Annotated in this window: 65 protein-coding genes, 2 tRNA genes and 1 pseudogene; 27 read left to right on the top strand and 41 right to left on the bottom strand. The window is 65.5% G+C overall.

Annotation, left to right across the window (positions count from 1 at the left end; all coding sequences use genetic code 11):
- Positions 1–14: 14 nt before the first annotated feature.
- Positions 15–353: a hypothetical protein gene (locus N5E02_RS05110; RefSeq protein WP_065178166.1), complete on the top strand. Its 339-nt coding sequence runs from the start codon at positions 15–17 to the stop codon at positions 351–353.
- Between the two features lie 678 nt (positions 354–1,031).
- Here the strand turns inward: N5E02_RS05110 and N5E02_RS05105 are convergent.
- A complete protein-coding gene (locus N5E02_RS05105) occupies positions 1,032–1,277 on the bottom strand; it encodes a hypothetical protein (RefSeq protein WP_231114051.1) in 246 nt (81 codons plus the stop codon).
- A 72-nt stretch (positions 1,278–1,349) separates the two neighbouring features.
- Positions 1,350–1,550, bottom strand: coding sequence for a hypothetical protein (locus N5E02_RS05100; RefSeq protein WP_279945986.1), 201 nt, complete (start codon positions 1,548–1,550; stop codon positions 1,350–1,352).
- 112 nt (positions 1,551–1,662) lie between these two features.
- Between N5E02_RS05100 and N5E02_RS05095 the strand changes: the two genes are divergently transcribed.
- The 3 genes from N5E02_RS05095 (at position 1,663) to N5E02_RS05085 (ending at position 4,122) form a co-directional block, all read left to right on the top strand.
- Complete coding sequence (locus N5E02_RS05095; RefSeq protein ID WP_065178165.1) at positions 1,663–2,148, top strand: hypothetical protein; 486 nt, start codon at positions 1,663–1,665, stop codon at positions 2,146–2,148.
- Positions 2,145–2,741 carry a hypothetical protein gene (locus tag N5E02_RS05090; RefSeq protein ID WP_279945985.1) on the top strand — a complete coding sequence of 199 codons (597 nt, stop codon included), beginning with the start codon at positions 2,145–2,147 and terminating at the stop codon, positions 2,739–2,741. The genes N5E02_RS05095 and N5E02_RS05090 overlap by 4 nt, the downstream gene beginning before the upstream one ends.
- Before the next feature lie 163 nt (positions 2,742–2,904).
- On the top strand, positions 2,905–4,122 hold the full coding sequence (locus N5E02_RS05085) for a hypothetical protein (RefSeq protein ID WP_279945984.1): 1,218 nt from the start codon (positions 2,905–2,907) through the stop codon (positions 4,120–4,122).
- A gap of 372 nt (positions 4,123–4,494) precedes the next feature.
- Here N5E02_RS05085 and N5E02_RS05080 read toward each other — a convergent pair.
- From N5E02_RS05080 to N5E02_RS04950, 27 genes and pseudogenes are all read right to left on the bottom strand, one after another.
- Positions 4,495–5,596, bottom strand: a pseudogene (locus N5E02_RS05080) (IS3 family transposase).
- A gap of 386 nt (positions 5,597–5,982) precedes the next feature.
- Positions 5,983–6,486: a hypothetical protein gene (locus N5E02_RS05075; protein ID WP_100450365.1), complete on the bottom strand. Its 504-nt coding sequence runs from the start codon at positions 6,484–6,486 to the stop codon at positions 5,983–5,985.
- A gap of 104 nt (positions 6,487–6,590) precedes the next feature.
- Positions 6,591–7,166 carry a hypothetical protein gene (locus N5E02_RS05070; protein WP_279945983.1) on the bottom strand — a complete coding sequence of 192 codons (576 nt, stop codon included), beginning with the start codon at positions 7,164–7,166 and terminating at the stop codon, positions 6,591–6,593.
- On the bottom strand, positions 7,156–8,085 hold the full coding sequence (locus N5E02_RS05065; protein WP_279945982.1) for a hypothetical protein: 930 nt from the start codon (positions 8,083–8,085) through the stop codon (positions 7,156–7,158). Before N5E02_RS05065 ends, N5E02_RS05070 begins: the two co-directional genes overlap by 11 nt.
- Positions 8,082–9,275 carry a hypothetical protein gene (locus N5E02_RS05060; RefSeq protein ID WP_279945981.1) on the bottom strand — a complete coding sequence of 398 codons (1,194 nt, stop codon included), beginning with the start codon at positions 9,273–9,275 and terminating at the stop codon, positions 8,082–8,084. Before N5E02_RS05060 ends, N5E02_RS05065 begins: the two co-directional genes overlap by 4 nt.
- 1 nt (position 9,276) lies before the next feature.
- Entirely contained in the window at positions 9,277–10,803 is a 1,527-nt protein-coding gene (locus tag N5E02_RS05055; RefSeq protein WP_279945980.1) for a hypothetical protein, read from the bottom strand.
- Between the two features lie 57 nt (positions 10,804–10,860).
- Positions 10,861–17,448: a hypothetical protein gene (locus tag N5E02_RS05050; RefSeq protein ID WP_279945979.1), complete on the bottom strand. Its 6,588-nt coding sequence runs from the start codon at positions 17,446–17,448 to the stop codon at positions 10,861–10,863.
- Positions 17,445–19,682 carry a hypothetical protein gene (locus N5E02_RS05045; protein WP_279945978.1) on the bottom strand — a complete coding sequence of 746 codons (2,238 nt, stop codon included), beginning with the start codon at positions 19,680–19,682 and terminating at the stop codon, positions 17,445–17,447. Before N5E02_RS05045 ends, N5E02_RS05050 begins: the two co-directional genes overlap by 4 nt.
- Position 19,683: 1 nt before the next feature.
- Positions 19,684–20,253, bottom strand: coding sequence for a hypothetical protein (locus tag N5E02_RS05040; protein WP_279945977.1), 570 nt, complete (start codon positions 20,251–20,253; stop codon positions 19,684–19,686).
- Between the two features lies 1 nt (position 20,254).
- A complete protein-coding gene (locus N5E02_RS05035) occupies positions 20,255–20,728 on the bottom strand; it encodes a hypothetical protein (protein WP_279945976.1) in 474 nt (157 codons plus the stop codon).
- Positions 20,728–22,371 (bottom strand): hypothetical protein, encoded by a 1,644-nt coding sequence (locus tag N5E02_RS05030; RefSeq protein WP_279945975.1) that lies wholly within the window; start codon positions 22,369–22,371, stop codon positions 20,728–20,730. The genes N5E02_RS05035 and N5E02_RS05030 overlap by 1 nt, the downstream gene beginning before the upstream one ends.
- The gene (locus N5E02_RS05025) at positions 22,371–23,543 is read right to left on the bottom strand and encodes a hypothetical protein (protein WP_279945974.1); all 1,173 of its coding nucleotides are present in this window, start codon (positions 23,541–23,543) and stop codon (positions 22,371–22,373) included. Before N5E02_RS05025 ends, N5E02_RS05030 begins: the two co-directional genes overlap by 1 nt.
- Before the next feature lie 2 nt (positions 23,544–23,545).
- Positions 23,546–24,187: a hypothetical protein gene (locus tag N5E02_RS05020; protein ID WP_049438782.1), complete on the bottom strand. Its 642-nt coding sequence runs from the start codon at positions 24,185–24,187 to the stop codon at positions 23,546–23,548.
- A gap of 49 nt (positions 24,188–24,236) precedes the next feature.
- Entirely contained in the window at positions 24,237–24,557 is a 321-nt protein-coding gene (locus N5E02_RS05015) for a hypothetical protein (protein WP_279945973.1), read from the bottom strand.
- Positions 24,554–24,988 (bottom strand): Bbp16 family capsid cement protein, encoded by a 435-nt coding sequence (locus tag N5E02_RS05010; protein WP_279945971.1) that lies wholly within the window; start codon positions 24,986–24,988, stop codon positions 24,554–24,556. The genes N5E02_RS05015 and N5E02_RS05010 overlap by 4 nt, the downstream gene beginning before the upstream one ends.
- Positions 24,989–25,058: 70 nt before the next feature.
- Complete coding sequence (locus N5E02_RS05005; protein WP_054172936.1) at positions 25,059–26,060, bottom strand: major capsid protein; 1,002 nt, start codon at positions 26,058–26,060, stop codon at positions 25,059–25,061.
- Positions 26,061–26,129: 69 nt separating this feature from the next.
- Entirely contained in the window at positions 26,130–26,819 is a 690-nt protein-coding gene (locus N5E02_RS05000; RefSeq protein ID WP_279945970.1) for a hypothetical protein, read from the bottom strand.
- Positions 26,809–27,123 (bottom strand): hypothetical protein, encoded by a 315-nt coding sequence (locus N5E02_RS04995; RefSeq protein WP_279945969.1) that lies wholly within the window; start codon positions 27,121–27,123, stop codon positions 26,809–26,811. The genes N5E02_RS05000 and N5E02_RS04995 overlap by 11 nt, the downstream gene beginning before the upstream one ends.
- 41 nt (positions 27,124–27,164) lie before the next feature.
- Positions 27,165–28,877 carry a portal protein gene (locus tag N5E02_RS04990; RefSeq protein WP_279945968.1) on the bottom strand — a complete coding sequence of 571 codons (1,713 nt, stop codon included), beginning with the start codon at positions 28,875–28,877 and terminating at the stop codon, positions 27,165–27,167.
- Entirely contained in the window at positions 28,877–29,140 is a 264-nt protein-coding gene (locus N5E02_RS04985) for a hypothetical protein (protein ID WP_049438776.1), read from the bottom strand. The genes N5E02_RS04990 and N5E02_RS04985 overlap by 1 nt, the downstream gene beginning before the upstream one ends.
- 4 nt (positions 29,141–29,144) lie before the next feature.
- Complete coding sequence (locus tag N5E02_RS04980) at positions 29,145–29,348, bottom strand: hypothetical protein (RefSeq protein ID WP_049446572.1); 204 nt, start codon at positions 29,346–29,348, stop codon at positions 29,145–29,147.
- Positions 29,349–29,358: 10 nt separating this feature from the next.
- On the bottom strand, positions 29,359–30,858 hold the full coding sequence (locus N5E02_RS04975; protein WP_279945966.1) for a terminase: 1,500 nt from the start codon (positions 30,856–30,858) through the stop codon (positions 29,359–29,361).
- The gene (locus tag N5E02_RS04970) at positions 30,830–31,285 is read right to left on the bottom strand and encodes a terminase small subunit protein (protein WP_279945965.1); all 456 of its coding nucleotides are present in this window, start codon (positions 31,283–31,285) and stop codon (positions 30,830–30,832) included. The genes N5E02_RS04975 and N5E02_RS04970 overlap by 29 nt, the downstream gene beginning before the upstream one ends.
- The gene (locus tag N5E02_RS04965) at positions 31,285–31,752 is read right to left on the bottom strand and encodes a hypothetical protein (RefSeq protein WP_279945963.1); all 468 of its coding nucleotides are present in this window, start codon (positions 31,750–31,752) and stop codon (positions 31,285–31,287) included. Before N5E02_RS04965 ends, N5E02_RS04970 begins: the two co-directional genes overlap by 1 nt.
- Positions 31,749–32,069 (bottom strand): hypothetical protein, encoded by a 321-nt coding sequence (locus tag N5E02_RS04960; protein ID WP_279945961.1) that lies wholly within the window; start codon positions 32,067–32,069, stop codon positions 31,749–31,751. Before N5E02_RS04960 ends, N5E02_RS04965 begins: the two co-directional genes overlap by 4 nt.
- The gene (locus N5E02_RS04955) at positions 32,069–32,566 is read right to left on the bottom strand and encodes a hypothetical protein (RefSeq protein ID WP_279945959.1); all 498 of its coding nucleotides are present in this window, start codon (positions 32,564–32,566) and stop codon (positions 32,069–32,071) included. The genes N5E02_RS04960 and N5E02_RS04955 overlap by 1 nt, the downstream gene beginning before the upstream one ends.
- Positions 32,567–32,649: 83 nt before the next feature.
- Positions 32,650–32,728: transfer RNA gene (locus N5E02_RS04950), tRNA-Met, on the bottom strand.
- Positions 32,729–32,866: 138 nt separating this feature from the next.
- On the opposite strand from N5E02_RS04950, the gene N5E02_RS04945 reads away from it, so the two are divergent.
- On the top strand, positions 32,867–33,421 hold the full coding sequence (locus N5E02_RS04945; RefSeq protein ID WP_279945958.1) for a hypothetical protein: 555 nt from the start codon (positions 32,867–32,869) through the stop codon (positions 33,419–33,421).
- Positions 33,422–33,642: 221 nt separating this feature from the next.
- Here the strand turns inward: N5E02_RS04945 and N5E02_RS04940 are convergent, their stop codons facing one another.
- The 3 genes from N5E02_RS04940 to N5E02_RS04930 are packed head-to-tail and all read right to left on the bottom strand — an operon-like array spanning position 33,643 to position 34,534.
- Complete coding sequence (locus N5E02_RS04940; RefSeq protein WP_279945956.1) at positions 33,643–33,855, bottom strand: hypothetical protein; 213 nt, start codon at positions 33,853–33,855, stop codon at positions 33,643–33,645.
- Positions 33,852–34,301 carry a RusA family crossover junction endodeoxyribonuclease gene (locus N5E02_RS04935; protein WP_279945955.1) on the bottom strand — a complete coding sequence of 150 codons (450 nt, stop codon included), beginning with the start codon at positions 34,299–34,301 and terminating at the stop codon, positions 33,852–33,854. Before N5E02_RS04935 ends, N5E02_RS04940 begins: the two co-directional genes overlap by 4 nt.
- On the bottom strand, positions 34,298–34,534 hold the full coding sequence (locus tag N5E02_RS04930) for a hypothetical protein (RefSeq protein ID WP_279945953.1): 237 nt from the start codon (positions 34,532–34,534) through the stop codon (positions 34,298–34,300). Before N5E02_RS04930 ends, N5E02_RS04935 begins: the two co-directional genes overlap by 4 nt.
- A gap of 125 nt (positions 34,535–34,659) precedes the next feature.
- Between N5E02_RS04930 and N5E02_RS04925 the strand changes: the two genes are divergently transcribed.
- Positions 34,660–35,142, top strand: a complete 483-nt coding sequence (locus N5E02_RS04925; RefSeq protein WP_279945952.1) for a hypothetical protein — start codon at positions 34,660–34,662, stop codon at positions 35,140–35,142.
- Between the two features lie 11 nt (positions 35,143–35,153).
- Here the strand turns inward: N5E02_RS04925 and N5E02_RS04920 are convergent, their stop codons facing one another.
- From N5E02_RS04920 to N5E02_RS04905, 4 genes are all read right to left on the bottom strand, one after another.
- Positions 35,154–35,774 (bottom strand): hypothetical protein, encoded by a 621-nt coding sequence (locus N5E02_RS04920; RefSeq protein WP_279945951.1) that lies wholly within the window; start codon positions 35,772–35,774, stop codon positions 35,154–35,156.
- Positions 35,771–37,081: a DnaB-like helicase C-terminal domain-containing protein gene (locus N5E02_RS04915; RefSeq protein WP_279945949.1), complete on the bottom strand. Its 1,311-nt coding sequence runs from the start codon at positions 37,079–37,081 to the stop codon at positions 35,771–35,773. The genes N5E02_RS04920 and N5E02_RS04915 overlap by 4 nt, the downstream gene beginning before the upstream one ends.
- Positions 37,078–37,923: a hypothetical protein gene (locus N5E02_RS04910; protein WP_279945947.1), complete on the bottom strand. Its 846-nt coding sequence runs from the start codon at positions 37,921–37,923 to the stop codon at positions 37,078–37,080. Before N5E02_RS04910 ends, N5E02_RS04915 begins: the two co-directional genes overlap by 4 nt.
- A gap of 81 nt (positions 37,924–38,004) precedes the next feature.
- The gene (locus N5E02_RS04905) at positions 38,005–38,370 is read right to left on the bottom strand and encodes a hypothetical protein (RefSeq protein WP_054172918.1); all 366 of its coding nucleotides are present in this window, start codon (positions 38,368–38,370) and stop codon (positions 38,005–38,007) included.
- Between the two features lie 355 nt (positions 38,371–38,725).
- Between N5E02_RS04905 and N5E02_RS04900 the strand changes: the two genes are divergently transcribed.
- Positions 38,726–38,941 carry a hypothetical protein gene (locus N5E02_RS04900; protein ID WP_279945946.1) on the top strand — a complete coding sequence of 72 codons (216 nt, stop codon included), beginning with the start codon at positions 38,726–38,728 and terminating at the stop codon, positions 38,939–38,941.
- A gap of 17 nt (positions 38,942–38,958) precedes the next feature.
- On the opposite strand, the gene N5E02_RS04895 is transcribed toward N5E02_RS04900, so the two are convergent.
- Complete coding sequence (locus N5E02_RS04895) at positions 38,959–39,192, bottom strand: YdaS family helix-turn-helix protein (RefSeq protein ID WP_088611191.1); 234 nt, start codon at positions 39,190–39,192, stop codon at positions 38,959–38,961.
- Between the two features lie 85 nt (positions 39,193–39,277).
- Between N5E02_RS04895 and N5E02_RS04890 the strand changes: the two genes are divergently transcribed.
- From N5E02_RS04890 to N5E02_RS04800, 19 genes are all read left to right on the top strand, one after another.
- A complete protein-coding gene (locus N5E02_RS04890) occupies positions 39,278–40,003 on the top strand; it encodes an XRE family transcriptional regulator (RefSeq protein WP_279945944.1) in 726 nt (241 codons plus the stop codon).
- Positions 40,000–40,368: a hypothetical protein gene (locus tag N5E02_RS04885; protein ID WP_279945943.1), complete on the top strand. Its 369-nt coding sequence runs from the start codon at positions 40,000–40,002 to the stop codon at positions 40,366–40,368. The genes N5E02_RS04890 and N5E02_RS04885 overlap by 4 nt, the downstream gene beginning before the upstream one ends.
- A 106-nt stretch (positions 40,369–40,474) precedes the next feature.
- A complete protein-coding gene (locus tag N5E02_RS04880) occupies positions 40,475–40,798 on the top strand; it encodes a hypothetical protein (protein WP_279945941.1) in 324 nt (107 codons plus the stop codon).
- Between the two features lie 109 nt (positions 40,799–40,907).
- A complete protein-coding gene (locus N5E02_RS04875) occupies positions 40,908–41,204 on the top strand; it encodes a hypothetical protein (protein WP_279945939.1) in 297 nt (98 codons plus the stop codon).
- Complete coding sequence (locus N5E02_RS04870; protein ID WP_279945937.1) at positions 41,191–41,484, top strand: hypothetical protein; 294 nt, start codon at positions 41,191–41,193, stop codon at positions 41,482–41,484. The genes N5E02_RS04875 and N5E02_RS04870 overlap by 14 nt, the downstream gene beginning before the upstream one ends.
- A 41-nt stretch (positions 41,485–41,525) precedes the next feature.
- Positions 41,526–42,044, top strand: coding sequence for a hypothetical protein (locus N5E02_RS04865; RefSeq protein ID WP_049438753.1), 519 nt, complete (start codon positions 41,526–41,528; stop codon positions 42,042–42,044).
- Between the two features lie 93 nt (positions 42,045–42,137).
- Positions 42,138–43,076, top strand: a complete 939-nt coding sequence (locus tag N5E02_RS04860) for a hypothetical protein (RefSeq protein WP_279945935.1) — start codon at positions 42,138–42,140, stop codon at positions 43,074–43,076.
- An 8-nt stretch (positions 43,077–43,084) separates the two neighbouring features.
- Positions 43,085–44,047: a phage recombination protein Bet gene (gene bet / locus N5E02_RS04855; protein WP_279945934.1), complete on the top strand. Its 963-nt coding sequence runs from the start codon at positions 43,085–43,087 to the stop codon at positions 44,045–44,047.
- Positions 44,044–44,826 (top strand): lambda exonuclease family protein, encoded by a 783-nt coding sequence (locus N5E02_RS04850; protein ID WP_279945933.1) that lies wholly within the window; start codon positions 44,044–44,046, stop codon positions 44,824–44,826. Before bet ends, N5E02_RS04850 begins: the two co-directional genes overlap by 4 nt.
- Positions 44,823–45,038: a hypothetical protein gene (locus tag N5E02_RS04845; protein ID WP_197596396.1), complete on the top strand. Its 216-nt coding sequence runs from the start codon at positions 44,823–44,825 to the stop codon at positions 45,036–45,038. The genes N5E02_RS04850 and N5E02_RS04845 overlap by 4 nt, the downstream gene beginning before the upstream one ends.
- On the top strand, positions 45,035–45,256 hold the full coding sequence (locus N5E02_RS04840) for a hypothetical protein (protein ID WP_032962321.1): 222 nt from the start codon (positions 45,035–45,037) through the stop codon (positions 45,254–45,256). Before N5E02_RS04845 ends, N5E02_RS04840 begins: the two co-directional genes overlap by 4 nt.
- A complete protein-coding gene (locus N5E02_RS04835; RefSeq protein WP_279945932.1) occupies positions 45,253–46,113 on the top strand; it encodes a hypothetical protein in 861 nt (286 codons plus the stop codon). Before N5E02_RS04840 ends, N5E02_RS04835 begins: the two co-directional genes overlap by 4 nt.
- Positions 46,113–46,403 carry a hypothetical protein gene (locus tag N5E02_RS04830; protein ID WP_165710893.1) on the top strand — a complete coding sequence of 97 codons (291 nt, stop codon included), beginning with the start codon at positions 46,113–46,115 and terminating at the stop codon, positions 46,401–46,403. The genes N5E02_RS04835 and N5E02_RS04830 overlap by 1 nt, the downstream gene beginning before the upstream one ends.
- The gene (locus N5E02_RS04825; protein ID WP_279945931.1) at positions 46,400–47,185 is read left to right on the top strand and encodes a hypothetical protein; all 786 of its coding nucleotides are present in this window, start codon (positions 46,400–46,402) and stop codon (positions 47,183–47,185) included. The genes N5E02_RS04830 and N5E02_RS04825 overlap by 4 nt, the downstream gene beginning before the upstream one ends.
- Before the next feature lie 318 nt (positions 47,186–47,503).
- Entirely contained in the window at positions 47,504–47,656 is a 153-nt protein-coding gene (locus N5E02_RS04820) for a hypothetical protein (protein WP_167796789.1), read from the top strand.
- A complete protein-coding gene (locus N5E02_RS04815) occupies positions 47,649–47,945 on the top strand; it encodes a hypothetical protein (protein ID WP_279945930.1) in 297 nt (98 codons plus the stop codon). Before N5E02_RS04820 ends, N5E02_RS04815 begins: the two co-directional genes overlap by 8 nt.
- On the top strand, positions 47,938–48,120 hold the full coding sequence (locus N5E02_RS04810; RefSeq protein WP_279945928.1) for a hypothetical protein: 183 nt from the start codon (positions 47,938–47,940) through the stop codon (positions 48,118–48,120). The genes N5E02_RS04815 and N5E02_RS04810 overlap by 8 nt, the downstream gene beginning before the upstream one ends.
- A gap of 11 nt (positions 48,121–48,131) precedes the next feature.
- Positions 48,132–48,344, top strand: a complete 213-nt coding sequence (locus tag N5E02_RS04805; RefSeq protein WP_087786648.1) for a DUF4224 domain-containing protein — start codon at positions 48,132–48,134, stop codon at positions 48,342–48,344.
- Positions 48,344–49,372 carry a tyrosine-type recombinase/integrase gene (locus tag N5E02_RS04800; RefSeq protein ID WP_088497143.1) on the top strand — a complete coding sequence of 343 codons (1,029 nt, stop codon included), beginning with the start codon at positions 48,344–48,346 and terminating at the stop codon, positions 49,370–49,372. The genes N5E02_RS04805 and N5E02_RS04800 overlap by 1 nt, the downstream gene beginning before the upstream one ends.
- Positions 49,373–49,432: 60 nt before the next feature.
- Here N5E02_RS04800 and N5E02_RS04795 read toward each other — a convergent pair.
- Positions 49,433–49,508: transfer RNA gene (locus N5E02_RS04795), tRNA-Lys, on the bottom strand.
- Positions 49,509–49,686: 178 nt separating this feature from the next.
- Here N5E02_RS04795 and N5E02_RS04790 point away from each other — a divergent pair.
- Positions 49,687–50,643 (top strand): DUF2268 domain-containing putative Zn-dependent protease, encoded by a 957-nt coding sequence (locus N5E02_RS04790; protein WP_065185404.1) that lies wholly within the window; start codon positions 49,687–49,689, stop codon positions 50,641–50,643.
- Positions 50,644–50,734: 91 nt separating this feature from the next.
- Here N5E02_RS04790 and queC read toward each other — a convergent pair whose 3' ends face one another.
- The 3 genes from queC to ybgF all read right to left on the bottom strand — a co-directional run.
- Positions 50,735–51,400 (bottom strand): 7-cyano-7-deazaguanine synthase QueC, encoded by a 666-nt coding sequence (queC, locus tag N5E02_RS04785; protein ID WP_014038216.1) that lies wholly within the window; start codon positions 51,398–51,400, stop codon positions 50,735–50,737.
- Between the two features lie 77 nt (positions 51,401–51,477).
- A complete protein-coding gene (queE, locus tag N5E02_RS04780) occupies positions 51,478–52,179 on the bottom strand; it encodes a 7-carboxy-7-deazaguanine synthase QueE (protein WP_065178898.1) in 702 nt (233 codons plus the stop codon).
- A gap of 130 nt (positions 52,180–52,309) precedes the next feature.
- Positions 52,310–52,697: tol-pal system protein YbgF (gene ybgF, locus N5E02_RS04775; protein WP_279945927.1), on the bottom strand; the 388-nt coding region annotated here is incomplete at its 5' end.

Here is a 52,697-nt window from a genome sequence, read left to right as displayed (position 1 = left end):
ACAAGGAGGTTCCCATGTTGAGTGTATTGATCGCCACCGCCCTTGCCGCCACCTCACCTCAGGCCAGCAGCACTCCGCCAGCATCCGCAGCATATGCGGACTGCCTGCTCGCCCACCTCCAACCGGGATTGTCCGACCACGCGATCCCGCTGCTGCAGCAGGCCTGCGTCGCGAAGCATCCGGAGAGCTACGTCGCATATTCAGAACTGGAACGCCGGATCAGCGCGCAGCGCCGGGCTGACTTTGACGCGGCTCAAGCGGAAGCCGTGCGTTCCGCGAATGCGGCAGCGACGGCTGCACAAGAAGCTGCCGACGCGGCGGCCGCGAAAGCCAAGGGAATGCGGACGAAGTAGAGGCCCTGGACCAGGCAACAAAGAAGGCACCGCATTGCGATGCCTTTCTGAATGACCTGGGTCATGGGATGCAATGGTGGGCCGCGAAGGATTCGAACCTTCGACCAAAAGATTAAGAGTAACTGGGTAATTTCATTACTTTCAATGGGTTACGCCGCCACTCGTTCCACTTCAATCTTTAAGGCGGGCGCTTGTAAGCCTTGAGCCACAACGGGCGCAGGAATTTTGCGGAACGGATTTCCTCCCCCTCCAGTTGCCTCAACAAGGCCTACCCCATCCCCCCGAATGACGGATCCTGGTCGGCCTTGGCCAGCCGGTTGCCCCGGACCCTCTCCTGCCATTCCAGAATCTTGGCGACGTCCCGACGCCCCCCTGCCGTGACCGATGACCCAATGCCGGAAGTGGCTGAGGTGGGCCACGATCGCACCGTCATCAACCTCAAGAGCGAATGGTTGGACACCTGGCTCAACTCCCGACCCTAAACATATGGATGAACTGCAAATGGCGATGGACGATCCGCAGCGCCCCTACTACGAACACGCGTTTGAACAGGCCGCGTAAGAAAGCAAAAAGCCCTGCAATGCAGGGCCTGTTGCAACCCAAAATCGGTGTTGACTGGCGCGGCTACTGCCCGCTGCATGGAAGTGCCCTTTCAAGGCGATGCGGAAGCAAATCCTCTCACTGGGGCAACCGTGCCTTATAGGGGACGAGCTTGACGAAACCGTCCCGATCCAAGCCGACAATTTTTGATGTGAGCGCGTACTGATTGAGATAGATCTTCACCGGACGATCCTCGATCGTTGCCCAAGGGCGAGCAACGCCGTAGGCAACCGTGTCCTTTTCGCCATCGGTGCAAAACTCAAGCCGCTCGTGCCGATAGTGCAAACCCATGACCTCGGCGTCGTCACCGCCACCACAAGCCATGATCAACTCGCGCTCGGAACCGGCGCTGAGGGCTTTGAAGTCATCCAGGACGAATGGCGGCAGTTCATCAAACTACTTCACCCGTCGCTGCTCTCGGCTCAATAGCACGCGATCCGCAACCGCGTCCATCACCTGACGCAGCGCTGCAATGTCCCTGCCCTGCTGGGCCGACTGCTCACCCAGCTCACGGATCACTTTCTCTCTGGATGACGCAATGCTGAACAAAACTGCGAGCACAAGCAGCAGAACGAGCACCCCCACGATACCAGCCATAGAACCCCCTTTCGTTAGTAGCCCAGTCTAGCGGGTCAATGGGTGGAAGCCACGCTCAGGCGGATATGATGACAATCCCAACAGGGCGGGCGTGGTGGACACGGAGTGCGCGATGGATACGGATGAATTTACGGATAGGCAGCTGCTGGACCTCCACTGTCTGGTCATGGAAGCGCTTCGACAAAGAGGCGTCGTGCGCTCATCAAACAATCCCGTGGCGGACTACACGGAAACATTGGTGGCGCGTGCCCTCAACGCAAAATTGGCCGTGGGCTCCCAGGCCGGTTTTGATGCAGTTGGCCAGGACGGGACGCGGTATCAGATCAAAGGCAGGCGACTAACCGCAACCAACCGCAGCACACAGTTGAGCGCGTTGCGGAACTTGGCGTCTGATCCATTCGACCACCTCGCAGCCGTGGTCTACAACAGCTCTTTGAAAGTTGAATACGCCGCCCTTATTCCATTGGACGTAGTGAAAAGGGTTAGCCGCTACAACTCGCACACAAACGCTCACACGCTTCACGTTCGCCGCTCGCTATTGAACGAACCGGGAGTGGTCGATATCACCATGCAAATCGTCAAGGCTATGGGCGCATGAAGGCTCAATTGGATTTCAACGACTATCCGGACATTACTGAGGGCGACATATTTTGGCGACCACCGCCAAGCGCACCGCAACAAGTGCCTCAGCTCTACGAGAGGGCGACATCCGCCCTTTATATGCTCTTTCTTTCGGGCGGCTCAGATATCCCAATTCGCGACGGGGTGCCAGCCGCCCTCCACGTAGCAATGCATGTGCGGGCCGCGCTGACCGAATTCGTGGGCATAGAAGAAGCAATGAAGAACGCAGGACACGCCTATAGGATTACGAGCAGCGCAAGTCCACTTCTTCATTTCATGCGGATGCTTCGCAACTATCAAATCCACATTGGTAGCCAGCCAATGGCAAGAAAGACCGTGGATAGAATCTTCGGCGGCAAGGATGCCGTCATCGAAGTCGCCACTATCGACAACCTGCACGCCGACGACTTCATGCAGCTGGACACTATGAGGAAGTACAACTCATACAGCCGGAATGAAGTAGAGCGAATGATTGACTTGTTTCGCGAGCAGCAGGAGCGGCTGGGTGTGTACGAAATTCTTAGGCAAGGGACCAATCGCCTAATCTATGAAGTGCTTCAGCACATCTAAAGACGCGTATACGAACACCCCCACAGTACAGACATCAGGGTGCACAATCACTCCAATGAAGCTTGTGAGTTACGTCTCAGTGCCCGAGGGGAGACAGTGCTAGGCTCGCGCATCGAGGCATGTCAACGCCTCGATGATTTGTTGCAGACTCTGGAGATGTCGCATGAAACGGAAGGTTCTAGGATGCTCCGCAGCACTTCTTGTATCCACCTGTGCTTTGGCGCAGGTGCCTGACGCTGACACGCAGGAAGGCAAGGAGATGCAGATTCAAATTCACAGCTACATGAGTGAACACCCTACGGTCTCGATAGACGAAGCAATCACGCGCCTAGCGGTTCAAGGTGAGGTGATGTCGGATATTGAAGCGTTGCGTATCGAGTTCGCAGATCGTCTAACGGAACTGTCGATCAAAGACGCGCCAGATCAACACATCCTGGTGCAGCTCAAGGGGCCAGATCCAGTCGCGGATCGAACGATCAACACCGAGAGCGGGACGACCCGCGTGGTGTTCGAGGTTGGTCACAAGTACACCCAGGACGAGTTTTACGCGCTCCTTGCTAAGCACAGACCTCTTCTTCACAGCGCCATACCAGGCATCACGGGGACGACTGGGTTCCCAGGCGAAGAACGGGTGCTGATTGACATAAACGGCGACAGCCGCCAAGCAGAAGAGTTGAAGGATACAATCAAGAAGCTTGAAAGAGTCACCGGTCTCAAGATTGAAGTCCGCCCCAACATGCCGAAGTCAGTCAACGCGGAGTATGTTGTTGGCGGCGCCCCCCTCCAATCCAACAATAGCTACTGCACCTCAGGATTTCCGGTTATTCATAAGGCCACTGGACGAAGGGGTATCACCACTGCGGCGCATTGCCCCGACAATCTGATCTATGGAAACTACGCAACCGGCGCAGGGAAGTACACCGTGCCGCTGACGTTCGTGGACCAGATCAATGATGCGAGCCACGACGTTCAGTGGCATACGGTGGGGTCACACACACCGCTCCGGGAGGTGTATTCCACCTCAACTTCGGATTACAGTAGGCGCCGCATCATGTACATGTGGACCAACGCTACTCAAGGCCAGAGCATGTGCTTCAGAGGCGTCACCAGCCAATACACCTGCGGAACTGTCGTGAGCATCAAGCACAGGCCCGAGCTCGCATGCGGTCCAACCGGAAACCTTCCATGCGCGGACGCTTGGATACGCATCGAAGGATCGTCACTGGCGTGCGGATTTGGAGATAGCGGTGCCGCTATCTTCTTCGGAGACAATGGATACGTCATTGTCGCTAAGGCAAGCCTGAAAGACGGAAGCTGCAAGGGAGTCTCCGCGATGCCCTGGGGCGCAGTCAGCGCATTAGGGCTGGAGGCAGGCGGTTAGTCGCTCCAACGAAACGTCCGGCTGAGGATGCAAAGCCAGCATGCTCAGCCGGAAATCTGAGATCGATTTTTAATTGCTCGAGTGAACGCGCCCGGTCCACCAGCCCTTCTTCCGACTCAGCAATACCAGTGGCAGTGATCAATACAGGCGTCTGGTGCCGCCCAGTATGCGAATGGTAAAGCGTTCCAGTCATACTGACGCGCTTACCTTTAAGAAGTTGGTACTCGCGCATCAGATCGCCGCTCAAGTTCAGTTGGATGAGTAAGACGCCTCCGGCGTAAGGCGGGTATTCGTCCTGGGCCTGTACCGAAATTGGCGTGAATAATTTGATCGCCGGGCGACGCCCCCCCCCGCCGTGAGTAGTGGTCGGGTTTAGAGTCCGGGGTTGATGATATCGATGTTGGCCAGATGTTTGGCGTAGGCGGCCGGTATCATGCCGCCGATGGCGTCCTTGGGGCGTTCCTCGTTGTATTCTCGACGCCATCGCTCGATCTCGGTGCGGGCGTGTAGCAGCGTTGGGAACCAGTGCTCGTTGAGGCATTCGTCGTGCAGGCGACCGTTGAACGATTTCACATAGGCGTTCTGGTTCGGCTTGCAGGGCTGGATCAGGCGAAGCTTCACGCCACGTGCGTGGGCCCAGCTCACTATCACCTGCCGCAGAATTCCTTGCCGTTGTCGGTACCGATCACCTGCGGCAAGCCGCGCAGCGAGGCCAGCTGGTCCAGCACACGCGAGACGCCGTGCCCGGAAATCGCACGTTCCACCTCGATTGCCACGACTTGGTATGTGGCGTCATCGACGATCACCAAGCACTTGATGACCCGGCCTTCGGCCGTACGGTCGAACACGAAGTTCATCGACCACACATGGTTGGGCCGGGCCGGGCGCAGCAGTGGCTGCCGCTCGCCGACCGCCACCTTTTTGCGCTTGCGCCGCCTGACCTGCAGCTGCTGCGCCTGATACAGCCATTCCATGCGCTTGTAGTTCACGATGCGTCCTTCCTGCGGCAGCTTCAGGTAGATCATTCCGACGCCGTAGCGCTTGTGCCGATACGCCAAGGCCAGGATGCGCTCGCTCAATTCAACGTTGCGATCCTCGCGCCGGACATAGCGCAGCGCGCTGGCACTCATCCCGATGATCGCCAGGGCACGGCGCTCGCTTGCCCCGCGCTGCACCCACTGCCGCACCAGCGCACGCCGCACCGGCGGGTCCGCTACTTTTTTCGCAGCGCGTCCTTGATCAGATCGTTCTCGAACAGCTGCTCGGCCAGCAACTTCTTCAGCCGGACGTTCTCGGCTTCCAGGTCCTTCAACCGCTTGGCGTCGGGCACGCTCATGCCACCGAACTTGCTGCGCCACAGTTGGTACGAGGCCTCGCTGAAGCCATGTCGACGGCACAGGTCCTTCACCGCCATGCCGGCCTCTGCCTCGCGTGGGAAGCCGATGATCTGTTCTTCGGAAAAGCGCTTCTTCATGTCCAATCTCCGGCTTGTCGGGGATTGAACTCCAAATCGCCGTGCTACTCAAAACCTGAGGGACGTCGGGGGCACAAGAGCGCCGCCATGCGCGATAGATACGATCATCGCTTGCCTGTCGTGAAACCTGCATCTCTCCCGAAGTGTTCGGTAGGGTTTTCAGGAGCAAAAGAAAAAGGCGCCCAAAAGGGCGCCTAAGTCGTTGATGCAATTGGTGGGCCGTGAAGGATTCGAACCTTCGACCAAAAGATTAAAAGTCTGACGAAGAACCATTGCGGCACAAGGCTTTGGTCGCAAAATCCGCTCCGCAACACTATCTGCAACGGCGCCCTGAAACCCTTGTGTGGCTTGGCGCCTCCCCTCGTTGCGGAGCGCCATCGGGCAGGTCAGACTCCCCGCCGCATCTGCTGCAGCCCCGCCCTTACCCACGCCTTGGTGCGGACGTCCCTCGCGCGGGGTTTCGTCTCTGCCGGCGGCTTGCGCGGTTCGAGCGCCGCCTTGATCCGCTCGACCTCCTTCGCCCCAGCCTCGGCCAAGCGCCGGGCCTGTTGCTGCTGCTCACGGGTCGGCGGCAGGCCGGGCAGTGGCGGCTCGGGCTGGATCGGGGTGCTGTCGGTCAGCCGGGCCACCGCTTGGCGCAGGGGCAGATCGGGATAGAGCCTGGCCGCACACCAGCGCTCGGCGTACCGCTTCGCCTGCCGGACGTTGGCCGCGCGCACTTCCTTCACCTGCCACATCTTCTGGCCTTCCATCCATAGCCGGACCCCAGGACCACCGTCGGGCGTGACGCTGGCCGTCTCGCGGCCGTTGTACCAAAGCGCCCAGCGCTCACCGGTCTGGACCCAGCCAGAGGGGATCGGGGCGGTGCGGAAGCCATGGGAAGAGCGCATGGCCGGAAGGATACGGCCGGCCGTCGCAGATCCTGCGAACGGTCCGGCCACCTCCCTGAATCGTTCGGGCAGAGCCGAGCCTGACTCGACCCTACCAGCCCCGGTCAGGCGATCGGGAAGCACTCCCACTGCAGCCGGTTGCCGGTGTTCCTGGCCACCGACACCAGCTGCAGTCCGGGCGCCGCGGTCAGGACATGCTCGACCGCGAACCGCTCCCGCTGGATCCGGCAGCACAGATTGCCGGCGCTCATGTAGGACAGGACCACGTCGGACACCGCCAGCTCGGCGTCCCGCTTCTCGTCGGTGGCCAGCCTGGGGTTGCTCATGCCTGGGAAGCTGGTGAACGCCATCTGGTTCACCTGGCTGTCGTACCACCACAGCCAAGCCAGGCCGGACTGCACGAAGGCGACATGCGCCCGCATGTTCTGATCGAAGGCCAGGGCGATCTCGGTCATGCCGGGCCGGCTGAACAGGACAACCGGAGCAACCCCGTCAGCGCTCAGGACCGCATCGTCGCCCTTGATTTCGATGGTCCATAGGCGAACCAGCAGGCCTGCACTCGCGTCGCCTGGCGCGGTGCCCCCCATCTCGTAGTCGATCAGGGGGGCGCGGCGCGCATTGACCTTCTCCACGAAGTCGCCCTGCAGAGGGACGCTAGACAACGCCAGATCAGGGAACATGGCGACTCCATGCGCTGCGCACGTTGAGGGTCAGGACCTTCGTCGCATCTTTGGGGATCTTCGGGGTGAAATTTATCTGCCAATCGCAGAACGAGTTGTCTACTCGAATCGAGCCGAGGCCGGTCGAGAAGTTTCCCGAATTGAGCCCAGCAGTGACTACCGTCTCTTTGTAGCGGGTGCCATTTACATAGGTGCTGTTTGAAAAGGCCAGCGGGGAAGCATCTGGCCCCGCCGGCTGGCCAGTAACGGCGCCCAGCACCTGCGTTTCAAAGGCTCGAACACCGTTTGCCCGGTCTTGAGTGTTAACACAGATTTCGATGGTTCCGATCTGCGTACTGATGTCTTCTCCAAGGTTTGCCGGGCGTGCAACGCAAGCGTATGTCGTCCCACTGATATCGACATTGAAATTCACGTCAGCCTCGGAAATGTAGAACCGAAGTTCATACGTCACATCCAAGACCTCGTCGCTCAGGACGGTAATGGTCGTAGGGTTTCCGCTGCCATCGAGGATCAGAGCGCGACTGAAGACCGCGGTACTTGTCCAACCTACGCCTACCTCCGACAGGTTGCCTGCTGCAGCACCTGCGGCGAATCGAAACGTGCGGCGCCTCCAGCCATAGCGAGGGCTCACATTCGAGTTATTGCTTTGAACGTTGATGTTGCTGGTAGAAGCAACTCTTGCCTGCAGCGCAGTGTCGGTTTCAGCAGGCGCCGCGTTGCCGGAACCCACCATGCAGCTGCTCATGTAGTCGCCCACGCTCCCCATTCGATCAAGGCCGGCGTTCGTAATGAGGTTGGGGAACCATTCGGCTGCTATCCGCCGCGAGCCGGGGATCTCCACACCCTCCGAGTCGACACGGAAAGCCTCGATCTGAAAGCGTCCGGCTGCGGTGGTGTTGATGCTGAGTTCTGCGTTCATGCGAGGGTTCCTCCGGAGATAGTGGTAGATGCATCGACACCTTCGGGTGTCATTTCGGTTGAAATCAAGACGCGCTTCATGGAGCCGCTGCTCAGGGTCACCGTCGAGGCGTCGATACCCTCCACCGGGATGGCATAGGAGCGTTGTATCTGCCTCAGCGTTCCTGCGGAAATTGAGACCCCTCCGGCATCAACCGATTCGACAGGCGCCAAAAGCAGGGCCAGGGGCGTTCGCAACTGACCTGACGCGATGGAAATCGCGCCGTCCGCCCCTTCGAGGACGAATGCTTGGGGGGGAATCCGAATCGCCCCTCCAGAAACCCCGATTCCGCCGTCTGCCCCTTCCACGGCATAGACTGCGTAGGGCTTGCTGGTGAAGAACACCGAGTGGTCACCGATGAATCCGCGCCAGATGGCAGTGCGGCCGGCGGAGTCGCTGACCTGCAGGGTCAGGCGGTACTCGGCCTCATGGTCCAGGCCGACGGCCGCGACGGTGTGATCCCATTCGAAGTCGTCGACGAACAGGATCTTGTTTTCGCGGTACCGGATTCCGTTGCCGGCAATGTTGATCGTGGCGGCGCCGGCGGGCGCGATACCGACCACGTTGGAGTCGTACACCCGGTTCTTGCTGGCCGACATGACCCGGTTGCCTTCCACCCGGCCGACAACCTGGCCGTCCTGGTCCCGGTACTCGAGCAGGACCGAGGCGCCGGCGTTGCCCTCGGCCGACGCACCCTGGCGCACCTTGCACTTCGCCGCCGTGCGCTGCCCCGGATAGACCTCATACCGCGAGGTGCTGGAAATGATCGACTCGCCCCGGTTGTTGTTGTAGCCGGCGGCCCACTGCCCGGTGGGCGGGTTCTCGGTTGCGATCACCCAGCCCGCGCCGGTGTCCCAGCCTGTCGGGCCGCTTTCGAATCCGGGGTTGGCGATCGGCGCGGCGCCTGCTTGGTAGGCCGGCCAGGTCAGCACCACCTGCTTTGTGGCCTGGTCAACGTACAGCTGATGACCCGGCGGCAGCCGGTCGCCGTCGATCTGGCGCACCGTGCAGCCGCCCACGGCGTTGTAGATCTGCAGGCGCCCCTCGTAGGCCACTAACGGCAGCGCCTTCGGCAGGTCACCGACCACCAGCAGCGGCAGCAGCCGACTGCGTTGATCGAGGTCCGGCCGGTCGTAGATGCGCGCCGACATGTCAGCTGGACCTCTGGCCGACCAGGTACACCTGCAGGCCCTTGGCGCCGGCCGTGCCTACCTGCTGGACATCGATCGTGATTTCGTCGCCGGCAGCCAGCAGGTCGCCGCCAGGGACAAACGTCGGCGGCAACGCGGCGGTCAGCGTAGAACGCTCGCCGTTGTCGAACGTGAGCTTCACGTTGAGGATGCTGGTGCCGTTTCGCTTCACGTCGACCGTCAGCGGCACACCGGTGGCCTGCGCTTCTGACAAGCTGGCGTAGATGCCGCGCTGCGCCACCGGCGACAGCGCCACACCATAGGGCAGGACCAGCGAGCCCTTCCCCGTTCCGGCTGTAATGTTCGTCCCGATGAGGGCAGATCGATCGGGTAGGACAAACGACTGCAGGTCGGGGTTTGCGGCGCTTCGCAGCAGATCACCGGCAGTTGACCACGCGTCGGCATCGGGCGCTGTGCAGGTTGCACTGAAGATGCATCCCCTCGCACGCGACTTCGGCTGGAAGAGATCCGGCACTGACAGCTGCCCTCCGCCCTCGATCGCCAGCGTGACCTGACCGACGCCCACCTGCTGGACCGAGAAGAACTGCCCCTCCTTCCAGTCGATCGCGCTGCCCGTGTTGGCGCGGATCGTGATCGTAATCGGATTGGGCGAGTTGGCGAGGATCAGCGTGTTGTGCATGTCGCCGGCCAAGGTCGTGTTGCCGGTGACGCTCACGATGCGCGGCGCGACTGTGTAGATCGGGGTTTCACCGATCCAAGGCCGGGCATAACCGCGCAGGGTGGTAAAGCCTCGCTGCCCATCGGCTGGCGCCGTCGTGAATCGAATTGCCGGAGCCACACCCTCGCCGCCAGGCAGAATCTGGAAGTCGCCGGGCTTCGATACCAGGTAGTCCCCAGCCCCGGCCGTCTTCTCCAGCGCCGTGTCATAGAACAGGGGATCCAGCACGTCGGCACCTGCCAGCGGGAAGTCGGTCACCTCGCCATCGCCCTCAAACGCCCAGAACTTCGGCGCTATACCTACCGACCCGCCGCCGTTCTGGATCTGTTCGATCAGCACCAGCACGGTGCGGAAGTTCACCGCATCGGCATCGCCCTTCGCATCGCCCACCCTGATGATGCGGCTGCCCTTGGCGTCCCATACGAACTCACCGCTCTCCGGGTCCTGTATCAGCTGCATGCCGCTATCGAGCAGCTGCTGCAGCTGCATCACACGGTAGTCGAAGGCGTCTTCGTGGATCTCCGGCAGAAACGCACCCTGGTTGGTGATGTCGGCCGGCTGGTCCATCGGCACCGTGCGCAGGACCAGGATGTCCAGGTTCAGCGCAGGGGCGGCATTGAAGGTGATCGTGCTGGTGTTCGCCCGCAGTCCGGTCACCGTGTACTGCGATGGCGGCACCAGGCTGTATACCGGATGCGTGCCGGTGAACACCTGGATATGCGAGGCCAGGAATGCGCGCGGCCCGGGGAACGCGGTAGCGACGCCGTTCCCCACGTAGGTCTTACGGCGGTCGTTGGCGGAAATGGTCATGGGTGCATCGGCTCCAGAAAGAAGAAGCCCCGCTTCTGCGGGGCTGGGTGTGGTCGATTACTGCTCGTCCTTGGGTCGGCGATACATGAGGTATGCGGCCGCCTCTGCTGGGTTGTCCGGGGTGTACTGGCCAGTGCCCACGTCGTAGAGGTATTCACCGGTGGTCAGCATCTGGTTGCTGGGGATGCCAGTCAGCGGGCCAGCTGCGCGCACGCCGGTCTTGATCAGCTTCTCGGCGTCGGGCTCGTCATCGTCGGCAACCCAGTCCCTGCCCTCCTTCCACGCGGCCTGGCCGAACTTTGCCAGCGCGACACCGGCGTCCACGATCGGGTTGGGTCGGCCCATGCTCGGCTTGCCCTCGATCGCCGCATCGATGCCGCCGGCAACGTCACGCAGCAGCGGGATGGTCTGGAACGGGAACAGCAGCGTCTTCCGCGCAAGCCAGCTGCCCCAGTCGTCCCAGCCCTTCTCGTCGTCGTCCCCACCGTCAGGGCCACGCATCATCAGCAGTTCGAACACGGCGTTGGACAGGACACCGGCCGACAACCACGTGCCGAGCGCGCGCGCCGGCGACTGCACGCGCCCCAGGTACAAGCCGCGCAAACCCGACTCCTGCAAACGGTTGTTCATGATGATCATCGGGCCGATGAACATGCGAACCCACTTGTAGCGCGGGTCGCGCTCGGCGGCGCTCAGGTCCTTCGGTGCGCCGGCCTGCTGGGTGGTGCGGATCGACTTGTCGGCCAGGCGCACAGCCTCGTCGACGCTGGCGCCCTGCGCCTGTGCCTGCTGGTAGCGCCCCAGCCAGATCGCGCGCTCGGCCAGCGGCACCGTCCAGCGATGCACCTCCATGGCCATCTTCATAGCCGCCGCGCGAATGCCACGCTTCCCCGACAGCTTGCCCAGCACCACCTGATACGACGAATCCAGCGAGTTGGCGCGTTCCTCCATGAAGGGCGACAGCGAGTGAATCATCTCGGTCATCTTGCCGGGGTTGCGGTAGTACGCCGCGTAACCGGTGGCCAGGTACTTCGGATCAACGCGCGCCGCCGCCTGGATCGGCGCCACCACGGTGTTGGCGAACACCAGCGGCAGGCGGAAGCCCAGTGCGGCCACTGCAGTGTTCGTCAGGACGGCGTCGCCGATCTTCTCGGCCATGCTGGAGCCGGGTTCCGACACCGATGCGCCGCGCACCGCGTTCTTCACGCTCCCGTAGAGCGCGTGATAGGCGCCCTCCGACAGCCGCTGCTGGATCAGGTTCTTCAGCTCCTGGTCTTCCAGCACCCGCAGCGCCTGCTTCACGTAGCCGCGGTGGGAGACGTCGGTGATCACGTCATTGAGGTGGCGCGACAGCACACGGTGGTAGTCCAACAGCATCGGCGCTGCATACCCGGTGCGCTCCTTCGTGTGCCCCTTACTCGTCATGGCGCGGCTGAAGGTGCCGCCCATGATCTGTTCCTCGGCCGCGCGCGCCTGCTTGACGCCGCCGGCGCCTGCCCGCGGGTCGTACACCGCCGGGTAGTACGCGCCGCGCAGGCTGACTGTCGAGCCATCGGCCGCGGTGAAGATCAGCGGCATCGGCTCGACCTGCTCAGGCGCGACACCCGACAGTCGGCGCTGCTGCTCCACGATGTCCGGCCACAGGCTGTTCACCGCATCCCAGATGCCCTGCACCATCTGTGCGTCCGCCGGCGTGAGGTGACTCAGCATTTCCGCGATGTTCTGCGGGGTGAACTGAACCACTTCGGCGTTCTTGCCGATGAATCCGCCGCGCATCAGCTTGTCGCGATTGCCAGCGTTGCCCATGTTCAGGGCCACGGCCACGATCGTGTTTTTCGACAGCGAGCGCCCCAGGCTCGGCACGTACACCAGTCGGTTCAGGTCCGCCCGCTGCGCCGGGGTCAGGGCCTTCATGGTCTGCTCCAGCATGCCGCCGACGCGGTTGCGCAACTCAATCCGCTGCTGCTGCGCTGCCTCGGCTTGGTTCCAGAGGAAGTCGTGCCACGGCCCGGTCTCGCCGCCGTCCAACCACTCGACCACCGTCTCCGGCCGCAGCACCCAGTCCATCAGGCCGGTGTAGGTCGCGCCCACCTTCTGCATCGCCGTCAGGTCCGCATCCGAGAGCGGCAGCGGCCTACCTTCGGCGATCGCACCGCGGATGGCGCCGGCCAGCTCCGCCTGCGCGCTCTCCCAGTCGCGCTGGTCCTTGTTGCTCAGCAGCTTGTTCTTCAGCTTGGCCAGCCGCGCGATGTTGGTCACCGCGTCGTGCAGCTCGCGGAACTCGGTAATCGGCAAATCGGCATAGTTCGTCACGCTTTCCGCTTCGACCCGGGCCAGCAGCGCATCGCTTACGGCGGTCAGGTCGTCCTCGGCCTGGCGGGCTTCCACCCACTGCCGCAGGCTCTGGCGGCGCGCAACGGCCCGGCCGGACACGTCGCGGAACTCGTAGGTGTCGGCGATGGTGTCCATCGCTTCCAGGTAGTCGGCGCCCGCCTTGCCCAGCCGCTCGCGGGCCTGCGGGGTCATCTGCCGGCGGATGTAGCCAACCTTCGACTCGACCTCCTGCTGCACAGCGCGGGCTTCGGCGAACAGAACGGCGTTCAGGGCCTGCTGCCGCTTCGCCTGCAGGGCATCGGCAAACTTCCCCTTGGCCGCCGCCTGCGCCGCCGCGCGGGCAGCCTTTCGCTCGGCTACCAGGTATTCGTTCGGTCGGATCTGGCGCGCGGTCTTCTCAGCCAGGAGCGCCTGCGCAACGGCCTTCAGCTCGCGCCGGTTCGGCCGGGGCTCCTTGGCCAGGTCTGCCAGCATACCCAGCTCCCGCTCCAGCAGCTGGATCTTGCGGCTGCCGTGAACCGCATCCAGGGCCCGCTGCGGCAGCGTTCCGTCGGTCATCGGGTCGCCGTGGCGCGCCTGCATCCGCGCATCGGCCTCCGCGTTCACGCCGGCCAGGGTCTGCCGTACCGTCCACAGGCCCTGCACCAGCTCGTCGGCGGATGTGAAGCCCAGCATGGCTGCCACCTCTTCGGGATGGGTTCCGCCCTTGCGCGCGTAGACCCGGCCCATCTTGCCCAGCAGGCCATCGCCGTAGGTCGCCGCCAGCACCGCGCGGTCCAGCTTCAGGCCCTGCAGCTGCTCCGGCACGGGCTCGCCGGCGGCTTCCTTGCGCCCGGTCAGCACGCGGTAGGCGCGCACGATCGGCGTGGCCTCGACCTCCGCCTCTACCTCGCTGCGGATGTTGGCCAGCTCGTCCTTCCACCAGCGCTCCCGGGCGCGTGCATCGGCTTCCTGCAGCTGCGCCATCAGGTCAGCCTCAGCCTGCTCGCGCGCGGCGGCCACCTGCGCCTGATAGTCCGCGAACTGCCGCTCGGTCATGCCCAGCGCCTGCGCTTCGGCCAGGTCGCGCGCGATGGGCTCGAAGCCGACCCGGGCCTGCGCCGCATCGATCTCTTCCTGGCTGGCCAGCATGCGGTCGAACACGCCGCGCACTTCGTCGGTCAGCTCCACGTCCAGATTCCGCAGGCTGCGGTAGACGCCGAGGATCCACTGCTTGAACTGGCTGAAAACGGACTGCAGCTCAGGCGTCGGCGCCCTGCCCTCGCCAAGGTAGGCCTCGAAGCCCCGGGCGAACTGTTCGTGCTGATCGACGCCGATCTGGTCCGCCGACTCGACACCGAACCATTTCAGCAATGCGTCCAGGTCGGAGCGCAGCTGGGGGGCAGCGTCCTCTGCCGTGGCCAAGTCGCGGTAGACCTCCAAGAAGAAGTGCCCCGATTCGTGCAGGAAGGTGGACAGGTCCGCCCCCCTGAACAGGCTGATCTGCATCGACCGGCCCTGGCCAATCTGAATCTGCCCCCGGGGGGCCGCCTCAGACGACTGGAAGAACGGCCGGGCGTTGAAAGCCGGCAGGACCTCTGATAGCGTCAGCCCCGACGTCGGCAGACCGCGGGTACGCAACTCGGACTCGGCCGTGCCGGCCCGCTCCATGGCACCGACGTCAGACCCCGATTGGCGCAGCGCTTCGCTGCCGAGGCCGTCGGGGTTTCCTATTTCAAAGCCCTCGAAATCGTAGGCGCGGCGGACACCGTCGTTACCCACCCTGTAGACCAAGCGAACCGGGTAGACCTGGCCGTCGTATTGGACCGCCGATGCCGCGTAGGCGTAGGAAACCGTCTTGTCGTCCGTGTCGACCGAGGTGGCGTGGATTGGGGCCGACTCCACCAGCGCCGGCAGCTCCCGTGCGACCGCCTGGCGCAGCGGGTCACGGCGGCCCTTGGACATGACCTTCTTCCGGCCGCGGGATGCGAAGCGCACGGGCTGCCCATCCGGTGCGGTGACCTCGGTGCCGTCCTGCTGCGTGCGCATCAGCTCGTTCGACTCGGTGAACCACTCGGCCGGGTTGCCGGTGGTGGGCTCCAGTTCGATCACCGGCACCGGCGTATCGGGGGCAAGGCCGGTGGGCACTTCGTCAGTGCGGGTCGGCTGGAACAGGATGTCTCCGGCCAGCACCTCGCGCGCAGCGGTATCCGGCAGCGCCACGCTCCAGGTCTGCCGCTGACCGTCAATCGGGTCGTCTTGCACGATCTCGCCGCCGGTGCGTTCGGCCTCGGTGCGGGCCTGGCCCAGCGTCAGGAAATCGCGCGCCTGCCCCCGTTCGTCCGCCAGCAGCCACTGGCCGGCGCGCTGCACATAGGCGCTGCCATAACGCTCGATGGTCTGCTGGCCGCGGCCGTCGGTGGCCACCTGCGGCCGGCCGAACAGGCTGCGCAGCGCATCCATGCCCCGCTGCATCAGCGTGCGCGGCTGGTTCTCGCCGCCCTCTGCCGGCGCCTCGGCTGCCTCGATGCCGGCGGCATAGCGTTCGTACAGCGCCACCGGATCCTGCCCCGTGACCTCGCCCAGGCGGCCGAACATCGCGCCCCACAACTGTGCCTGGCTCTCGGCTTGGGCCGGGGTGTAGCGCTCGGTTCCAACCAGCTGCGCCATGACCGACTGCTGCACCTGCGCGCGGGCATTCGCTGCGGCCTGGTCCGGTGCCGGCGCGTCTAGCGGCACGCCAAGCTCGCGGGCCATCGCATCGATGTCGAGCGATTCCAGCTCCGCGGGCGACAACCCGTCTGCGGTCGTGCGAGCGTTGCGCAGGATCTCGTCGCGGTTCGGCAGCCGCGGGACAGCAGCCATCCACTCGGCCATTGGGATCACGACCTGACCGGTCGCCAGCTGCTCGGCCAGCGCCGACTCGCCGCCAACCATGTCCTGCAGTACCTGCGGTGCGGACTGGAACAGCGTCTGCGCCTGGTCAGCGTCCAGATACACGCGCGCGTCTTCGCCGGCCACCTGCGCCGTCAGCGCCTTCATGTCCTCCGGCGAGCGTTCCCCCAGTTTCAGCTCGCCGGCAAGCTCGGTGGCAGCGCGCAGCCGGTCGTTGCTCTGGCCCGACTGCATCACCTGGTCCAGGCGCTCGTTGATCCACCGCACCTGCCCGGACGCGCGCGCAGCACGGTAGTTGGCGTGCACCTCGACCGCACCGGTGGGGACCTCGGCCAGGCCCTCCATGATGATGTCGCCCCACTTCAGGCGTTCCTCGGTCAGCAGCTGCGCCGTGGCCTCGCCGGCCGCTCCGCCACCCAGCTGGACGCCGGCCTCGGCGCCGGTGCGCAGGATCGCCGAGGACGCGCTGCGTCGGGCGTTGTTGATGAAGTGGCCCGCCACGCCGGCAGTCAGCGCGTCGAACACGCCGATCGCCACGCCGCGCTTGGCCGCCTTGTCGCGCGCGGCGGCCATCTTCTGCGGGTCGCGCAGGAACTGGCCAACGGCGTAGGCGTCGGTCGGGTCGACCTTCGCGTCCTGCATGGCGTCGGCGATGCTGGCGCCGAACTCGGTCAGGCCCGAACCGGTACCGGCAGAGGCAGCCGTCACCACGCGGCTACCGCCGCCAGTGGCTGCGGTCAGTGCCAGACCCGGGGCGCCCATACCGATGGACTGCCCCAGCGTGACCGCAATGGCGCCCAGTGTGTCGCTGCCGCCGCCGGCCAGCTCCCGCACAGCACCGCTGAAGCTGCCCGCCTTGTTCGCCCGGTCGAAGGCCTCGAAACCACGGGTGGTGCTGGCGCTGGTCACCTCCGCAGCCTGCGCCTTGCGTTCCAGGTCTGCGCGCAGTGCCGCTTCCTCGGCCGAGCGATCCGTGGTCATGCGGCCGGTCGCCGGATCCATCACAGCCGGGCCATCAGGCAGCAGGGACAGTGCATTGGCCTTGCCGCGCTGCCAGCCGCTGACGATGCCGCCGATGACCTGCTCCAGGATGTTCGGCTCTGCAGTCGCGCGGGCCTCGCCGGTCACCAGCGAGTTGGCATAGGTGGCCAGCTTCGGGGCCTCATCGCTGGCCAGCGCCATGCGGCGCGGATCGCTGAGGAAATCGCCTACGTGGGGCGACGCGCGGCCGGCGTCGTCGATCTCCTGCCGGCGCGCGTCCTGCTCGTAGTCGGCGAGGTTCGCCGCCACGACGCCGAAGGGATGGCCAAGCTGGTCCGACAGCTGGTTCGCGCGCGCGGCTTCTTCTGGCTTCTGGCGGGTGCCGGTGTAGGCGGCCCGTAGGGCAATCTTGCGCTCGACCTCCACCTCGTCCCAAACGGTGTCCCAGTCCTTCATTTGTTGCTGCCCCTCTGCTTGATGATGCCGCGGGTAATGTCGGCGTCGGTCGGGTTCCGCCCATACTTCGCGATGTAGGTCTGTCGCGCTTCGTCTCGTTCTTCCTGCGTAACGCTCAGGTCGAACTGCGCTGCGCTGTTGTAGAGACCCACCTTCACCTTCGGGTTGTTCTTGAACTTCCCGTCCTTCTCCTGGATCGCGCCGAGTCGGCCAGCCTGCAGGTTCTGGGCAAATTGCCTGGCAGTGGCCGACAGCAGCACGTCCGCCTGCTCAGGGGTCGGCTTCTTGCCAGTGGACTGCACAAACTCGGTCTGTGCGTTCTGGTAGGCGATGCGGAACTCGCCCCGCAGTGCGTCGCGTGGTGCGTTCTTGGCCTGAGAACCGCTGCCCGACACATCCGTGTCCTTCCCGAAACCAAGCATCTGGAAACCACGCTCCAGGCGCTGGTTGTCGGTCATCCAGTCAGCACGTTTGGCTGGGTCGTTGGCCTTCGTCTGGTCCTCCGCCAGCGACTTCAGCGTCTTGCCACTGAGCTTGTCGGCGTACTGGCCGAGCGGCAGCTTGGCGAACTCATTAGGCTGCAGCGCCTGCATGCGCTGGATGCTCTCCAAGGTCGCGGGATCGTCCTGCACGGTGGCACCTTCAGAGACGATCTTGCGATAGCGATTCACCGACTCATACAGAGCGGGGTCCTGTCCCACCAGCGCCAGCTCGGCCGGCGCCAGTACCTGTGACAGCGGGACACTCGCGCCGGCGGCAGCCACCTTGTCGTAGATCGACATGGCCGCAGCCTTCTTCGCCTGCTCCAGCCTGTCCTTGCGCTGCGCGTAGATGTCGCGCAGGTAGCCTTCAGTGGCAGCACGCTGGTCCGGCGGCATGGTGCGCGGGATCGCAGCAATGGCATCGGCCAGCGTCGACGGTGCTGGTGCTGCCGCACCTGGCGACGATGCTGCAGCGCCAGCCACCTGCGTGCCCTCGGTCGCCCACCGCGCGGAGCGGCCCATCACCTGCCGCACGTACAGCGCCGTCTTGGGGTTCTGCGCTGAGCGGCCACGGTTCACCACCGCATCGGCCCCACCCTCCCCAGCGAAATGAGCGGCAATGGCGAACGCCCGGCCGCCCTTGGCCAGCCGTTCCTTGTACTCACGCGCTGCGCGACGAGCAGACGCCGCAGCGTCCTTGCGGTCGATGCCGCCGGCGCTGGTTGCGCGGTACTGGAACAAACCGGTGGCCTGGTCGCCGTCGTCCAGCACTTCAGGGTTGACGGCGTCGGCGCGGAATCCCGATTCCTGTTCGGCCAGCGCATACAGATCCGCGCGACCTGCTGCGTCCAGCCCCTCGGCCTTCGCGGCATCATCGATCGCCTTGGCGATTGCTGCAGAGGGTGTGCCCCTTGCCGCTGGCGCCGGCAACGGTTCGACCGCACCGCGGCCATCGGCCAGCGACTGGGCCAGTTCATAGGCCGCGCGGTCCTTCACCACCGGGTACAGCGTGCGCTCGACCTGCGCGCGGTCCTCCGGCGTCATCTGGTCCGCGTAGCGGTGATAGTAGTCCTCTGCCGCAAACGGGTCGCGGGTGGCCATCGCCGCAGCCGTCTGCTTGCGCACGGACGATACGATGCCGCGCTCGCTGGCCTTGATCGCTTCCGCGCCCATGCCCTGCGTCTGATAGGCGGCGCTGGCGATGCCCACGGCTTCCTGCAGCCGCACGTCGGCCAGCCCAAAGTCGCCGGACATGCCGGCGCTGACGGCGTCCTGGCCGATGTTGTCCAGGCTGGCCTTCAGGCGGGTGCGCTCGTAAGCGCTGTATTCGCGGTCGGCGTAGTTGTTGAGCCGGCTCTGCACCGAGTCCCGAAAGCTGAAGGCAACCTGGTCGAATTTCTGCTGCTGGTCGCGGGACAGGGTCGCCCGGAGGCTGGACACGCGCTGATCCAGATCGCCCAGCAGTGCCTCATTCGCCTGCAGCGCGTTCTTGCCCTGGTACTTCGCGATGCCATCCGGATTGCCCGGGTTGAACGCATTGCCCTCCCAGTTTGAAAGCTCCAGACGGGCGTCCATGACGGCGGTCAGGTCTGCGCTGTCCTTCTGCCGCTGGAACAGGTCGGCCGCCGCTTGGTCAACGGCACCTGCGGTACGGCTGAGCGGCGACAGGTCGACCTGTGCGGTGTTGCGGACCTGCGGACCCAGCTGGGCCTCGACCTGCGGCCCGCTGGTGCGGGGGATCAGGGTCGCCATGTCACAGCCCCCAGCCGCGCGAGATGCGCGCGTTGTTGCGCATGGTGATAGCGTTGGCCTGCCCGGACAGGTTTCCACCGGCGCCACCAGCACCGGCGCCACCCATGCCTCCGAAACCCATGCTGGCCGCACTGGCGAGCGAACCCAGGATCGTGCCGGTCGCCTGCGCGTTGCCGCTCCAGCGTGCCAGCTCTCCCTGCGTGCGCTGGTTCTGCGCCTGTGCGTTGAAGCCCCATGCCTGGCGCGCAGCGTTCATACGGATGGTCTGCTGGTCGACCTCACCGAACAGTGCGGTTTCGCCCAGGATCTCCGCCGGCGTCCCGAGCGTCGGGTCGATGTTGTTGGCGGCGATCGCGGCGCGCTGCTGCCCCAGCGCAATCCGCGTGCGCCATGCCTGCTGCTCCATCTCGCGAGTGGCTAGCGCGTTGCTCGCGTCGGCCTCTTGCTGGGCCAGCAATGCGTTGTTCTCGGCCACCTGCGCGTTGGCCTGGCCCTGCTTGCGCTGGACATCGGCCTGATACGCGCCGGTGACCAGGGTTGTCGCCAAAAGGGCGATGGCGGGATTGCACACGTTATGCGCTCCAGTAGAACGGGAGGAAAGGGGCGCTGTCCGGTCCGACCGGCACCGGCGCGAGGAAGTGGAAGCCCAGCCAATGCAGCCAGCGCTGGGCGGCCTGGTTGCGCTGGTCGACCACGTTGAACAGCATTGAGGGGAACGCCTGCTGCATCCTGGCCAGGGCCGGTCGCGACAAGCGCAGCAGTTCCTTCTGGACCGCAAGCGGGTTCAGGCCAGTCGAGCCCACCATCCAGGGCGTGCCGATGCCGCCGAGAATCGAGTATGGAGTGGCGCCGAACATGCACACGGGCACACCGCGCACCACCGCGGTCCACGCTTCGGCGCTCCCGGCCAGGCCGCGCTGCAGGGCCTCGGCGGGCGTGGTGCGAGCGCATGCCCACAGTTCCGCTACGTCTGCCGGCCGTGCCGCCGATGCGATCGCCTCGATGTGGCCGGCCTCTGCCGGCACCAGCTCTGCGGTGATCTTCATCAGGACGCCACTACCTGTGGCATCAGGGACAGGATCTCCATCGGCAGCGGGTCGTCGCTGATGATGTGGAAGTGACCACTGTCCACGCCCCACCGGCAGGACATGTTCTTCGTCAGGACGCCGGTGTACGCGCCCGTGGGCTCGTCGTAGTTCTCGAACTCCCGCTGTGCGATGGGATCCAGCGTGTCCAGCGTGGTGCCGACGTAGACGCCGCGGGTATTGCGCACCAACAGCGCTACCTCGAAGGCGAGTTTCTTCATCGGCCGCAGCGGGTCGCCACCGTTGGCATTCACCTCCAGCGTCTCGATGTGGGCGGTGTATGGCAGGCCGATGTGCACCACGCCGCCCGGGCGCTGCAGCTGCACCTTGCCGTCGACCACCTGCAGATCCTTCTGCACGTTGCCGTCGACCAGGGCCACCACGGCTTTGCCCTCCAGATGGCCCATGCCGGCGATCGCCGAGCGCTGGTAGGTCCAGTCCTGCACAGCGACGCCGCGCAGCGCCAGCGGCACTGAGCCGATCGATTCCACCGTCGCGACCGTGGGCGACACCACCGTCATCACCCGTACACGCACGTGTTCATCGCCAGCTGCCAGCCGCAGGATGTTGCCCACATCCCCTGCCCCGCTGAAGATTGCCGCGCCGGTCGTGGCCGTTATCACCGCGCCCTCGCTCCACCCATCGGTGCTGGTCAGGGTCATCGACGAGCCGTTCGGACGCCGGCCGTCGTACGTCAGCATGCTGTCCGCATACTTCCAATCGAGTGGATCGTCGTACCGGGTCGGTGCCATCTGCTCCACGTACTGGACCCATTCGCCGTTGATGAGGCGGCGCACCAGCAGGTAGACCTCGGTTTCGATCTCGCCAGGTAGGCAACAGACGTCCAGCACCTGACCGTCGGTTTCGTGCGGATGCCAGCCAGTGACCTCCTGCTCGGGCATATACGTGCAGCCGATCAGCACACCGTCCGTGCGTGGCATCCACAGAATCGGCCAGGGCGCCGTGCTGTATTCGATGCCGCGGAACGTGTAGCCCTGCACCAGGTGATCGGCCCAGATGCTGATCTCGTTGCCGCGGAAGCCGTCCTTCTCGAACTGGTAAGCCAGATCGCGCACACGCTGGCCCTGCGCCTGCAGGAACACCGCCGACTCGCCCAGCACCCGCGCCTGCAGGTCGCCGGTGCCATACGCGGACTGCGGCTTGATGCCGATAGTGCTGGGCGTCACAACTGAATCCTGCCCGCCGGTGACCTTCCACTCGCCGCCAGTCGTCAGCACCAGCAGGCTGTCCAGCGGAACCAGGTCGCGAATCGCATTCACCTGGCGCGCGTTGATCGTGAACGACACCGCGTCGCTGTCGACGATCGGCGAGCTGCGGCCGAAGTTGGGGTAATCGCCGATGTTCGACGCCCACACGGTCTGCGGATCGCCAGGGCTGCCGGCGAACCACAGTCGGTCGCCAAAGAACTCGACCTCGCCGGGGTAGCCGTAGCGATACGACCATGCGCCGACAGCCCATACGTCGGTGCCACCGACAGCGCCGGCCGCGTACTGCGTCACCACGATGTTGTTGGTGCCGGTCGGCGGTGCCTCGTAGAAGTTGATCAGGTCCGCGCCGGGATCGATCGTCCAGCCCTGTGCCATTACTGCGCCTCCTGCGCGACGTTGCCGCCGCGACCGATACCGCCACCACTGGTTCCGCCAGTGCCGCTGCCACCCGGGTAGTACGGATTGGATTGAACCGGCACGCCGTCGATCTTGACCTGGTAGTCCAGGTAGCTGCTGCTGGTCGCGCCAGGGATGGAGAACTGTTTCGTGGTGCCGTCGCCGTTGAACGTCCAAGGACCGGCCACCGGCGGTGGAACGTTGCCCACGATGCTGTCGGGGATCCGCTCGATCACCGTGGCGGTGACCTCGAACGGGCTGGTGAACGCGCTGATCTTCATGATCCCGAACCCGCCGTGCACGTATTCCCATTCGACCCCGACGGCGTAGTCGTTGACGTTGTCGAACTTCACGTCCTGCGGCCCATCGAACGCACGGCCGCTGTCGTGTACGGGGCGCACGCTACCGCAGACGTAGTACGGCGTCCCAGCCAGGCCGGTCAACACGGGGATGCTCACGCAGCGGTAAACCTTCTGGTCACTCCGGCGAAGTGCGCCCAGCGGCACCTTCTTCTCCGCCGCTACCCACGGCTTCACCGAGCGCAGTTCCTTTTCCTCGGCGTACAGCAGCGATCCGACCATCTCCGCGGTGAAGGTCGGGACGTTGGTGGTCACGGTCACCACGCCCTGGGTACCGGACACCGCCAGCAGCGCGGCCTCGTCGTTGTTGAACGGGCGGAATGGGCCACGCCGGTACTCGAAGTCGCGCAGTTCGAACTGGTCGACCGCAACGCGGCGCAGCTCCTTCGGCGGGATCCACGGGTGCACCAGGAACAGCACGTCAGCCGACTGCGTGTGTCGCACCTTGTAGATGTCCTCGCCGGTGTATGGCGTGGCCACCTCGACGATCTCCCCTGCCCCGTTGCGCAGCAGCGCGCCGCCTACCCAGAACCGCATGTAGCCGTCGCCCATCTCGATCGCGTACTTGACCGTGGTCGAGTAGATGAACGGGATGAAGCGCGTGGCGCGTTCGTTGTGCTTGGCGCCGCCGCGGAATAGATAGCCCGGACGCTTCTCAGCGCCACCGGTGGGCTTGGTGATGACGTTGCGGCAGGTCTTCAGGCTGATGGCATAGCGCACCATGTCGACGCGACCCTGGAGCCCGGGCGACAGCTCGCCGCCGGACATGCTCGGTTGCAGCAGACGTGCCATGGTCAGGCCCTCGCCATCTGGGCCATGGACGGCTGGCGCTCGTCCTCGTCGGCCTCGTTGAAGTCGTGCGCCGCGGCCTGGCTGAGCGCGAGCTGGTACAGCTGCTTCAGGCCGGATTTGTTGGAGAACCCATTGGCCCCGATGATCGCAGGCGCGCCTTCCTCGGCCAGCTTGCAGGCCAGCGCATCCACGAAGTGCGCCGGGTAGCGCTCCGGGTCTTCCACGCGGGCAACGTAGATCAGATAGGCCTCGGCCCGGTCGCACAGCAGCGACGTGCCATCCGTGCCCATCGCCTGCTCGAACTGGATGCCGTGGCACTGGCGAAACTGTGGCTCACACCAGCGCGACAGCCGGCGGCCAGCACGCATGCCTTGGTCGTCGGTGATGGCCAGCACTGTGATGCAATCCGACGGGCGCGCGTAGCGAATCTCCCAGCCCGGCATCGGCGCCTCTGCGGCAACCGCCAGGCGCTGGGCCTTCATCGCCCACGGCCACAGCCGGTCGGCCAGCACCAGGTCGCGCATAGGCTCCCACAGGCGCGAGAACACGCGCGCTTCTTTGGAGCGCTCCGTCAGTGAGGTGATCGTGATGTCCTGGGCCAGCTTGCCCAGGGCCAGGTTGCAGATTTGGACCTGGGAGGTCATATGCCGCTCCGATAGCGGGGGCGCCCGAAGGCGCCCCCTATGGTTGCCGTCAAGCGTTCGCCGACTTCTCGGCCACGGCCGCGTCGATCGCCTCGATCACGCCCTTGCGGTCTTTGCCCGCAGCTTCCTGCTCGCGGTACGCGGCCAACTGCTCGACGGCCAGGCCGGCCAGGTCCTCCTTGATCTGATCAACGGTGCGTTCGAGGAACGGGTCAACCGTCGGTGCCGACTTCTCGGCCACGGCCTTGCCGCCGATCTGCTCCATCCAGGAGCCCAGCTGTTCCTTGCTCGCGATCTCGAACTCGTCGCCCGCCTCGCGGGTCTGCCCGAAGAAGCCGCGCCGGGTCGCGCGCACGCGTAGGCCGGTCACAGGTTGTTCTCCTGGTGGCCAGCGACGATGCCCGCGGTGACCTTGCCCGTGGTCGGCGCAGTGCCCACCAGGGTGTAGTTCAGCCGGACGTAGCGCAGGTTAGTGCCGCGCGGCACGTAGTACAGGCCGCCGAACACCGAGCCAGCGGCCAGGTCAGCCAGCAGCTTGGTCTGCGAACCGACGGTCACCGGGGCGGCGAAATTCTCGGTGGCCGAGACCTGCAGCTCAACCTGCAGGCTGGTGGCGTTGTTGAAAGCCTCGACTACCTGCACACGCAGCGGGATCGGGGTGCCCGGGCCGATGTCGCGCTTGATCGGGGCGCCCTCGCCCTGCACGGTGCCGGTGGGGCCAAGGTCGATGACGTTGGTGGACACTGCGCTCGCCAGCACCGACTGTGCGTTCGAGAACAGGTTCTGCTGATCGAAGATCATGGTGGTTTGCTCCTTGGATTGCGGTAGGGAGCGGGGCCGGAGCCCGCGCGCCCGATTCAGTGGCGGCGGATCAGACGACCCGGGCTTCGGTGTTCAGCAGCGCATCCGACTCGCGCAGCGGGATGCCGCGATAGGTCAGCACTTCCTCGCCCTCGATCTCCTTGCGGGTGAGGCGCACGAAGTTGTCGGTGGTGCCGCCATTGGTGGCCAGCGCGTCCAGCGCTTCCAGCATGTCGGTGTTGAGGTAGATGGCCGCACGGCCACCCATCACGCGGCGCTGCTTCAGCTTGTAATAGGCCTTGCGCATGAAGTCGTACAGCTTCACGTTGCCGGCCTTTACGTCGGACACATCGATGTTGGCGATGCGGGAAACGTAGCGGTAGTCGCGAACCGACAGGCCAATGTCCCACTGGAACTTTTCGCGGACCACGTCGAGGATCGACCCATCCGCGTTGGTCTTGGTCTGCTTGCCCTTGTCTTCACGATCGATGCCGGCCTTGCTGCCCTTCGGGTACAGGCCATGGACGGTGTTCTCACCCCAGACGATGAACCAGATCGAGGTGTTGTCGGAGCCGGTACCGCCTGCATCGACGATCTGGGCGCCCGAACCGCTGGTGGCGATCTTGTTGAAGCGGGGAGCAAAGCCAGTGAACTTCGCCGGCGAGGTAGCCTGGTCACCGTAGAACATCGAGGTGGCCACGCCCTGGTTCAGGCCTTCGAGGAATGCCTGGGCTTCGGACAGGCGCAGGCCGGCCGAGTCGCCGGTCATGCGCACCAGCTTCTCGTCGATCTCGCTCCAGGCTTCGATCATGCCGGTGGCATCGCGCACCTGAGCGGTGGTCGACTTGGTGGGCTGAACGCCCTGGTACAGCATGCGCCAAGTGCCTTCGGGGATGCCGGTGCGCACGGTGGTCAGGTGCGTGGTGCCGTCATTGCACTCCTTGACGATCATGTCCTGCAGGATCGGGTTGTCCTGCGCCAGCAGCTCGATCACCGCAGCGATCTGCTTGTCGGCGTCGGTGCGCTTGAACACGTCCGCCAGGGTCAGGTAGGTGTTGCCGATGGTCGACATTGTTGGTCTCTCCAGATACGAAAAAACCGCCTTGCGGCGGCTGGTTGATGGGGTATTGCTTGGCGGCTATCAGCCGCCGTAGAGGATCGATTTCGCGTCGCTGGCCGCGCCTGGACCAGACGTCGTGGTCCCGCCCAGGCCATCCACCCTGCTGTCGCGAAGGAACCCACCAAAGAAGGCGAAGGCCTTGATCATGGTCGGGTGGTTGCCCCAGCCCAAGTCGTTGAACGCCTTGGTCAGCTCGGGGTCGTTGATGGCCTTCACCGCAGTAGTGGCCAGGCCGACCGTTTCGTCGTACTTGGCGCCCAACAGCTGCTTGGCATCCACGCCCCACTGCTCGACCTGCTGCAAGCGCTGGGCTTCCATCGCCTGCTGCATCGCCGCCGCATCCTGCCCAGCCATCTGGGTATACAGGTCGACGGCCTCCTGGGCCTGCTCCTGCGTCCAGCCTTTGGCCTTGAAGAACTGCGTGGCCGCGCCCAGTCGATCGCCTTCCAGGGTGAACCCCTCCGGCAGGTTGAACTGGCCGTACTGCTCCGGTGCCGCGCTGGTCTTACCGTCCTCGGGCTTGCCGGCTTCGCCGCCGCCTTCACCCTCGTTCGGCTTTCCATCGTTGCCCGCAGCGTTGCCACCGCTGCCGCCACCATCGGTCCCCGCCGGCGCACTGCTGCCGGGAACCTGCGGAGTTTCGGTCGTGGTGGTGGTATCGCCGGCGCCAGGATTGGGGTTGCTGGCAGTGTTGGCGTTGTCAGTCGACATCGTTGATTTCCTCGGGTTGCTGCAGCTGCGATTGCAGCCGCTTCATTGCACTGTTGGCCTCGGCGCGCATCTGTGCTTCGCGCTCCGGGCAGCTGTCACGGACGACGCGCAGCCACCACTGGCCGGCCTCCTGACGTCCGATTTTTCGGGACTGCGCCATCGCGTTGGTGTTGAACGCGCTGTCATCCACATCCATGGCCTGAATGAACAGCCACACCACCCGGCGCCCGGCTGGATCGGCCAGCACTGCACGCGCGTCCTCGCGGAGCTGGCTGTCCTGCAGGTCCGCGATGCGCTCGGCCACGCGGCGCTGCTCTTCCTCCCGTGGGTCCATACCGGGGCGCTTCATGCGGCACCCTGCATGGCATCGATCAGGGCCTGGGCCGCGGATCCTTCCTCGGGCACGGTGTCGCTGGCCGTCTTCAGCGCCTGCGCGGCGTCCTTCATCGGCTGGGCCGACGCTGCCAGCTGCTGCTGGCGCTGCTGCTGCGCGCGGTCTGCGCGAATCCTGGCCACTGCGTCGTCGCTGCGGATGATCGAAGCAGGGCCGCCCACGGCTGCGGTGTACTCGTCGACCACCTGGTCGCTGTCCAGCTTGTCCATCACGGACGGGTCACCGGTGGCCTGCGCCACGTTGGCCACGAAGGTCATGGTGCGCTCGATCGACCCGACCGCTGCTGCCTTGGCCGCCTGCGCCAGGATGCTGGTGTACTCGATCTTCAGCGGCACATTGGCCAGCACCTGCGGCGGATCCGGGATGCGGCCCGCACGTTCCAGCAGACGGAACACCCGGACCACCACCGGGTCAAGCACCTCGTCGGTGATCGACTCCAGCGTCGGCGCCAGCACTGCCGCCTTCTCTTCCTTGCGTGTGACGATCTCAGTGGCGGTGCGGTCGGTCTTGTCGCCGAGCGCCTCCAGCATCAGGAACAGCTGGTAGAAGAACGCCCGCTGGATCCGCTGCTCGACGACCGAGATTTCCTCGCGGATCTGCGCCAGGCCCCGCGAGTCGGGCATGTAGACCGGCGCTACCGTGGCGTTCGCCGCATCCTGCGGCAGGTATACCTGGCCACCTTTACGCAGCCGAGCCCCGCCAGTACGGCGCAGGCTCTCCGGCATAGCGAGCGTCGGATCGGACATCTGCTCCATAAGGCGCAGCTTCTCGCCTTCCAGATACTGCAGCTGCTTGATGTCGCCCAGGCAGTTGATCGCCGGGCAGGACGAGTAGATGTCCTCCGCGACGGGGTTCCAGCGGGCCACGACGAACGGCGCCTCATAGTGGCCGCCGATGTCGATCACGCCGTTCTGGCCGTTGGCTGCACCGTCGATCCACACCACCTCGCGGTAGGGCCGGAAGCGCGGGGCCTGCAGCCCGAGCGGGCCGATGCCGGGCCGCTGCTCCGGGTTCGGTTCGATCAGCGACTCCACCCAGAACTTCTGGTCCCCGTTCTTGCCCAGTGCATCGCGCACCACGGCCGGTAGCGCGTCTGCACCGTAGCGTTCCTCCAGCTGCCGCGCGGTCTTCGGGTAGCGGCGCCACAGCGAGTCGACCCGCCCCTGGTCGTCCAGCCCCACGGCGTAGTTTCCTGCGGTCAGCGCGTAGAAGCGGACCACCTCGCGCGAGTCTTCCAGCACCAGCAGCGGGGCAACGCCGAAAATGCCGTCCTCGGCATAGACCACCGGCATGGCCTTGTAGAAGTTGCTGCTGGCCAAGGTGTCGCGGATGCGCTGGGCAACGTCGTCCAGCCACACGCGGACGCCGAACAGCTCGGCAGTCGCCGGGTCAGGCGTCGTCACCTTGAACCACGGCTGCGCCTTCGGCGTCATGTGCGACATCATGCCGGCGGCCATCACGCCCAGCGCATCGGTTGCCGTGCTGTTGATCACCTTGGACCAGTTGCGCTTACGCGGCTTGTCGTCCTGGTCGCCATAGAAGCGGCCGCGGGTCGGGTCGATGTATTCCGACGTTTGGCGCCACAGCGGGGTCCAGTCGTTCTGCGCCTCCTTCAAGGCGGTCTTGCGCCGCCCGCAGTGCGCGTACAGCTCCTTGATGTCCATCAGCCTCCCCCCAGCACGGTGTTGCGCGGAGCCGTTCCACCCAGCGCGGTTGTGGTCGGTGCCGCGGATCGATATGCAACCGAGCGCACGCCGCTGCTGGCGTAGGTGCGGCGCTCGTCCTCGGCTTCCTTGCGAGCGCGGCGCACGCGGCCGGTCGGATCACCCACGGCGGTCTTGGTGATGCCGAGCGGGTCGGCGTACTTGCCGGTCTTGTCGCCGAACAGGAGGCCACCCGGATCGATCACCTGGCGCGAGGTGCACATGGCGTCAGGCACCCAGCGCCGTCTTGACCGACGCGGTGGGCATCGCCGAGCTGGTGTCACCGGCCAGGATGGTCGACCGGCTGCCGAAGCGCAGGCGCTGCCGCTGGCGCTCGCGGTCGCGCTCGTTCACGGCGGCATCGTCGATCGACTCGGGCGCCACTTCGGGCGCTGCGGCCACCGGCTTCACCTTGGGGGCGGAGTTGCACATGGACATTCCTTCAGGACAACGGGTTGTAGGGCTCGCCGGCCTGCCGGTCGGCGTGGTCGCGGTGCTCCATCGGCGACCCATCGGGGAAGCGCGGCCGGGGCATCACGGGGTATGCGAACGACAGCACCAGGGCGTCGGCCCGGTTGGGGCTCGGCAGGCCGCGGCGCTTCATGTCCTTCTTCGATTCCATCTGCAGCTTGCCGTCGAGGCGCGGCACAGTTTCCGGTGCCTGCAGCTCGTCGCGCAGCTGCGGGTCTTCAGGGATGGCGCCGCCTTCCTTCAGCCAGTCGCGGCAGGCTTTCCACATCTCGGCGCGCTTGTTGAGGCAGCCTTGGTCGCCGGACTCGCCCGAGAACCACACCAGGCGCCAATCGCGGCCCATGGTTCGGCCTGCGGACACGATGCCGGTGCCGAACCCGCCATCGACGAACACAGCGTCGGCCTGATGCTCGTCCTCCAGCTGGGCGAGGATCGCCGCCACCGCCATGTCGTTGTCGTTCTTGGCCAGCGTGCGCAGCTGCCGATAGGCCAGGCCCTGACGCAGGCCGATCACCAGCTCGTCGTCGCCTTCCCACGCCGGGTCCAGCGTGAGAATCTTCGGCGCCCAGCTGTACTGCTCCGGCCGCAGGTGTCGCCCGTAGGCTGCAGCCACATCCGCCTCGGCGATGAACTGGCGGGCTGACATCGAGGGGAACAGGCCGCGGATACGGACCTTCACCACGTCGCTGTCCTCGCCGTAGTCGCGCACCATGCGCTCGGCCTCGACCAGGTTCACTCCCTCAACGGTGCGGCTGTCGATCTGCTCGGTGTCCCAACTGGCCTTGAACCGGCGGAAGCACTCGCGGAACCGGCCGGTGTTGCGGGTGGTGTTGCCGAACGCGGCCCAGATGATCTCGGTGCCCTGGTCGGTCAGCGCACCCTCGGCCACTTCCCACACCTTGTCGGCGATGGCCGAAGCCTCGTCGAACACCAGCAGGATGCGCCGCCCCTCGTTGTGCAGGCCTGCGAACGCCTCGGTGTTGTTCTGCGACCACGGCACCGCGTCGATGCGCCAGGTCTTGTCGTGGCCCGGGGCGTTGCTGATCAGCGCCGTGGCGGTCAGCGTGGCCCAGTCCTTGGTGAGGCTGATCTCATGCCACTTCGACAGTTCCGCCCAGGTCTTCGTGCGCAGCTGGATGTCGGTGTTGGCTGTGACGACGCCGCGCGTGTCTTCGAACGTGTCGAAGGCCCACTTGATCAGCATCGCCACCAGCGCGGATTTGCCGATGCCGTGGCCCGAGCCGACGGCCTGGCGAATCACCTCGCCAGCATCAGCGGCCCCGGCCTGCAGCCTGTTGCCGATCTTCTCCAGCCGCCGGCGCTGCCAGGCGCGCAGCTTCTTGCCATCCAGCGGGCCGCCCTTGACGCCCCATGGGAAGTTGAACAGCACATAGCCCAGCGGGTCGTGCTGGAACGAGCCGATCGCCTCGACCAGCTGCTGCTCAGGACTCGCGGCCAGCTGCGCGCTCACGGGCGGCCCTCAGTTGGTCGGCCAGGTTGTCCTGCACGCCATGGTCCAGGGCAACGCGCTCGCCGTACTTCTTGGGCTGCAGCTTTCCGGCGTACCACTTCCGGACGTCGACCCTCAGCCTGGAGCGTTCGACCATGTCGCCGGTCTGGCGCTCCAGCACCTTGCCCTTGCCGTCCTTCTTCAGCCGCTCGCCCAGCACCGCCTTGTCGGCGATGTCCAGGATCTCTTCGGCCAGCGTGTCCGCCTGCAGCTCGCGTGCACGCGCGTATTGGTTTCGAAACGCCTCGTTCTCAGCCAACCAACGAATGACCGTGGAACGGCTCGGCATCTTCGCCGTGGAACAAATCGTGCGCAGGCTCTTGCCATCCACCAGAAGGTCGCAGATCGCGTCGGCCAGCTGCTGGCTGTACTTGCTGGGCCGTGCCATTACTGCTCCCTGTCCGCCCGGATCACGGCTTGGCAGGCGCGGACGTGGTCATCGGCGTCTCGCCCGATTTGAACAAGAGCGCCCGCGATCTCTGCTCGTAGTTGGGCTGCCTGGTCACGTTCGATGGTGCCGGCGACGGCTTGGGACAGGCGAGCGGTATTGCAGGTGGCGAGGTCGTCGCGCAGCTGGAGGCTGCCATCACGCACGCCAGCAACAACAGCAGCAGGGACGGCCGCGGCCGCAGTGCGGTCTTCTTCATGCTTCGCTCCAATGGCGGCCAGCGTCTCGGCCTGGGCGTGCTCGGTGGCACGGGTCTGGTTGACCTGGGTGGCGACTGCCTCGGCGCTGGCGGCGCGCTGGTCGGCTTCCCTGGTCTCTGCCCGGTCGCCGCGCCAGACCCACCCCGCACCGAACATGGCTGCGGACCACAGGGTGAAGGCGGCGACTGCGATGGCGATGCGGTTCATTGCGTAGGCTCCGGGGGAATCACCGCGCCAACTCGGCGCATTGCGTCTTCCAGGGACATGACGCGCAGGCGCAGGCGGTGCGATTCCTCCTGCGCTGCCATGCGCAGCCGGATCTCGTCGGCCAGCTGATTGCTGGTGGCCACCTGGGATGCCTCCAGCGACTTGACCCGCTCCACCAGGCCATTGAGCAAGTCGACGTTGGCGTCGGTCTCGGTGCGCTCCTTGCGCCGGGACAGGATCGAGCCCCAGGTCTCGCGGACCAACCACAGCGCCACCGCGCCGCCAGCCAGCCACCACGGTGCGGTGTCCTCCGCCATCAGCCTGCCGCCTGCATGGCCGCGGCGTAGCACTTCGGCCAGCGGTCGATGTGAGGCTTCCCAGGTCGCCAGGCGTCCAGGTACTGCTTCCACCCCATCGACACGTTCCCCAGCTCGGGCAAGCGCTGCGGTAGCGTGAAGAGCAGCAGCCTGGCGAAGCCCGCAGCCAGGATGTCGTCCAGTTCAAGCTGCAAGTACACCGAAGCCTGATTGGCGCTGACACCTTGGGCTTTGCACAGTGCGGCAGCAGCCACGCGGGTCGACGGGTGGTTCAGCACCCCCCGAACGCCACCGCCTTCTTCGAACTGCCACAGGCCACGGGCTGGGCCCTTCACCTGCCGGCGGTGGGCAAGGCCTGACTCCTGCCCGGCAATGGCCAGCATCAGCACGCGAGCCTCGGGCGAGTCGTAGCGAGCGGCACCCAACAGGGCGAGCGCCGGCACGACCACGTGCTGCAGGCACTGCGCTGGGGTCATTGGCATCAGCAGCTGTGACATGGGTGGATCTCCGGCGATAGGTGCCCGTCACCGCAGCCCGGCAGGCTCGGCGAATTGGTCCGGTGAGGGTGGACGGGCGTGGATGGTTGCGGGGGCCGGATTCGAACCGGCGAATCTCCGGGTTATGAGCCCGGCAGCCTGGACCTCTGGCCTACGCCCGCAGAAACGAAAACGGCCCGCCGGTGAGGGCGAGCCGCTGGAATGGGTTGAAAAGAAAAAGCCCCCGGGTTTGCCGGAGGCTCTTATCTGATCGTGCCTGAAACGGTACGCTTGAGGTGCACACCTGTCAATAACTGGATCATGGACGAGAAATTCAAGCGCCGCTTTGGCAAGCCGCTGGCAGTGGAGAAAGGCGCCTTGCGTGGCGTGCAGACGATCAAGAATTGCGCTGAACTGGCCACGCTGGCGGGCCTTTTCATGTTCATTGCGAACACTTACGACTCGAAGCCGGCGTTCTGGGTTTCCCTGGCGTTGGTTGGGAGCCTCGCGACATTCATCACCATCCACGTAAACAACCTATTCCTCCGCATCGCAAGGCCAGGGACAAAGGGATATGTCCCCCTCTTCATTCTGTCTGTGGCCCTTGGCTTCACCTCCACCGTCCTCATCGAGGTCAAAGTCATGGTCCCGGTACTCTTAGCCATCGAGAAGCAGATCGCGGCTACGCCGCCCGGCCAGCAGCTTCCAGTCTTCCCCGCACACGCTGAAATCCCAGCTCAGCCATCAGCAGGTACTGCCGCACCGAAACCGGTCGCCGTCCCATCAGCTGAAGCAACTGCCGCGCCTGCTCCCACCGTTCCTCTTTCCGTCGCCCCGAACCGCAGTAGTAGCCCCGAAGCACGCAAGCCAGACTGACGTCGGTCCGCGCGATGTCGCTAACGATGTCCTCGATCGCCTGGGCGCGCGGGTCGGTCTCCATGGGCTTGTAGCCCTGCGTTCGACCTGGCATTTCGTGGTGTTCCATCAGCACCGCCAGCAGGTTCTTGGACTGGTGTCCGAGGTATTCGCAGTCCCGGTGCAGGGCAAACTCGCGCCCCCAGTGCTCCAGTTCACCGCGCACGTAGGCTCCGAAATAATCAGTCTGCATCGCGCATCCCCTTTAGCACGTTCTCGTCGAATCGGAACACCGGCAGCAGGCCGTCGGTGTCGCAGCTGCCCTGTCGGTCCGGCCGGCGCTGGCAGTGCGCCGGGCTGCTGCCGCGCTCGCGCATGGTGCAGACGGAGCACACGCCATGCCGGCGCAGGTAGGCGTTGTAGCGCTTCCGCGTGCGGGCCTCGGCGTTGGTCACGCTGCGGCCTCCCCGAACAGGGACGGCGCGGCGGCGAGATGCTCGATGACCAGCTCGACGCGTGCGCCCTTGGCATCCGGCTCCATGCGTTCGAGCAGGATGCGGCGGTGCTTCTTGTCGTCAACCCAGGCCACGCCGTTGAGGGCATCGGACAGCACCTTCTCGCAGTTGCCCAGGTCGATGCACTGCACCGTGTCGTCCCAGGTGTGCGGATCCTTGCGCGCGCGCTTCGCCCAGTCCTGCGGCAGGTTCGGGTACAGGCGGATGGTCAGCGCAATCCGGCCAGCATGCGGCTGGCCAATCCCTGCAGCCTTGGCCAGCCAGGCAACCTCGGCCTTGTAGGCCTTCGCCTCCTTGGTCGGAACCATGACGGCATGCCCCTTGATGGTCACAGCACGCCAGTAACGGTTCGAGCTGATCGGATACGGGAGGGTGAGGTGGATCATCGTGCGGCCTCCTTCAGCTGCAGCCGGGAAAGGGTGACGTTCAGGGCGGCCAGCTCGTCCATCTTCATGACGAGCCACATGCGCTTCTGCCCGTGGATGCCGTTGAAACTGCCCTGATGGCAGTCCTCGCACAGGGCCACGGTCGTGAAGTGCTGGCCCTGATTGATGTGGTGGGCGTCGCTCGGCCCTGGCCGGCTGCAGACGCTGCAGGGAAGCAGCTTCACCGCGTCCACGTGCCGCTTCTCGGCGGGCGTGAATGCTCTGGCGTTCTTGGTTCTCATGGGCAGCACCGCCCGAGCTTGCCGGCGGCCGGGCCACCAGCGATCATCTTTGGCGACCCAAAGGGAAGCTCGGGACAATGGATCAAGCAGCGTGGGCTACATGGATTCAGGTGGTCGCGGCCGTCGTCGGCATCGTTCTTGCGCTCTACATCCCAGTCCGGATGAAGCGTCTTGAAGACTTCGAGCGGGTGCGAGCAGTCGCCGCGCGTGTTGAGGGTCTGAAAAGGCTGCGCGATGCCTTCCAGCTGGCGATGACCCCGGACACTCAGATTCCGGAACCGCCGATGACGGAATTCGGCTCGCTGCATCGAGGGTGCACAGCCCTCATCGAGGACCCACTGACTGAAGCGGATTTCCTCCCCGTCATAGGTCGGATTTTGGATGTCTCCAAGGAAATGGCCAAGCACTGGGAGCGGCGGCGATACGGCCCGGTTACCCGCATCAGCGAAGTTGCATACATCAACGACGTGTGCGCGCGTTTCGACGCTGAACAGATCAGCTCTGAGGCGATAGTTTCCAAATGGCGAAGGAAACACTGGCTCGCGCTGGCCTTTCATTGAGCGCGTATCCATCACGCCACCCTCCTGTTCTGCCCGGCCATGTTCCAGAACTCGGCGCGCACGTCGTCGAGCATCACGTGGGTGTAGTGGTTGCCGATGTACTCGGTCAGGCCGTCGAACAGCTCCTGGAACCGGGCCTGTTCCATCTCGTCGAATGACAGGCTCTCGGCGCGCTTGACCGGGATGGTGCGAATCTCCGGCAGCACGCCGGCCAGCACCTTGCGGGCGCCTGCACCCAGCATCGCCTCGCAGGCGTCCAGCACCGCCGCGATGACCGGGGTGGCGTCCATCTCCACTGTCTCGCAGCACACGTCGGCGTCCAGCTGCAGGCGCTTCACCGCATCGTGCGCGCCCAGCTGCTCCCAGCCTTCGACGTTGTCGACCATCAGGTGGCCGATCTTGTGAATGAGACGGTGCTGCCATTCCTCGCGCGGCTGCTTCAGCTCGCCGCGGATCTGCCGCCCCACCCGGAACTTCCTGTCGCGCAGCAGGCGCTGGTCGACCTCATGGGCAGGCACCAGAGCGCCCACCAGCTCACCGGTGTTCGGGTCGATCAGCTTGGCCACCACCAGGTAGATCGGCCGGCGTGCGCGCTTGGCGCGGATCTTCTTCGCTGCCTCGGTCAGGGTCATGCGACCTCCCCCAGCTCGTCGGCTGCACTGCGGTTGACGTAGGACGTCGACCCGCCGTGCCAGGTCACCGGAACCACTCCGATGTTGCCGTGCCGGTTCTTCACCACGTTGATTTCTGCCGCGGTGCGCTCGGCCTGCGGGTTGGACAGGTCGCGCCACAGCATCATGATCTGGTCGGCTTCCTTCTCGATCTCCGAGCTGTCGGCCAGATGCTTCATCTGCGGCCGCTCTCCATCGGCCTCGCGGTTCACCTGGGCCAGCGCCACCACCGGGATCCGCAGGTCGCGCGCGAGGTTTTTCAGGCTACGGGTGATGCTGCCCACCTGCTGGTGTTTCGGCGCGCGCGACATCGATGCGATCTCGATGCGCTGCAGGTAGTCCACGTAGAGCGCGCGGATGCCCAGCTGGTGCTTCCACCGGCGGGCCTCGCGCACCACCTCGGTGATGTCCGGCGATGGCCGGTCGTGGATGCGCACCGGCAACGCCCCGTACTGCTCGGCGGCGTGCAGCAGCGAGCCGACGTCGTCGTGGCGGAACTTGCCAGCGCGCAGGCGACCGACGTTGACACCCGACCCAGCGGCCAGCCAGCGCAGGCCCACCTGGTCGGCAGGCTGCTCGCCAGAGATCAGGCCCACCGCCCCACCCTTCGCGCCGGCGGCAGTGGCGCCAAGCAGGAAGCCCGTCTTACCCATCGCCGGCCGCGCACCGACGATGATCAGGTCGCTGTCGTGGAAGCCGCCCAGCGCCTCGTCCAGATCGAAGATGCCGGTGGAAACGCCGATCAGCTTCCCGCCGTTGCGTTGCGCTTCCATGGCCTGAGCCACGGCGGCATCGAGCGCCGACTGCGAGGTGTGTTCGTAGCTCCGGTCTGCGGTGTGCAGGGTCATCAGCCGCTGGATCGCGGCGTCGACCGCGTCCTCCTGCCGCGCCCGCGCGCCTTCCTGCAGCTCCCGCGCGATCGCCAGGGCCTCACGGTCACGCCAAGCTGCCAACAAGATCGAGGACTGATAGGCCGGCTGGCTGCTGGGGTACAGGTCGCGGTCGGCACCGATCAGCAGCGCCAACTCGCTCAGGCGCGCGCTACCCATCCGGTCCGCCACGTCGGAGATCGTCACCGCGTCGACGGGCTTGCCGCCGGAGTCCATGCTGCGGATCAGCTCCCACAGTTGGCCGTGTGCCTCGTTGCCGAAGTGGCACGACTGCAGCGGCATGTCGGCGATGCTGGACGGGCGGCACATGGCGGTGTGCAGCACTTGGCGCTCGACCTGGTGAATGGCGGAGCGGTGGTTGTCTTCGAGGGTCGTCATGCGCTGAGCCTCGGCAGTGCGCCCTTCTGCGGAGCCGAAGTCGAACCCGGCCTGGTCGGCGCTTGGTTCTGCGCGCGGCTCAGCCAGGAATTCACGAACCGCATCGCGCCGCTGCGGGTCTTCCGGTTCTTCGGATTCGCGATCGTCCAGGCCTTCATCGCCCGCAGCTGCTGCAGCACGTCGATGGCCGGATAGAGGTCGGCGAACTCGCGGACCTGAGCCTCGGTGATGTCGAAGTCCTTCCCGTCGTTCAGCAGGAAGCTGACGGCGACTGGCGAAGCAGGCTCCGGTGGCAGCAGGTCAGCGGCCGGAGCCGGCTCGGCCGGCGCAGCGCAAGTGGTTTGGTTTGGGTTCTCTCTGGGTTGGGTTGGGTTGGGTTCTGTTTGGGTAACCGTTGGGGGAACCGTTTCAGAAACCGTTTCTGCAACGGTTTGGAGAACGGTTCGGTAGTCGTTACCCAAGTGCTTGACGTACTTCAGGATTGAGCCGGCCACACGGGCCTTTGCCTCCCCCTTCGGAAGCGCCTCGAACTCCGCCATACGCGCCGCTGCCACGTTGCCGTTGGCGACCTTGTTCCAGCGCAGGAATCCGGGCAGAAAAACAACCCCTTCGAAACGGTATGCGAAACCGTTTCGAGACAGTTCGGCAAACCCTTCCGAGACCCTTTCCAGAGACCACCCGAGGTCGGCCATCACGTAGCCATCCGGGCAGCGGTAGCAGCCCAGCCCGTTCGAGTGGGGGCCGGTCATCAGGTAGGCGGCCAGCAGCTTGCCGGCGTCGGTCCACTCCTGGGCATCCTGGCTCTGCCAGAACGCGCACTGGATCTGTCCATACTCACGCATGGCCGGCCCCCTTCAGCAACTGCAGGCAGCCAGCGATGAACCACAGGGACCGCACGGCCAGCATGGCCCTCTCGGTAGCGTTCATGGCCACTTCGCTCCCAGGCTCTTGGCCAGCGGCTCCATCAGCGCGGCCAGCTTCGAGAACTGGGCCAGCGCCTCGGCGTGCTGCGCTTCGGGGGAGATCAGGTAGCGCTCGATCAGGTAGTGGATCGGCGTGACATCCTTCGTCTCGGCGATGTAGCGCTCCAAGTCGTCGATCGACAGGCCGCGCGGCTTGCCACCGCTGTCGCAGCCGGCCAGCTTCTCGCTCAGCTTCGAAGGGGCCATGTCGAGCCGACCGGCGATCGCCGTCACACCCGCGCCGGCGTACACCTGGGCCGCGATGTGCTCACGCAACGACCTGTTGCGCGCGATGCCGTCATCGTAGGTAATTGTTAGGCTTTTCATGCAGTTATCCCGTGGGTGGGAATGCGGGGGAAGACGTTTTCCCCCGCGTTCCCCTGGCTGGTTCTGAAAATGGCCGCATCCCCAATCGGAGTGCAGCCTGGTGGCAAAAACGAATCAGCTGGCCGGAGCCAACGTCCTGACGCTCATGCGGATGGGTGGGAAGTGGTTCGTGCTGAAGCGGGTCGGCGAGCGGGTCGACGTGCGGCCGGTCGGCCAGGTTGCGAAGAGGCGGCGGAGGAAGGTTCCGGGGGTAGTGATCCCCTTCCCTGTCGCCTCGGGTGGTGTCCGTTGATGCGTCCCGCAGCCTGTGTACGGTCGGCCTGCAGCACCCACCGAACCCACACAGGAGTTACCAATGCGAGAACCCCAATCGACCCGCGCCGTAGAGCGTGCCCAGCGGGAACGCCACGAGCTGCAGCAGCAGCTGGCCGAGATCGAACAGATGTTCGCCGGCGCCCCCACCCAGCCAGAGCTACTGGAGGAACTTCGCCGGGTTGCCAAGAACGGATCGCCGGCCGAAGCGAGGCAACTGCTCGCAACAGTGCAGCGCGTGCTTGTGCCCCTGCAGTAGCGCGGCCGGCGTCCATCTCAGGCGGCGGCCTCGGCTTCCGGGGTCTGCCAGAGATCGGGGCGGAGGGAGTGGCGCTTCACCTCTCCCCCCGTCGCCTTCTCGATCTCCACGACCCTTTCGGCCGGGATCGTCGCGCCCTTCTCCCACTGGGAGACGAGGCCCTGCGTAGCCGGTGAGCCCGATGCGGTCAGCAGATCGGCGAACGCCGACTGCGACAGCCCCTTTTCTTTGCGGTAGGTGGCGATGTCCATGGGCGGCATTATTAGCGCCCCTGATGTGAAAGATCAATAGCGCCCCTCATGGCTTCCTGAACCCGCTCCAATTAGCGTTCCTGATATGGAAAACAGTCGTAAGTCGAAGCCCACCCCGGCGGATGTCGCCGCTGCCGCGAAGCTCAAACTGGAGTGGCAGGCGCGTGCACGGTCCCTGGGGTTGACCCAGGACCAGGTCGCTGACGAACTGGGCATCACACAGGGAGCCGTGAGCCAATACCTCAACGGCAAAATCCCGATGAACTATCGGACGCTGCTGGTGTTCTGCCGCTTGCTGGGTATCAGCGACACCGATGTGCGTCGCGACTTACCAGAGCAGCAGCTCCTCGGCCCCCCGACGGATAGCGGCGACTGGGCGGACATTAAAGGCTATGCCCAGGCGATGGGCCTTGGTGGCGGCCCAGAAGCTCAGGAGTACGCAGAAACGCACCGACTGAAGTTCCGCGCCGAGTCGCTGGCGAGGAAGCGGCTGCGCCCGGACGCACTGGCTGTAATGTACGGCCGCGGCGACAGCATGGAACCGCGCATCCACAGCGGTGATGCCGTTCTTTTCGACACGACAGATACCCGCCCACGCGACGGTCATCTGTACGTGATCATGGTTGACGGAGGCGGCGCGGCCAAGGAATACCAAGTGAAGCGCTGCGAAGTGATCGATGACCTGGTGTTCTTCAAGGCCGACAATCCGCGAGGCGACCACAACTGGCGTAAGCCGAAGCGCATGGACAGCCCCCGTCACCCAATCCAGGTGATCGGCCGCGTGCGATGGATCGGGAGCTGGGAAGAATGAGCATGCCGCGTGAACGACAGGCCGGTACCGAAGGGTTGGACACGTCGCCGACCGCTGGAGACCTTGAAGCGTTACTGCCCGATGTTCGAGCAAGCGGAAATCGTACGCTCGAGTTCGTGCTGCTGACGCACATTATGGTCAACCACCTCATGCAGGCGGCGCCGCACTACCGGCGCTCGCTGGACGTGCTTTACGACGACATCGAAGAACTGCTCGCGGATGGCCCAGTAAGCGCACCCGCATCCGAAGTCGCTGCCGTCCGCTTGCTGACCGACAGGCTGGCCAATGCTGTCGAGGATTTGGACGCGTGTCTGGCTGAGGCGCGGAACATTGCGGCCAAGCTCCACCCGGATCAGGTCCGCTAACCTGCGTAGGGCTGAAGAGAAATATAAGCGCCCCTATTGACACGTAAGATTAGCGCCCCTAATCTCACACCCGTCGGCCCCACCGGGCCATATGACGGGGTCACCCATGGCAGTCCGCACCGCAAACGACCTGGCCCGCGCTGCCCAGCGCAGCCATGACCGCCGCGCACCGGCCGAACCGAACGACGAGGCCTTCCAGTTCGCCTGCGACCACGTGGCGGCGGAACTGGAGCGCGAGGGCGACGTCGCCCCGCTGGTCGAGAAGCTGAGCCAGGCTCGGCACGTGATGACCCACCTCCTGACGCAGGAGGTTCCGGCCCACCTGTTGCCCCACTTCCGCGAGCTGGCCGACCTGGTCCGCGACATGTCCCGCCGCGTGGACGCCTCGATGAAGGATTTCGAGGCCGGGCACCTGGAGGACGCCGCATGACCGCCGCCGAACGCGAGCATCGGCACCACGTGGTGGCCACTGTCGTCGCCAATGCCCTTGCGTTCTGCCTGGGCGTGCTGGCCGCCTTGCTGGCGCAGGCGGTGCTGTCGTGAGCGCCGGGCTGCTGGCCGTCGGCGTGGATGCCGCCCTCGACAACTGTGCGCACTACCTGCGCGAGGAACGGGGCTTGGCCGACGCCGCCGCACAGATCGACGCCGTGCGCATGGCCTTTGCCAACGTCCGCGCCGCTGCCCGTGCCTACCGCGATTCCAGCGACTTGGTCGACGTGATCGTCACCGGTGATCGCTTGGACGCCGCTCTGGCGGCCTGCGAACCCACCGACACCGATCACAACCGCGAGGCCGTGGACGGCCTGTGCGTGGAGGAATCCGATGATGCGCGCTGACCGTTACGGCGTCTTCTCCGTCTGTCCCGTCACCCGCACCGAGCAGCTGGTGACCGTTCACCGGTGGGCTTGGATGGCCACGCTGTGGGCTGCACAGCTCGACCACGTGGGCGTGCTGTTCGTGCACCTGGTGCGGCCGGTGCGCGTCCCTGTCCGTCGGCGTCGCCTGCTCGCGCGCATTGGCTGCCGCAACGCAGCCGAATTCCTCGCCTTCCTGGGCTGCATCGCCATCGTCCTCGGCCTTGGCTGGGCGATGTGCTGGCCGCTGGCCTGGTCCTGACTTCCCGCCGGCGCGGCCGGCTCCTACGAGAGGCACCACCGATGTTCCAACTCGATCAACACGATGCGGTGTTCTCGCATCTGAACCTGCGGAAGGAAAAGCACGGCGACGAAGACGCGGCCGCTGCTGACCTGAAGTTCTCGCTGAACGCTCCGAACACGATCCTCAACACCATCGACCCGGCCATCCTGCCGGCGTTCTGGAAGAAGGCCGACAAGGGCCAGCAGCAGAACCTGCCGATGGAAGGCAGCACCGACCTGGTAGCGCTGAACCTGCCGCTGCTGGGCGAGCAGGACATCACCGGCAAGTTCGAAGGCTACGAGCTTTCGATCGGCTCCCTGATGGACCACATCGAGCCGGTGTTCTTCGCCGACGCCAAGGTGAAAAAAATCACCTGGAAGCCTCTCGAAGGCGGCAGCGTGGCCATGGGCTTCACCGTCTCGGTGCTGCTGGACGAGGACGAAGACGCCGAGCTGATCTCCGCCTGGCGCCGCGGTGAGGTGCGTCTGACCCTCACGCCGCCGAGCGCCGCCCCGCAGCAGGCCGACCTGGCCGCGTAACGAACTCCCCCGCCCGCCCCCTGCGGGTGCCTGCGCCGGCCAGGCCTTCCACAAAGCCGGCACCTCATTTCATGTCGAAAAAAAGGAATTGCCATGTCCGAAGCCCTGATCCCGCTCGAATCTGTAAACGCCGTCGAGGTCTTCACCGGCGGCGGGCTGGACGACCTACTGGCCCGCATCCGCGCCGAGGCAGTGACCTTGGTGCCGAACGTCAAGACCGTGGCCGGGCGCAAGGAAATCGCCTCGATCGCCTACAAGGTGTCGCGCTCCAAGACCGCCATCGATGACGCCGGCAAGGCGCTGGTGGCCGACCTGAAGAAGCAGACCGGCGACATCGACTCGGCCCGCAAGAAGGCACGCGACACCTTGGACGCGCTGCGCGACGAAGTGCGCAAGCCGCTCACCGACTGGGAGGAAGAACAGGCCCGCATCGAGCGCGAACGCGTAGAGGCTGAGGAACGCGCCCGTGCTGAGGCCGAAGCAGCACGCCTGGCCGAGATCTCCCGGAAGGAAGAAGAGATCCGCGCGCGCGAGGAAGCCGTGCGCGCTGCTGAAGAAGCCGAGCGCCAGCGCGCTGCCGCAGAGCAGGCCGAGCGTGAGCGCGTCGAGCGCGAGGCCCGCCTGCAGGCTGAGGCCGCAGAGAACGCGAAGCGCGAGGCAGCTGCTGCCGTGGAGCGAGCCGAACGTGAGGCCCGCGAAGCCACCGAGCGCGCAGCCCGTGAGGCAGCCGAAGCCGAGCAGCGTGCCAAGGATGCCGCCGAGAAGGCCGAGCGCGAAAAGGCCGAGGCCGTCGCTGCCGCTGAGCGCCGCGCCCAGGAAGAAGCCAACCGGGCCGAGCGCGAGCGTCAGGCCAAGGCCGATGCGCAGCGCCGGGAGGATGAGGCACGCGCCGCCGACGTCGAACACCGCCGTTCGATCAACCGCGCCGCCATGGCCGCACTGATCGCACAGGGCATCAGCGAAGACGATGCCGCCACCGTCATTACCGCCATCGTGCAGGGCAAGGTCCCGGCCGTGGCCATCCGCTACTGAGGCACCCCATGAACCAGATGACCACCCGCGCCGCTGCCGGCGCCCTGATGACCAGCGAGCAGGCCGAAGCCATCCGCGGCGCGTTGAAGTCGAGCCTGTACCCGGGCGCCAGTGATGCGTCCATCGACATGGTGCTGAGCTACTGCCAGGCGGCCGGGCTCGACCCGATGACCAAGCCGGTGCACATCGTGCCCATGAAGGTGAAGATCGGCGAGAACCCCGACGGCACCCCCGTCAACGGCATGCGCGACGTGGTTATGCCCGGCATCGGCCTTTACCGCATCAACGCCTCCCGCACGGGTCAGTACGCCGGCTGCAGTGAACCCGAGTTCGGACCAACCTGCACCATGGAGTCGGTGCGCGACGTGTGGTCGGATGGCCCCAATGGCCGCAGGCAGAAGACGCAGAAAGCTATTCAGCTGCACTACCCGGAATGGTGTCGCGTAACGGTCCGCAAGCTGCTCGGCAACCAGGTGGTGGAGTTCTCCGCCAAGGAATACTGGCTGGAGAACTACGCTTCCAAGAGCGATGGCAGCCCGAACGCCATGTGGGAAAAGCGCGCCTTCGGGCAGCTGGCGAAGTGCGCAGAGGCCCAGGCGCTGCGCAAGGCGTTCCCGGAAGCGGTCGGCTCCCAGCCCACCGCCGAGGAAATGGAAGGCAAGGACATCATCGATGCCGAATCCGTGCGCGCTGATCGCCGCCCCTCCACCGCTGGCGCCAACATCCGCCAGCAGCAGGCCGAGCCGCAAGACACCCCGGAGCGTCAGGCGCTGTACGCCAGCCTGAAGGATTTCGCCGACTGCGGAATGGAGGAATACGAGGGCGCCTGGGGCCGCCTGACCAAGGAGCAGCGACAGCTGATCGGCAGCGCGGGCCACGAAACGCTGAAGGGCATCGCCGAACGCGCCAGCGCCACCGTAGTCGAAGAAGGCGACCAGCAGCCGGCAGCCGATGAAGAGGTGCCGCTGTGATCGTCATCGGGTGCGACCAGGGCAGCGAGGCGTGGCACCGCGCCCGCGCCGGCATCATCACGGCCAGCATGTTCGCCACCGCGCGCTCGCGCGTGGGCGAGCTGACCGGCCAGCAGCGCACCTACGTGGACGCGGTGCTGTCCGGCCTGGCCGAGAAGACCGCGATGGAGCGCGCCGGATACAAGGCCGTGCCGCGCTCGGCAATCATCGAAAAGGCCATCGCCGGCGAGCCCATCGGCGATTTCAGCGAGGCGTCGAAGAACTACGCCTTCCGGCTGGCCATCGAGCGAATCAGCGGCGAGCCGCTGGACGAAGGCTTCGAGACGTTCGCCATGCGCCGTGGCCATGAGCTGGAGCCCGAAGCCCGCGCCGAGCATGAGGTGCAGTCCGGCCTGCTGGTGAAGCGCGCTGGGTTCGTGTTGAGCGACTGCGGCGACTACGGCTGCTCAGCCGACGGGTTCATCGGCGAGGACGGGGGCAGCGAGTACAAGTGCTTCATCAACCCGGAGAAGTTGCGCGCCTTCCACATCGACAACGATGCGAGCGAGGTGTTCGAGCAGGCCCAGGGCTGCATGTGGCTGACCGGCCGGCAGTGGTGGCACATCGGTCTGTACTGCCCGGCGCTGGCCGCTGTGGGCAAGCAGCTGTGGTGGCGCCGCTTCGACCGCGACGAGGCGTTCATCGCCAAGCTGCGCACCGACCTGGAACCGTTCCGGCAGATGGTGGTCGGGTTCGAGCAGAGCCTGCGCGCTGTTGATCACCAGCAGGTGGCGGCATGAGGGGCCTCAACTACGACTATCCCCACGTCGGCACGAAGCGCGGCGGCAACAACCGCGCCCGCCAGTTCGACCACGTGATCGACGGGAAGCGCGTCACGACCATGGAAGTGGCTGAAGCGCTGGGCCTGTCCAAGAAGATGGCCGCCGCAAGGCTGAAGCGTGGCCCGTTCCCGCTCACCTGGGAAGGCCTGCGCGGAGATCCGCCGGCATGAAGACCTGCACGAAGTGCGCGGCCCGGCTGCCGCTGCGGTTCTTCCCCCTGATCAACGGCAAGGCCACCGCCGCATGCGCGCCCTGCCGGAACACCGAGCGCCGCCTGCACGACCCGCTGCGCCCCCTGCGCCGCGATCCGCTGCAGGTCCGCCTCAACAACCTCACCAACCTGTGGCACGGGCCAGTGCGCCGCGTGCCGCTTCGGAGCCACGCATGAAGATCCAGCAGATTGCCCCGTGCAACAAGGTGACCAGCTGTAAGACGGACCCCAAGTATTACGCGCCGTCGACCAGCTACGGCAGCGCCTGCCCGACCCGTACAGCTGCCATTGCCCTGCAGAAGTTGGAACAGGCCTACGCGGAGGACAAGGCAACCCATGAAGCGAACCTACCCGCGATGGCGGCCAACCAGGAAATCATCGAACGGGTAACAGCGCTGATGGCCGAGATCGGAATGCCGTCGCGCTTCAGCGAACGCGATTTGCGCTCACGATCCCGTTACCCGAAGTCGATCACGCATGACGCCGGCTACCTGACCGACCTGCGCCGGGAGGTGAAGACGAGCGACGGGTGGGACCATGCGCAAGCAACCTACGAGCGTTTGCTGGCCGACTACCGCCGGTTCGAAGCGGAAGCGGCGAAGCAGAAGGAGCAGGCTGATCGCCACAAGGAAAGGGAGCACAACCGGCTGATCGAGCAGCGCAAGGCGGATATGGCTCTGGCCGCGATGCTGCTCAGGTACGAGCTCCCCATCGATGCGTCATGGGAGGACGTCCTGGAAGCCTTGCGCGGCCGTGATAAGCGCCTCGACTTGGCCGTGGCGATGCGACAGACGCGCGGCGATTGGAGCGAAGGCCCCTACCGTGTGCGCCATGCGCTCGACCGGTTCTCCGTCGAAACCGACGAGGACAAGGCCATTGCCAACGACGTGCTGGATTGCCTGCGTGACTTCGACGACGGCCGCGTGTTCCGCGATACGACCTGGAACTACGACGTTCTGTTCGCAAGCATGGCCGACCAGCAGCTGTCGGCGGATGTGCAGACCGCCCTGGACAACGCACGGGACACCTACTGATGACCCACCACCGCTACGACCGCCGGCTGCCGAAGCGCACCGAGGGCTTCGCCTGGGGCCGGTCCATCGACAAGGTGCTGGGCGGCCACGTCCTCACCTACCGCCTGTTCCGCCGCGACCTGGCCGGAAAGCTGCACATCGAGACGCGGACGTTCCAGCTCAACGACCACCGCCGGCACATCGCGCTGCAGCTGCTGATCGCACGCCGCCAGCTGCGCGAACGCGTCGAAGCCATCGGCTATGCCCTGATCGAGGCCGAACAGGCCTCCCAACTGCAGGAGGTTGCATGAACGATATCGACCAGACCGCGCTGGAAATCGCGCGAGCATTCATCCCGGTGGACGTGGTTGGCCAGCAGCGCGCCAACCTGCAGGTGGCCATCATCGAGGCCATCAAGAAGCACGCGAACCCGAAGACCCTGGCGGACGTGCGGCCCGGTGGGATGGTGAGGCTGGGGGATCAGGCCGAGCGGGCGCGGTTCGAGGCGTGGGCCGAAGGCGCAAGCCTCAACATCGCACGATTCAACGATGGCGGATATTGCGACGAACGCACGGTTTCAGCATGGCTGGCATGGCTCTCCGCCCAGCCCTCCCCGGGTGGTCAGGGGGATGCGCTTGACCTCGTAATGGGCGAATGCGAGCAGTGGTTCGATGTGACCGACGTGGACCTGACGGCTGCCGCTGAAAGCATCATTGCAGCCCTCGCCGCCCGCCAGCCGGTGGGGGACCATCTTGCGCAAGACCGCAAAATGGTCAGCCAGCCGGTGGGGGTGCCGGCGGCGTGGATGCACACTCACAAAGCTACAGGCCGGGTTGAATTCGGCTTATCGCCCATGTACGACTGCGACTTCAACGCAGTGCAATGGGATTCGGTGGCGCTCTACGCAGCCCCCGCGCAGGCCGTGGACCTGGGGGCGGTTCGCGAGGCCCTGCAGGCCGCTGAGGGGCTGGCGACCGTCTGCGCGTCAGTTGATGGCTATTCCCGGGAGGAAGTGGCCGCCAGTGGCCGCGCGATGAAGCAGCAGTTTGCCGACGCACTTGCCAAGGTCGACAGCCAGGCGGTGGGCAAATGAGCGGATCCCCAGCCCCGTGCTGCGCAAGGCCCTCATGGAGAGATCTCAGCCAAGGCATCGGGGAAAGGCGCAACTGGTACTGCCCGAGCTGCAAGGCACATCACTACGACGGCAGACTGTGGAGCGCGGAGGAATGGTCTCGCTGGATCGAGTCAGCTGCAGATGACCAGCCTGCTGCCTGTCGCCGATGCTCCAATGCCGAGGCCACCGGAGATCACTACGACGGATTCTGGTGCGGCGTGGCGCAGCCCAATCGCACGCGGAGACTTGTTCTTGGCCATCAGCAGTGCACCGCCTATGTTCGCGGAGGACAGACCAATGGCTGACCAGCTGCTCACCGCTGCAATGGTCCACGTGTTCGCCCTGGCCGGGTTTGCGGCCGGCATCGCCACCCTGTGGGCGATCAGCCGCGCATGCCGCGCCGCGCGCGCAGGGCTGCGCTGGTGCTGGCGGAGGTGCGCTCATGGCTGAGGCAATGACGCTGGTGGCCCACGGTGCAAAGGCGCGGCAAAACTTCGACGCTGACCCGCCGCGCTGCATGACCTGCGTGTACTTCCGCCGTGAGCCGCACACCTTGCACGAGCTGCGACAGGTGAAGAACCGCCGCGGCAAGGTCAAGACGATCAAAGTCCCGATGCGCAAGGACGCGCTGCTGAATCCGATCGTCGACCGATGCAGCTTCGGGAACTTCCTGACCAAGCCGCACAGCGTCTGTGATGAATGGCGCAGCCGAACCGGGGAGGTAATCGACAGTGAATGACCAGCTCTTCCCCCGCGAACCACGCCGCATGAAGCAGCCGGCCAAGGACGTGCTGCGCGAGCAGCTGGTGGTCGCGGCCGATGAAGTGATCCGCCTGCGCGCAGAGGTCCTGCGGCTGCGCGGCCAGATTTACCAGGCCACCGAGCAGCTGTGCGCTGCGCTGGCCACGAACTGAAGGAGGACAACATGGCCGACAGCCCCTACCTGTCCCGTGACGATATCAAGGCGCTTTGCCGCACGCCGCGGCGGAAGGGCCAGGCCGAGTTTCTGCGCAACAACGGGATCCGGCACTATCTGGACGCCCACGGGTGGCCAGTGGTGCTGTGGTCCGCGATCGAGGGCAAGCCGGAGCCGAAGACGCCGCCGGCGACCGATTGGAAACCGAACAAGGCCGCATGATGGGAAGGAAGCCGACAAAGCCGGGGGCGATCCCCCGGTTCCGCAAGCGCAAGCAGAAATCCGGCGTAGTGCACTACTACTACGACCACGGCGGCAAGCCGCGCAAGGAAACTCCGCTGGGTAGCGATTACGGCCTGGCCATCCAGAAGTGGGCGGAGTTCGAACGGGCGTCGACGATCCCCGCAGGCGCGAAGCTGACGTTCCGCCAGGCCGCAGAGCGCTATCAGGTCGAGGTCATCCCCACCAAGGCCGAGGGCACCCGCAAGGCGAATAAGCGCGAACTGGACAAGCTGATCGAGTTCTTCGACGACCCACCGGGACCGCTCGATGCCATCCGGCCGACGCACGTGTTCAATTACCTGCAGTGGCGCCGCGATGCGCCGGTGAGCGCGAACCGCGAGAAATCGCTGCTGTCGCACCTCTGGAACTGGTGCCGAAAGAAGGGCTACACCGACCTGCCAAACCCATGCGCGGGCGTGAACCGCAACCGGGAGGACGGCCGCGACGTGTACGTGGAGGACGACGTGCTGCAGCGGGTGTACGACGCTGCCGACCAGGTACTGAAGGACGCGATGGACCTGGCCTACCTGACCGGCCAGCGGCCAGCGGACGTGCGCGAGCTGGACCGCCGCAACATCAAGGACGGAGTGCTGGTGCTGCGCCAGAGCAAGACGAAGATGCAGATGCGCATCGCCATTACCGGCGAGCTGAAGGTGTTGATCGACCGCCTGCTGTCGCGGAAGCGACCGGACGATGCGCCGATCAGCACGCGCCTGTTGCTGGGCGAGGACTGGCTGCCGATCGGCAAGGATGCGCTGCGCTACCGCTTCGATCGAGCGCGCGAGCGTGCCGGCATCCCGAAGGACCAGTTCCAGTTCAGGGATCTGCGAGCCAAGGCCGGCACCGATAAGGCCGATTCGGCTGGCGATATTCGGAAGGCACAGCAGCAGCTCGGCCACCAGTCAGTGACCACCACAGAGATTTATGTGCGTAAGCGCCGCGGTGCTTTGACCAGCCCGACGAAGTGAATTGCGGAGCGGTCGATATTTTGCGGAGCGAGGGGGAAGGGCTGAAACCCTTGGTGCATATGGTGGGCCGTGAAGGATTCGAACCTTCGACCAAAAGATTAAAAGTCTTCTGCTCTACCGACTGAGCTAACGGCCCATTGCACTGCCCCAGCCTTTCGGCGGGGTGGGCATTCTACCCTACTTTGGCGGGCCGGGTGAAACCCCAGCGTGTCGAGGTTGCCGGCCAGCGGCCGGCACTACCCGATCTGGCGAACCCGCTTAAACCTTCCGGGCCTCACGCGCATCCAAGCTGTGAGTCCCGCCCGGAGCCACGGATGCGCCTGCCCCTCTGCCTCGTTGCCGCCCTGCTGCTGCCCTGTACGGCACTGGCCACCCCATCCCAGGTCGTCACTGACGACATCGCCCGCTTCTGGGCCACCTATGATGCGGTGCGCGCCGAGCCTGATGCCGAACGCCGGGTGGCGCTGGTCCAGCAACGCTACATCGATCCGGGCAGCCCCGGCCTGCATGCGCTGATGCAGGTGCGCAACTACACCGCCCGCGAATACGCCGAGGCCATGCAGGCCTGGCCGCGCTTCTGGACCTCAGTACGACCGCTCACCGCCAACGCGCAGCAGGCCAGTGCCACGCTGGAGCGCGATCTTGTCGCCTTCCGTGCGCTCTACCCTGCCCTGCGCCCGGCCACCATCACCTATGCGGTGGGCGTGCTGCGCACCGGTGGCACCACGCTGGATGACAAGGTACTGATCGGCGCGGAGATGGCGCTGGGCGATGAGCGCGTGGACGTGAGCGAGCTGCCGGCGAAGATGCGCGACCGCCTGCGGATCTTCTACGACAGCCGGCCGGGTGCGAACAACGCGCAGAACAACCTGCACGAATACGTGCATACCCAGCAGCGCGAGACCACCGGCAGCCTGGCCCAGTACGCGGTACGCGAAGGCGTGGCCGAATACGTGGCAGAGCGCATCAGCGGGCGCCGCCCGGCGTTGCCGCTGTACACCTATGGGCCAGCGCACGAAGCGGAAATCCGCGCGCGCTTCCGCACGGAGATGCACGGGGACAACCTGGACAATTGGCTGTACAACAGCGCGCGCAATCCATTCGGGGTGAGTGACCTGGGCTACTACGCCGGCTACCGCATTGCGCAGGAGTACATGCGCCGGCAGACCGACGAGAGGACTGCTGTCGCGCGGATGATCGAGTTGGACTATGCCGATCCGGCTGCGGTGCGGGCCTTCATCGAGGCATCGGGATGGTTGCAGGCCAGGTAGATCAAGGAGTGCGGACAAGCGCTTGGCACCCACCGAGGGAGTGATTGCCCCACCGGTGAAGCCGGCCAGCGGCCGGCTCTACCGGAAGCGGTCAGGCGTACAGCGTCGGGTCGGCGACGCCGGCCTCGGCAAAGCCCTGCGCGCGCAGGCGGCAGGCATCGCAATGACCGCAGGCGGCGCCGTTGGCGTCGGCGTTGTAGCAGGACACCGTCAGGCCGAAGTCCACGCCCAGGCGCACGCCTTCGCTGACGATCTGGCCCTTGCTGAGGAACTGCAGCGGCGCGTGCACCTTGATGCCCGCGCCCTCCACACCCGACTTGGTGGCGAGGTTGGCCAGCGCCTGGAACGCGGCCACGAACTCGGGGCGGCAGTCCGGGTAGCCGGAGTAGTCGACGGCGTTGACGCCGCAGAAGATGTCGTTGGCGCCGAGCACTTCGGCCCAGCCCAGGGCCAGCGACAGCATGATGGTATTGCGCGCCGGCACGTAGGTGACCGGAATGCCGGCACCGCCCGCCTCCGGTACGTCGATGTCATCGGTCAGCGCCGAGCCACCGATGCTGCGCAGGTCCACGTCCACGGTCTTGTGCGCGACCACGCCCTGGGCCTTGGCCACGCGGGCGGCGGCATCCAGTTCGGAGGTATGGCGCTGGCCGTAGCGCACGCTCAGGGCATGCACGGCAAAGCCCTGTTCCTGGGCCATGGCGATGACGGCGGCTGAATCCATGCCGCCGGAGAGAAGCACGACTGCCTTCTTCATGGAAAATCTTCCGGTTGGGAGGGGAAAGCCAGCACGCTGTCCCGCGCCGGAGCTACATCAGGGAACGCTGCGCCGGCTCATCGGCCCGGCTCGTCGTTCCACAGGATTTTATGCAACTGCATCTGGAAGCGCACCGGCAGCCGGTCTTCGACGATCCAGTCGGCCAACTGCCGCGCGCTGATCTCGCCCTTGCTCGGCGAGAAGAACACGGTGCAACGCTTCACCAGGCCGTGCTCGGCGACCATGGCCTTGGCCCAGTCGTAGTCCTCGCGGTTGCAGATGACGAACTTGATCTGGTCGCGGACGGTCAGCAGCGGCAGGTTTTCCAGGCGATTGCGGACGGCTTCGGCCGAGCCCGGCGTCTTGATGTCGACCACGCGCGACACGCGCGGGTCCACTGCACTGACATCCAGCGCGCCGGAGGTTTCCAGCGAGACATCCATGCCCGCATCGCACAGCTTCTGCAGCAGCACCAGGCAGCGCTTCTGCGCCAGCGGCTCGCCGCCGGTCACGCAGACGTGGCGGACGCCCTGGGCCAGCACCTCGGCCACGATGTCGTCGATGTCCCACCAGGTGCCGCCGTGGAAGGCATAGGCGGTGTCGCAGTACTGGCAGCGCAGCGGGCAGCCGGTCAGGCGCACGAACACGGTCGGCCAGCCGGCGGTATCGGCTTCGCCCTGCAGCGAGGTGAAGATCTCGGTGATCTTCAGGCGCGGCAGCGGCGACTGCACGATGTCGCTGGGGGTGGCGACGGCGTTGGACGGGGTAACGGCGGTCATGGCGGAAAGTTCTTCATGGGACGGGCAGCCGATTCACGGCGCCGGAAACGAAAGCAGCCGAGCATGGGCTCGGCTCTACAGGAGGCTGCCGGGCATCAGCCCAGCGCCACGGTGCGTATTGTACGCCCGGTCAGCGGATCTGCTTGCCCAGGCGGATGGACTGCAGACGGTCCTGCGCGGTGCGCGCGGCGTCCGAGCCGGGGTACTGCGCCACGACGGTCTCCAGCGTCTGCTGGGCCTGGTCGACCTTTCCCTCGCCGTACTGCGACAGGCCGATCTTGAGCAGGCCGCCCGCGGCCTTGTCGTGGGTCGGATAGCGCGAGAGCAGCTCTCGGAACTGGGCCTCGGCCATCGGGAAATTGCGGGTGGCGTAGTAGCTCTCGCCCAGCCAGTACAGCGCGTTCGGCGCGTAGACGCCGTTCGGGTACAACTCCAGGAAGCTCAGGAACAGCTGCGCCGAATCGTCGTACCTGCCGGCCTTCAACGCATCGAAGGCAACGTTGTAGGAGGTGCGCTCG

Source organism: Stenotrophomonas sp. GD03777, from assembly GCF_029842485.1.
Lineage (GTDB): Bacteria > Pseudomonadota > Gammaproteobacteria > Xanthomonadales > Xanthomonadaceae > Stenotrophomonas > Stenotrophomonas sepilia.
The sequence above is the reverse complement of the archived record's forward strand: the minus strand, read 5'-3'. Positions and strand labels throughout refer to the sequence as shown.

Coding starts and splice junctions, on each gene's coding strand:
- N5E02_RS05110 (WP_065178166.1), top strand. CDS start 15: ATGTTGAGTGTATTGATCGCCACCGCCCTTGCCGCCACCTCACCTCAG.
- N5E02_RS05105 (WP_231114051.1), bottom strand. CDS start 1,277: ATGGCTTGTGGTGGCGGTGACGACGCCGAGGTCATGGGTTTGCACTAT.
- N5E02_RS05100 (WP_279945986.1), bottom strand. CDS start 1,550: ATGGCTGGTATCGTGGGGGTGCTCGTTCTGCTGCTTGTGCTCGCAGTT.
- N5E02_RS05095 (WP_065178165.1), top strand. CDS start 1,663: ATGGATACGGATGAATTTACGGATAGGCAGCTGCTGGACCTCCACTGT.
- N5E02_RS05090 (WP_279945985.1), top strand. CDS start 2,145: ATGAAGGCTCAATTGGATTTCAACGACTATCCGGACATTACTGAGGGC.
- N5E02_RS05085 (WP_279945984.1), top strand. CDS start 2,905: ATGAAACGGAAGGTTCTAGGATGCTCCGCAGCACTTCTTGTATCCACC.
- N5E02_RS05075 (WP_100450365.1), bottom strand. CDS start 6,486: ATGCGCTCTTCCCATGGCTTCCGCACCGCCCCGATCCCCTCTGGCTGG.
- N5E02_RS05070 (WP_279945983.1), bottom strand. CDS start 7,166: ATGTTCCCTGATCTGGCGTTGTCTAGCGTCCCTCTGCAGGGCGACTTC.
- N5E02_RS05065 (WP_279945982.1), bottom strand. CDS start 8,085: ATGAACGCAGAACTCAGCATCAACACCACCGCAGCCGGACGCTTTCAG.
- N5E02_RS05060 (WP_279945981.1), bottom strand. CDS start 9,275: ATGTCGGCGCGCATCTACGACCGGCCGGACCTCGATCAACGCAGTCGG.
- N5E02_RS05055 (WP_279945980.1), bottom strand. CDS start 10,803: ATGACCATTTCCGCCAACGACCGCCGTAAGACCTACGTGGGGAACGGC.
- N5E02_RS05050 (WP_279945979.1), bottom strand. CDS start 17,448: ATGAAGGACTGGGACACCGTTTGGGACGAGGTGGAGGTCGAGCGCAAG.
- N5E02_RS05045 (WP_279945978.1), bottom strand. CDS start 19,682: ATGGCGACCCTGATCCCCCGCACCAGCGGGCCGCAGGTCGAGGCCCAG.
- N5E02_RS05035 (WP_279945976.1), bottom strand. CDS start 20,728: ATGAAGATCACCGCAGAGCTGGTGCCGGCAGAGGCCGGCCACATCGAG.
- N5E02_RS05030 (WP_279945975.1), bottom strand. CDS start 22,371: ATGGCACAGGGCTGGACGATCGATCCCGGCGCGGACCTGATCAACTTC.
- N5E02_RS05025 (WP_279945974.1), bottom strand. CDS start 23,543: ATGGCACGTCTGCTGCAACCGAGCATGTCCGGCGGCGAGCTGTCGCCC.
- N5E02_RS05020 (WP_049438782.1), bottom strand. CDS start 24,187: ATGACCTCCCAGGTCCAAATCTGCAACCTGGCCCTGGGCAAGCTGGCC.
- N5E02_RS05010 (WP_279945971.1), bottom strand. CDS start 24,988: ATGATCTTCGATCAGCAGAACCTGTTCTCGAACGCACAGTCGGTGCTG.
- N5E02_RS05005 (WP_054172936.1), bottom strand. CDS start 26,060: ATGTCGACCATCGGCAACACCTACCTGACCCTGGCGGACGTGTTCAAG.
- N5E02_RS05000 (WP_279945970.1), bottom strand. CDS start 26,819: ATGTCGACTGACAACGCCAACACTGCCAGCAACCCCAATCCTGGCGCC.
- N5E02_RS04990 (WP_279945968.1), bottom strand. CDS start 28,877: ATGGACATCAAGGAGCTGTACGCGCACTGCGGGCGGCGCAAGACCGCC.
- N5E02_RS04985 (WP_049438776.1), bottom strand. CDS start 29,140: ATGTGCACCTCGCGCCAGGTGATCGATCCGGGTGGCCTCCTGTTCGGC.
- N5E02_RS04980 (WP_049446572.1), bottom strand. CDS start 29,348: ATGTGCAACTCCGCCCCCAAGGTGAAGCCGGTGGCCGCAGCGCCCGAA.
- N5E02_RS04970 (WP_279945965.1), bottom strand. CDS start 31,285: ATGGCACGGCCCAGCAAGTACAGCCAGCAGCTGGCCGACGCGATCTGC.
- N5E02_RS04965 (WP_279945963.1), bottom strand. CDS start 31,752: ATGAACCGCATCGCCATCGCAGTCGCCGCCTTCACCCTGTGGTCCGCA.
- N5E02_RS04960 (WP_279945961.1), bottom strand. CDS start 32,069: ATGGCGGAGGACACCGCACCGTGGTGGCTGGCTGGCGGCGCGGTGGCG.
- N5E02_RS04955 (WP_279945959.1), bottom strand. CDS start 32,566: ATGTCACAGCTGCTGATGCCAATGACCCCAGCGCAGTGCCTGCAGCAC.
- N5E02_RS04945 (WP_279945958.1), top strand. CDS start 32,867: ATGGACGAGAAATTCAAGCGCCGCTTTGGCAAGCCGCTGGCAGTGGAG.
- N5E02_RS04935 (WP_279945955.1), bottom strand. CDS start 34,301: ATGATCCACCTCACCCTCCCGTATCCGATCAGCTCGAACCGTTACTGG.
- N5E02_RS04925 (WP_279945952.1), top strand. CDS start 34,660: ATGGATCAAGCAGCGTGGGCTACATGGATTCAGGTGGTCGCGGCCGTC.
- N5E02_RS04920 (WP_279945951.1), bottom strand. CDS start 35,774: ATGACCCTGACCGAGGCAGCGAAGAAGATCCGCGCCAAGCGCGCACGC.
- N5E02_RS04915 (WP_279945949.1), bottom strand. CDS start 37,081: ATGACGACCCTCGAAGACAACCACCGCTCCGCCATTCACCAGGTCGAG.
- N5E02_RS04910 (WP_279945947.1), bottom strand. CDS start 37,923: ATGCGTGAGTATGGACAGATCCAGTGCGCGTTCTGGCAGAGCCAGGAT.
- N5E02_RS04905 (WP_054172918.1), bottom strand. CDS start 38,370: ATGAAAAGCCTAACAATTACCTACGATGACGGCATCGCGCGCAACAGG.
- N5E02_RS04900 (WP_279945946.1), top strand. CDS start 38,726: ATGCGAGAACCCCAATCGACCCGCGCCGTAGAGCGTGCCCAGCGGGAA.
- N5E02_RS04895 (WP_088611191.1), bottom strand. CDS start 39,192: ATGGACATCGCCACCTACCGCAAAGAAAAGGGGCTGTCGCAGTCGGCG.
- N5E02_RS04890 (WP_279945944.1), top strand. CDS start 39,278: ATGGAAAACAGTCGTAAGTCGAAGCCCACCCCGGCGGATGTCGCCGCT.
- N5E02_RS04885 (WP_279945943.1), top strand. CDS start 40,000: ATGAGCATGCCGCGTGAACGACAGGCCGGTACCGAAGGGTTGGACACG.
- N5E02_RS04880 (WP_279945941.1), top strand. CDS start 40,475: ATGGCAGTCCGCACCGCAAACGACCTGGCCCGCGCTGCCCAGCGCAGC.
- N5E02_RS04870 (WP_279945937.1), top strand. CDS start 41,191: ATGATGCGCGCTGACCGTTACGGCGTCTTCTCCGTCTGTCCCGTCACC.
- N5E02_RS04865 (WP_049438753.1), top strand. CDS start 41,526: ATGTTCCAACTCGATCAACACGATGCGGTGTTCTCGCATCTGAACCTG.
- N5E02_RS04860 (WP_279945935.1), top strand. CDS start 42,138: ATGTCCGAAGCCCTGATCCCGCTCGAATCTGTAAACGCCGTCGAGGTC.
- bet (WP_279945934.1), top strand. CDS start 43,085: ATGAACCAGATGACCACCCGCGCCGCTGCCGGCGCCCTGATGACCAGC.
- N5E02_RS04845 (WP_197596396.1), top strand. CDS start 44,823: ATGAGGGGCCTCAACTACGACTATCCCCACGTCGGCACGAAGCGCGGC.
- N5E02_RS04840 (WP_032962321.1), top strand. CDS start 45,035: ATGAAGACCTGCACGAAGTGCGCGGCCCGGCTGCCGCTGCGGTTCTTC.
- N5E02_RS04835 (WP_279945932.1), top strand. CDS start 45,253: ATGAAGATCCAGCAGATTGCCCCGTGCAACAAGGTGACCAGCTGTAAG.
- N5E02_RS04830 (WP_165710893.1), top strand. CDS start 46,113: ATGACCCACCACCGCTACGACCGCCGGCTGCCGAAGCGCACCGAGGGC.
- N5E02_RS04825 (WP_279945931.1), top strand. CDS start 46,400: ATGAACGATATCGACCAGACCGCGCTGGAAATCGCGCGAGCATTCATC.
- N5E02_RS04820 (WP_167796789.1), top strand. CDS start 47,504: ATGGCTGACCAGCTGCTCACCGCTGCAATGGTCCACGTGTTCGCCCTG.
- N5E02_RS04815 (WP_279945930.1), top strand. CDS start 47,649: ATGGCTGAGGCAATGACGCTGGTGGCCCACGGTGCAAAGGCGCGGCAA.
- N5E02_RS04805 (WP_087786648.1), top strand. CDS start 48,132: ATGGCCGACAGCCCCTACCTGTCCCGTGACGATATCAAGGCGCTTTGC.
- N5E02_RS04800 (WP_088497143.1), top strand. CDS start 48,344: ATGGGAAGGAAGCCGACAAAGCCGGGGGCGATCCCCCGGTTCCGCAAG.
- N5E02_RS04790 (WP_065185404.1), top strand. CDS start 49,687: ATGCGCCTGCCCCTCTGCCTCGTTGCCGCCCTGCTGCTGCCCTGTACG.
- queC (WP_014038216.1), bottom strand. CDS start 51,400: ATGAAGAAGGCAGTCGTGCTTCTCTCCGGCGGCATGGATTCAGCCGCC.
- queE (WP_065178898.1), bottom strand. CDS start 52,179: ATGACCGCCGTTACCCCGTCCAACGCCGTCGCCACCCCCAGCGACATC.